59 protein-coding genes and 1 tRNA gene (2 of these 60 running past the window's edge) are annotated in these 56,929 nt (G+C 54.2%); 45 read left to right on the forward strand and 15 right to left on the reverse strand.

From position 1 onward, the window contains the following. Window positions 1-63 carry the 3' portion of a crotonase/enoyl-CoA hydratase family protein gene (locus EL386_RS04945; protein ID WP_172597623.1) on the forward strand. 858 nt of this gene lie to the left of the window's left edge, so the window shows 63 of its 921 coding nt (coding positions 859-921); its start codon lies beyond the left edge, outside the window; its stop codon occupies window positions 61-63. Window positions 64-71: 8 nt separating this feature from the next. Here EL386_RS04945 and EL386_RS04950 read toward each other — a convergent pair whose 3' ends face one another. Beyond that, on the reverse strand, window positions 72-2,630 hold the full coding sequence (locus EL386_RS04950) for an ATP-binding protein (protein WP_126454008.1): 2,559 nt from the start codon (window positions 2,628-2,630) through the stop codon (window positions 72-74). Between the two features lie 183 nt (window positions 2,631-2,813). Here EL386_RS04950 and EL386_RS04955 point away from each other — a divergent pair, with 183 nt between their 5' ends. Next, entirely contained in the window at window positions 2,814-3,020 is a 207-nt protein-coding gene (locus EL386_RS04955; protein WP_197722151.1) for a DUF2970 domain-containing protein, read from the forward strand. An 18-nt stretch (window positions 3,021-3,038) separates the two neighbouring features. Here EL386_RS04955 and EL386_RS04960 read toward each other — a convergent pair whose 3' ends face one another. From EL386_RS04960 to EL386_RS04975, 4 genes are all read right to left on the reverse strand, one after another. After that, entirely contained in the window at window positions 3,039-5,870 is a 2,832-nt protein-coding gene (locus EL386_RS04960; protein ID WP_126454012.1) for a valine--tRNA ligase, read from the reverse strand. 106 nt (window positions 5,871-5,976) lie between these two features. Further along, complete coding sequence (locus tag EL386_RS04965; protein WP_126454014.1) at window positions 5,977-6,465, reverse strand: hypothetical protein; 489 nt, start codon at window positions 6,463-6,465, stop codon at window positions 5,977-5,979. A gap of 5 nt (window positions 6,466-6,470) precedes the next feature. Beyond that, window positions 6,471-6,902 carry a DNA polymerase III subunit chi gene (locus tag EL386_RS04970; RefSeq protein ID WP_126454016.1) on the reverse strand — a complete coding sequence of 144 codons (432 nt, stop codon included), beginning with the start codon at window positions 6,900-6,902 and terminating at the stop codon, window positions 6,471-6,473. Window positions 6,903-6,911: 9 nt separating this feature from the next. Continuing rightward, the gene (locus EL386_RS04975) at window positions 6,912-8,402 is read right to left on the reverse strand and encodes a leucyl aminopeptidase (protein WP_126454017.1); all 1,491 of its coding nucleotides are present in this window, start codon (window positions 8,400-8,402) and stop codon (window positions 6,912-6,914) included. Between the two features lie 191 nt (window positions 8,403-8,593). On the opposite strand from EL386_RS04975, the gene lptF reads away from it, so the two are divergent. Together lptF and lptG are read left to right on the forward strand one after the other, a co-directional pair. Next, window positions 8,594-9,703 (forward strand): LPS export ABC transporter permease LptF, encoded by a 1,110-nt coding sequence (gene lptF / locus EL386_RS04980; RefSeq protein WP_126454019.1) that lies wholly within the window; start codon window positions 8,594-8,596, stop codon window positions 9,701-9,703. After that, window positions 9,700-10,761, forward strand: a complete 1,062-nt coding sequence (lptG, locus tag EL386_RS04985; protein ID WP_172597624.1) for an LPS export ABC transporter permease LptG — start codon at window positions 9,700-9,702, stop codon at window positions 10,759-10,761. Before lptF ends, lptG begins: the two co-directional genes overlap by 4 nt. A 418-nt stretch (window positions 10,762-11,179) precedes the next feature. Here lptG and EL386_RS04990 read toward each other — a convergent pair whose 3' ends face one another. Then, a complete protein-coding gene (locus tag EL386_RS04990; RefSeq protein ID WP_126454024.1) occupies window positions 11,180-11,626 on the reverse strand; it encodes an RDD family protein in 447 nt (148 codons plus the stop codon). Between the two features lie 36 nt (window positions 11,627-11,662). On the opposite strand from EL386_RS04990, the gene pcnB reads away from it, so the two are divergent. The 7 genes from pcnB to EL386_RS05025 all read left to right on the forward strand — a co-directional run bounded on the left by pcnB (window position 11,663) and on the right by EL386_RS05025 (window position 16,842). Further along, the gene (gene pcnB / locus EL386_RS04995; RefSeq protein ID WP_126454026.1) at window positions 11,663-13,087 is read left to right on the forward strand and encodes a polynucleotide adenylyltransferase PcnB; all 1,425 of its coding nucleotides are present in this window, start codon (window positions 11,663-11,665) and stop codon (window positions 13,085-13,087) included. A gap of 11 nt (window positions 13,088-13,098) precedes the next feature. Next, complete coding sequence (folK, locus tag EL386_RS05000) at window positions 13,099-13,581, forward strand: 2-amino-4-hydroxy-6-hydroxymethyldihydropteridine diphosphokinase (protein ID WP_338057553.1); 483 nt, start codon at window positions 13,099-13,101, stop codon at window positions 13,579-13,581. A gap of 47 nt (window positions 13,582-13,628) precedes the next feature. Then, window positions 13,629-14,279, forward strand: coding sequence for a deoxynucleoside kinase (locus tag EL386_RS05005; RefSeq protein ID WP_126454028.1), 651 nt, complete (start codon window positions 13,629-13,631; stop codon window positions 14,277-14,279). Window positions 14,280-14,281: 2 nt separating this feature from the next. Next, entirely contained in the window at window positions 14,282-15,079 is a 798-nt protein-coding gene (gene panB, locus EL386_RS05010; protein WP_126454030.1) for a 3-methyl-2-oxobutanoate hydroxymethyltransferase, read from the forward strand. A 6-nt stretch (window positions 15,080-15,085) separates the two neighbouring features. Next, the gene (gene panC, locus EL386_RS05015) at window positions 15,086-15,937 is read left to right on the forward strand and encodes a pantoate--beta-alanine ligase (protein WP_126454032.1); all 852 of its coding nucleotides are present in this window, start codon (window positions 15,086-15,088) and stop codon (window positions 15,935-15,937) included. Between the two features lie 140 nt (window positions 15,938-16,077). Next, window positions 16,078-16,458 carry an aspartate 1-decarboxylase gene (panD, locus tag EL386_RS05020; RefSeq protein ID WP_126454034.1) on the forward strand — a complete coding sequence of 127 codons (381 nt, stop codon included), beginning with the start codon at window positions 16,078-16,080 and terminating at the stop codon, window positions 16,456-16,458. Between the two features lie 81 nt (window positions 16,459-16,539). After that, complete coding sequence (locus EL386_RS05025; protein WP_126454036.1) at window positions 16,540-16,842, forward strand: PilZ domain-containing protein; 303 nt, start codon at window positions 16,540-16,542, stop codon at window positions 16,840-16,842. Window positions 16,843-16,854: 12 nt separating this feature from the next. Here the strand turns inward: EL386_RS05025 and EL386_RS05030 are convergent, their stop codons facing one another. Further along, window positions 16,855-17,529, reverse strand: coding sequence for an ArsR/SmtB family transcription factor (locus EL386_RS05030; protein ID WP_126454038.1), 675 nt, complete (start codon window positions 17,527-17,529; stop codon window positions 16,855-16,857). A gap of 147 nt (window positions 17,530-17,676) precedes the next feature. Here EL386_RS05030 and EL386_RS05035 point away from each other — a divergent pair, with 147 nt between their 5' ends. From EL386_RS05035 to EL386_RS05045, 3 genes are all read left to right on the forward strand, one after another. Next, a complete protein-coding gene (locus tag EL386_RS05035) occupies window positions 17,677-18,534 on the forward strand; it encodes a sterol desaturase family protein (RefSeq protein WP_197722206.1) in 858 nt (285 codons plus the stop codon). After that, window positions 18,524-19,498 (forward strand): VTT domain-containing protein, encoded by a 975-nt coding sequence (locus tag EL386_RS05040; RefSeq protein ID WP_126454040.1) that lies wholly within the window; start codon window positions 18,524-18,526, stop codon window positions 19,496-19,498. Before EL386_RS05035 ends, EL386_RS05040 begins: the two co-directional genes overlap by 11 nt. Before the next feature lie 64 nt (window positions 19,499-19,562). Beyond that, complete coding sequence (locus EL386_RS05045; protein WP_126454043.1) at window positions 19,563-20,303, forward strand: Mut7-C RNAse domain-containing protein; 741 nt, start codon at window positions 19,563-19,565, stop codon at window positions 20,301-20,303. 79 nt (window positions 20,304-20,382) lie between these two features. Here the strand turns inward: EL386_RS05045 and ppc are convergent, their stop codons facing one another. Next, window positions 20,383-23,175: a phosphoenolpyruvate carboxylase gene (gene ppc / locus EL386_RS05050; protein WP_126454045.1), complete on the reverse strand. Its 2,793-nt coding sequence runs from the start codon at window positions 23,173-23,175 to the stop codon at window positions 20,383-20,385. 309 nt (window positions 23,176-23,484) lie between these two features. On the opposite strand from ppc, the gene EL386_RS05055 reads away from it, so the two are divergent. From EL386_RS05055 to EL386_RS05065, 3 genes are read left to right on the forward strand one after another with little or no spacing between them, the layout of a single operon-like run. Further along, on the forward strand, window positions 23,485-24,399 hold the full coding sequence (locus EL386_RS05055; RefSeq protein WP_126454047.1) for a cyclic nucleotide-binding domain-containing protein: 915 nt from the start codon (window positions 23,485-23,487) through the stop codon (window positions 24,397-24,399). Window positions 24,400-24,455: 56 nt separating this feature from the next. Continuing rightward, a complete protein-coding gene (gene msrB / locus EL386_RS05060) occupies window positions 24,456-24,854 on the forward strand; it encodes a peptide-methionine (R)-S-oxide reductase MsrB (RefSeq protein ID WP_126454049.1) in 399 nt (132 codons plus the stop codon). A gap of 16 nt (window positions 24,855-24,870) precedes the next feature. Then, the gene (locus EL386_RS05065) at window positions 24,871-25,659 is read left to right on the forward strand and encodes a dienelactone hydrolase family protein (RefSeq protein WP_126454051.1); all 789 of its coding nucleotides are present in this window, start codon (window positions 24,871-24,873) and stop codon (window positions 25,657-25,659) included. Window positions 25,660-25,882: 223 nt separating this feature from the next. Here EL386_RS05065 and EL386_RS05070 read toward each other — a convergent pair whose 3' ends face one another. Both EL386_RS05070 and EL386_RS05075 read right to left on the reverse strand, forming a co-directional pair. Further along, window positions 25,883-27,748 carry a DEAD/DEAH box helicase gene (locus EL386_RS05070; RefSeq protein WP_126454053.1) on the reverse strand — a complete coding sequence of 622 codons (1,866 nt, stop codon included), beginning with the start codon at window positions 27,746-27,748 and terminating at the stop codon, window positions 25,883-25,885. 311 nt (window positions 27,749-28,059) lie between these two features. Beyond that, window positions 28,060-28,146 (reverse strand) — tRNA-Leu (locus tag EL386_RS05075). Between the two features lie 81 nt (window positions 28,147-28,227). Between EL386_RS05075 and queA the strand changes: the two genes are divergently transcribed. From queA to secF, 5 genes are all read left to right on the forward strand, one after another. After that, entirely contained in the window at window positions 28,228-29,259 is a 1,032-nt protein-coding gene (queA, locus tag EL386_RS05080; RefSeq protein ID WP_126454055.1) for a tRNA preQ1(34) S-adenosylmethionine ribosyltransferase-isomerase QueA, read from the forward strand. Window positions 29,260-29,525: 266 nt separating this feature from the next. Further along, window positions 29,526-30,641 carry a tRNA guanosine(34) transglycosylase Tgt gene (gene tgt, locus EL386_RS05085; protein ID WP_126454058.1) on the forward strand — a complete coding sequence of 372 codons (1,116 nt, stop codon included), beginning with the start codon at window positions 29,526-29,528 and terminating at the stop codon, window positions 30,639-30,641. Window positions 30,642-30,686: 45 nt separating this feature from the next. Beyond that, a complete protein-coding gene (yajC, locus tag EL386_RS05090) occupies window positions 30,687-31,022 on the forward strand; it encodes a preprotein translocase subunit YajC (protein ID WP_126454066.1) in 336 nt (111 codons plus the stop codon). An 85-nt stretch (window positions 31,023-31,107) separates the two neighbouring features. After that, entirely contained in the window at window positions 31,108-32,982 is a 1,875-nt protein-coding gene (gene secD / locus EL386_RS05095; protein WP_126454068.1) for a protein translocase subunit SecD, read from the forward strand. Window positions 32,983-32,992: 10 nt separating this feature from the next. Then, window positions 32,993-33,931 (forward strand): protein translocase subunit SecF, encoded by a 939-nt coding sequence (gene secF, locus EL386_RS05100; protein WP_126454070.1) that lies wholly within the window; start codon window positions 32,993-32,995, stop codon window positions 33,929-33,931. Between the two features lie 147 nt (window positions 33,932-34,078). On the opposite strand, the gene EL386_RS05105 is transcribed toward secF, so the two are convergent. Then, on the reverse strand, window positions 34,079-34,357 hold the full coding sequence (locus tag EL386_RS05105) for a hypothetical protein (protein ID WP_126454072.1): 279 nt from the start codon (window positions 34,355-34,357) through the stop codon (window positions 34,079-34,081). Window positions 34,358-34,491: 134 nt separating this feature from the next. Then, a complete protein-coding gene (suhB, locus tag EL386_RS05110) occupies window positions 34,492-35,292 on the reverse strand; it encodes an inositol-1-monophosphatase (RefSeq protein ID WP_126454074.1) in 801 nt (266 codons plus the stop codon). A gap of 138 nt (window positions 35,293-35,430) precedes the next feature. Between suhB and trmJ the strand changes: the two genes are divergently transcribed. The 23 genes from trmJ (at window position 35,431) to EL386_RS05225 (ending at window position 54,252) form a co-directional block, all read left to right on the forward strand. Next, window positions 35,431-36,156 (forward strand): tRNA (cytosine(32)/uridine(32)-2'-O)-methyltransferase TrmJ, encoded by a 726-nt coding sequence (gene trmJ, locus EL386_RS05115; protein ID WP_126457235.1) that lies wholly within the window; start codon window positions 35,431-35,433, stop codon window positions 36,154-36,156. A gap of 35 nt (window positions 36,157-36,191) precedes the next feature. Next, window positions 36,192-37,022: a serine O-acetyltransferase gene (gene cysE / locus EL386_RS05120; RefSeq protein WP_126454076.1), complete on the forward strand. Its 831-nt coding sequence runs from the start codon at window positions 36,192-36,194 to the stop codon at window positions 37,020-37,022. A 154-nt stretch (window positions 37,023-37,176) separates the two neighbouring features. Next, window positions 37,177-37,650 (forward strand): Fe-S cluster assembly transcriptional regulator IscR, encoded by a 474-nt coding sequence (gene iscR / locus EL386_RS05125; RefSeq protein ID WP_126454077.1) that lies wholly within the window; start codon window positions 37,177-37,179, stop codon window positions 37,648-37,650. A gap of 52 nt (window positions 37,651-37,702) precedes the next feature. Beyond that, window positions 37,703-38,917, forward strand: a complete 1,215-nt coding sequence (locus EL386_RS05130) for an IscS subfamily cysteine desulfurase (protein ID WP_126454079.1) — start codon at window positions 37,703-37,705, stop codon at window positions 38,915-38,917. Window positions 38,918-38,976: 59 nt separating this feature from the next. After that, on the forward strand, window positions 38,977-39,360 hold the full coding sequence (iscU, locus tag EL386_RS05135; protein ID WP_126454081.1) for a Fe-S cluster assembly scaffold IscU: 384 nt from the start codon (window positions 38,977-38,979) through the stop codon (window positions 39,358-39,360). A gap of 19 nt (window positions 39,361-39,379) precedes the next feature. Further along, entirely contained in the window at window positions 39,380-39,703 is a 324-nt protein-coding gene (iscA, locus tag EL386_RS05140; RefSeq protein ID WP_126454083.1) for an iron-sulfur cluster assembly protein IscA, read from the forward strand. 36 nt (window positions 39,704-39,739) lie between these two features. After that, entirely contained in the window at window positions 39,740-40,279 is a 540-nt protein-coding gene (gene hscB, locus EL386_RS05145; protein ID WP_126454085.1) for a co-chaperone HscB, read from the forward strand. Window positions 40,280-40,293: 14 nt separating this feature from the next. Then, window positions 40,294-42,153, forward strand: a complete 1,860-nt coding sequence (hscA, locus tag EL386_RS05150) for a Fe-S protein assembly chaperone HscA (protein WP_126454087.1) — start codon at window positions 40,294-40,296, stop codon at window positions 42,151-42,153. Window positions 42,154-42,173: 20 nt separating this feature from the next. After that, complete coding sequence (gene fdx / locus EL386_RS05155) at window positions 42,174-42,512, forward strand: ISC system 2Fe-2S type ferredoxin (protein WP_126454089.1); 339 nt, start codon at window positions 42,174-42,176, stop codon at window positions 42,510-42,512. Window positions 42,513-42,552: 40 nt separating this feature from the next. Beyond that, window positions 42,553-42,747 carry a Fe-S cluster assembly protein IscX gene (gene iscX / locus EL386_RS05160; protein ID WP_476756008.1) on the forward strand — a complete coding sequence of 65 codons (195 nt, stop codon included), beginning with the start codon at window positions 42,553-42,555 and terminating at the stop codon, window positions 42,745-42,747. A 155-nt stretch (window positions 42,748-42,902) separates the two neighbouring features. Then, complete coding sequence (ndk, locus tag EL386_RS05165; protein ID WP_126454093.1) at window positions 42,903-43,331, forward strand: nucleoside-diphosphate kinase; 429 nt, start codon at window positions 42,903-42,905, stop codon at window positions 43,329-43,331. Between the two features lie 32 nt (window positions 43,332-43,363). Further along, window positions 43,364-44,476 carry a dual-specificity RNA methyltransferase RlmN gene (gene rlmN / locus EL386_RS05170; RefSeq protein WP_126454095.1) on the forward strand — a complete coding sequence of 371 codons (1,113 nt, stop codon included), beginning with the start codon at window positions 43,364-43,366 and terminating at the stop codon, window positions 44,474-44,476. Next, window positions 44,473-45,264 carry a type IV pilus biogenesis/stability protein PilW gene (pilW, locus tag EL386_RS05175; RefSeq protein ID WP_126454097.1) on the forward strand — a complete coding sequence of 264 codons (792 nt, stop codon included), beginning with the start codon at window positions 44,473-44,475 and terminating at the stop codon, window positions 45,262-45,264. The genes rlmN and pilW overlap by 4 nt, the downstream gene beginning before the upstream one ends. Beyond that, window positions 45,261-46,223 carry a RodZ domain-containing protein gene (locus tag EL386_RS05180; protein ID WP_126454099.1) on the forward strand — a complete coding sequence of 321 codons (963 nt, stop codon included), beginning with the start codon at window positions 45,261-45,263 and terminating at the stop codon, window positions 46,221-46,223. The genes pilW and EL386_RS05180 overlap by 4 nt, the downstream gene beginning before the upstream one ends. Further along, window positions 46,220-47,335 carry a flavodoxin-dependent (E)-4-hydroxy-3-methylbut-2-enyl-diphosphate synthase gene (gene ispG / locus EL386_RS05185; protein ID WP_126454101.1) on the forward strand — a complete coding sequence of 372 codons (1,116 nt, stop codon included), beginning with the start codon at window positions 46,220-46,222 and terminating at the stop codon, window positions 47,333-47,335. The genes EL386_RS05180 and ispG overlap by 4 nt, the downstream gene beginning before the upstream one ends. Window positions 47,336-47,369: 34 nt before the next feature. Continuing rightward, the gene (hisS, locus tag EL386_RS05190; protein ID WP_126454103.1) at window positions 47,370-48,665 is read left to right on the forward strand and encodes a histidine--tRNA ligase; all 1,296 of its coding nucleotides are present in this window, start codon (window positions 47,370-47,372) and stop codon (window positions 48,663-48,665) included. 3 nt (window positions 48,666-48,668) lie between these two features. Further along, window positions 48,669-49,331, forward strand: coding sequence for a YfgM family protein (locus EL386_RS05195; RefSeq protein WP_126454105.1), 663 nt, complete (start codon window positions 48,669-48,671; stop codon window positions 49,329-49,331). After that, complete coding sequence (bamB, locus tag EL386_RS05200; protein ID WP_126454107.1) at window positions 49,328-50,509, forward strand: outer membrane protein assembly factor BamB; 1,182 nt, start codon at window positions 49,328-49,330, stop codon at window positions 50,507-50,509. The genes EL386_RS05195 and bamB overlap by 4 nt, the downstream gene beginning before the upstream one ends. A gap of 41 nt (window positions 50,510-50,550) precedes the next feature. Then, the gene (gene der, locus EL386_RS05205) at window positions 50,551-51,939 is read left to right on the forward strand and encodes a ribosome biogenesis GTPase Der (RefSeq protein ID WP_126454109.1); all 1,389 of its coding nucleotides are present in this window, start codon (window positions 50,551-50,553) and stop codon (window positions 51,937-51,939) included. Window positions 51,940-52,095: 156 nt separating this feature from the next. Continuing rightward, entirely contained in the window at window positions 52,096-52,788 is a 693-nt protein-coding gene (locus EL386_RS05210) for a putative metalloprotease CJM1_0395 family protein (RefSeq protein ID WP_197722152.1), read from the forward strand. Window positions 52,789-52,826: 38 nt separating this feature from the next. After that, a complete protein-coding gene (locus tag EL386_RS05215) occupies window positions 52,827-53,021 on the forward strand; it encodes a hypothetical protein (RefSeq protein WP_126454112.1) in 195 nt (64 codons plus the stop codon). 74 nt (window positions 53,022-53,095) lie between these two features. Beyond that, the gene (locus EL386_RS05220) at window positions 53,096-53,476 is read left to right on the forward strand and encodes a hypothetical protein (RefSeq protein WP_126454114.1); all 381 of its coding nucleotides are present in this window, start codon (window positions 53,096-53,098) and stop codon (window positions 53,474-53,476) included. Beyond that, the gene (locus EL386_RS05225; protein WP_126454116.1) at window positions 53,476-54,252 is read left to right on the forward strand and encodes a DUF4197 domain-containing protein; all 777 of its coding nucleotides are present in this window, start codon (window positions 53,476-53,478) and stop codon (window positions 54,250-54,252) included. Before EL386_RS05220 ends, EL386_RS05225 begins: the two co-directional genes overlap by 1 nt. 3 nt (window positions 54,253-54,255) lie before the next feature. Here EL386_RS05225 and EL386_RS05230 read toward each other — a convergent pair whose 3' ends face one another. The 3 genes from EL386_RS05230 to EL386_RS05240 all read right to left on the reverse strand — a co-directional run. Next, window positions 54,256-55,107, reverse strand: coding sequence for a peptidoglycan DD-metalloendopeptidase family protein (locus EL386_RS05230; protein WP_197722153.1), 852 nt, complete (start codon window positions 55,105-55,107; stop codon window positions 54,256-54,258). Then, window positions 55,077-56,429, reverse strand: coding sequence for an exodeoxyribonuclease VII large subunit (gene xseA / locus EL386_RS05235; RefSeq protein ID WP_126454118.1), 1,353 nt, complete (start codon window positions 56,427-56,429; stop codon window positions 55,077-55,079). The genes EL386_RS05230 and xseA overlap by 31 nt, the downstream gene beginning before the upstream one ends. Window positions 56,430-56,790: 361 nt before the next feature. Further along, on the reverse strand, window positions 56,791-56,929 hold the 3' portion of the coding sequence (locus tag EL386_RS05240) for a SoxXA-binding protein (RefSeq protein WP_126454120.1). 173 nt of this gene lie beyond the right edge of the window; 139 of the gene's 312 nt are visible here — the last part of the coding sequence; the start codon falls outside the window, past its right edge — the gene reads right to left on this strand; the stop codon is at window positions 56,791-56,793.

Consider the following 56,929-nt stretch of genomic DNA (forward strand, 5'->3'; position numbering starts at 1 on the left):
GAAAAGAAAATCGCGTCAGACAGTGAAATGACTGATGGACAAGCGGTGGTCGGCGTTGGCTAGTCTGCCTGTTAAGAAGGTCTGCGGCTACGCCGATCGTGGTAATGGGCCAGGGCAGTAAGGGTTTTTCTATAGCAGTCCCTGAACTCGGGTATTAACCCGGGTTTCAGGGTGTGTAGTTGCTGTTCATCCAGTTGCAGAAATCTATCGCAGGTATCATGAATCATCATGGCACCGAGGTTACCGGAGCAACCCTTGAGCGAGTGCAGGTGACGCCTTAATTCATCATTATTACCGTCATCGACACAGGTCTGCATTTTATCGAGTATATCGCTGGTATCAGTCATGAAGCTGTCGGTCAGTTCGGCCAGCAACTGTGTATCGGCACCGATCTGCTCGAGTTCGATCAGCGCCTGGAATTCTGGTTTTTGTTGTGGTCTGGTGGAGGCGGTTTCTTCATTATGTTGTGGTTGTAGAGTGTCATAACCCTCAGCAGGCGCAAAAATGCCCTCAATCGTATGGAGTAACTTTTCACTGTCGATAGGTTTGGTGAGATAGGCGTCGACCCTGGCCTCGGCACATTCCTGCTTGGCCTCGGTGGTGGCATTCGCAGTGAGAATAATGACGGGGATGCCGGGCTCACCGCGATGCAGATAGCGATAGGTTTTTACGGTATCAATGCCGCCTAATACAGGCATTTGCATATCCAGTATCATCAGGTCATAGGTTTTATCTTCCAGGGCATCAAGTGCCTGTTCTCCATTGGTGACGATCTCGGTACGGTGACCGGCACTTTGCAGGATCTTGTCAAGCACCTTCTGGTTAATACGGTTATCTTCGGCTACAAGTATATTCAGCCGCATACCTTTATTAAGGTGCTTGGCATATTGCTCGGCCAGCCGTGTCGCTGATTGTTCCTGTTGTTCATCTGCCTGGGTGGCATGCAGGGCATTGAACAACAGGGTCTTGTCCAGTGGTAGATCCAGCACGGAACTGTAACTGTTTGTCAGATGCTGTAATACATCTTCCTGCCGCTTGCCTTGTAACAAAATCAACTCGATATGGCCGACGGAGGTTTCGGCCCGGATGGCCTGGGCAAACTGTGTAATGTCCAGGTCGAAGCTGTCGCGGTCGACCATGACGACATTGTAGGGCTTATCGCTGTGCTGGTTACCAATAAGACTGGCAAAAGCCTGCGCGGCGCTGGCTACGCTATGATGCACCACGCCCCACGTATCCAGATATTTACCCGTTATATGTTGCAGGGGCTTATTTGCCGAGACGAGTAGTACCTTGTTCTGGTTGATACCGAGACGTCCGGCATCCATGTTGCCGATGAGTTTTCTCTCAAACGGCAACTCGAACCAGAAGGTGCTGCCTTTGCCTTCCTCGCTGATTAGGCCGATTTGTCCGCCCATGAGCTCAACAATTTGTTTTGATATGCTTGTGCCCAGCCCGGTACCACCAAAGCGGCGGGTGGTGGATTCATCGGCCTGGGTGAAGGAGTCAAAGATGGCTTGCTGGGCCTTTTCGCTAATGCCAATACCGGTATCATAAACCTCAAAACGTAGCAGGCTATGCTGGTCTTCATCATGAACATGACTGATACGGATTCCAACTTCGCCCCTATGTGTGAACTTGATAGCGTTGCCAAGCAGGTTGATGAGTACCTGCCGCAGATGAAGGGGATCACCATAGAGCAAAAAGGGTGTCTCTGGCGTTATCTGGTAATGAATCTCAAGATGTTTGCCATAGGCCTGTGGTGCCAGCATAGTGATAATGTTTTTCGTTACGGAGTACAGGTCAAATTCGATATTTTCCACGGTGAATTTGCCGGCCTCGATCTTGGAGATATCCAGAATACCTTCAATCAGCGAGAGCAGGGTACGTGCCGAGGCATGGATGGTCTGGGTATAGTCTTTTTGTTCTGCGTTCAGGTCTGTAGTGATTAGCAGATCACTCATGCCGACCACGCCATTCAGTGGCGTGCGTAATTCGTGGGACATATTGGCGAGGAAGCGGCTCTTGGCACGGTTGGCCTCGTTGGCCTGTTCAATGGCGCGGGTCAATTTGCTTAGCAGACTGTAGACAAAGGCAGGCAAGATCAGGATACATATCAATAAGCCATAACCAAGAATCGGCTGCTCATACCAGAAGGCCGTAGTTTCAATCACTATTATAAAACTTAGTCCGGTGATAGCGGTGGCGGCGAGCAGGTAACGTTGGCCATAACGAATACCGTAACCAAAGACTGACCAGAGCAGGAGAATATACAAGACCGGGCCACTGTCACCGATTAGCGTCATAAGAAAGGCGATTGAGCCTATGTCAATGAGCATGCACAGGCCGATACGTGTTACCGAATATGCCGGGTGCAGCAGGATCGAGCCAATGATAACGATGGAATAAACATTGAACATCCCCATCTTAATCAGCGTTGTCTGATGGTAGGCGGTCAGGTTATCGGCAAGCAGGCTATTGTAGGCGAGGTAGGCAAAGACTAGCAGGCCGAGCCCTATTCTTATCAAGGCCTGTTCCAACTCTGTGGAGGGGTGTTGTTGTAGCCACCGTCGCAAGGAAAAAGCTCTTCGTCTCTTCGGTGTTGGATTGTCGGTATTGCCCTGGGTCATTCCCTAACCTCTAAGTGTCTGGACGCTATGGTTTATTGATTGTAGACAGACAATCTTGATTTGTCCCGCCAATTCTAAATTGTATGCTATATTTCCCACATTCGGCGTAGTGAAACATTATGGTGTTTCCCTGTAGAATTTGGGTATATTGGGCCGATAGCACGATAAATGGAAGAGGTAGTCATGAACGAAGAAAAAGGCTCATTTTTTTATAGCCTGAAGAGCGTATTCTGGGCCATGCTCGGGGTGCGCGCCAACAAGGGCTATGACGAGGATGTGAAAAAGCTCACACCACGCCAGGCCATCATTGCCGGCTTGATCGGCACCGCCGCCTTTATTACTACGCTGATCCTCGTGGTTCGCTTCGTAATTAGTCAGGCAGCGGGCTAGGCAACCGCGTTTTACTGACTACATCGCGGCAATACGTTTCTTTTCTTCCTGCAGGCGCTGCAGCGCAGACTCCAGTTCCGCCACACGTTCACGTTCCTTGTTGACCACGGCCTCGGGGGCCTTGTCGACATAACCCTGGTTAGAGAGTTTTTTCTGCCGCATCGCCAGTTCTTTTTCAGTTTTAAGCAGTTCCTTGTCGAGACGTTGCAGCTCTGCCTCTTTATCGATAAGCCCGGCCAACGGGATATGCAACATGCCGTTACTACCGACGAGTGCACTGGCAGACTCCGGTAATGTTGCCTCCGCACCGACAAAGTCGAGCGACGCCATGCGACTGATCGCCAAGCTGCAATGCGCGGTTTCTTCGAGTACGGTACGTTCGGCCACACTGAGATTCTGCACTGTGACCGGCAGCGGCTTGCCCGGGGCGATGTTCATTTCGCTGCGGATGCGACGCACACCACGATTTAGCTGCATGACCAGTTCGGTCTCGGCAATCGCCTGCTCATCTATCTTACTGTTGTCACTAACCGGGTAGGGTTGCAGCATGATGGTCTCACCCGTTTGTCCAGCCAACGGGGCAAGGCGCTGCCAGATCTCTTCCGTTATATAAGGTATGAGCGGGTGGGCCAGGCGCAACAGGGTCTCCAGTACACGTACCAGGGTGCGGCGGGTGCCGCGCTGGGCAGCCTCGCTGCTGTCCTCACTTTGTAGTACCGGCTTGGAGAGTTCCAGGTACCAGTCGCAGTACTCGTTCCAGGTAAAGTCGTAAATCGCCTGAGCGGCATGGTCGAGGCGGTAGTGCTCGATGGCATCGATGACCTCGGTCTCGACCTGTTGCAGGCGCGAGATGATCCAGCGGTCAAAACGATTCAGTTCCACCTCATCGTTATCGATACCGGTATCCTGACCCTCGGTATTCATAAGCACGTAGCGGGCGGCATTCCATAGCTTGTTACAGAAGTTACGGTAGCCGGCGACACGGTTCATATCGAACTTGATATCGCGTCCGGTCGAGGCCTGCGCGGCAAAGGTAAAGCGCAGTGCATCGGTACCGAAGGCCTGGATACCCTCAGCGAATTCCTTGCGCGTGGCCTTTTCGATTTTTTTCGCCATCTTCGGTTGCATCAGGCCGGTGGTGCGTTTGGCGACGAGGTCTTCGAGCTCGATGCCATCAATCAGATCGAGCGGGTCGAGTACGTTGCCCTTGGACTTCGACATCTTCTGGCCCTGTGAGTCACGCACCAGACCGTGGATGTAGACTTCCTTGAAGGGCACATCGCCCATGAACTTGAGGCCCATCATGATCATGCGGGCGACCCAGAAAAAGATGATGTCAAAACCGGTGACCAGCACGTTAGTCGGGTAATAGGCCTTTAATGCCTCGGTCTGCTGCGGCCAACCGAGCGTCGCAAACGGCCACAGCGCAGAGGAGAACCAGGTATCGAGGACGTCTTCATCCTGGCGCAGGGCAACCTTGTCACCGAGGCCATGTTTCTCGCGCACTTCCTGTTCGGAGCGGCCGACATAGATATCGCCCTTATCGTCATACCAGGCCGGGATGCGATGGCCCCACCATATCTGGCGACTGATACACCAGTCATCGATGTTGCGCATCCATTCGAAATAGGTGTTCTTCCAGTTATCCGGGACGAACTTGATATCACCATCCTCGACGGCCTTGATGGCCGGTGCGGCGAGCGGTGCGACTTTCACATACCACTGGTCGGTGAGAAATGGCTCGATGACCGCACCGGAGCGGTCACCGCGCGGCACCATGAGTTTGTGGTCGTCGGTCTTCTCCAGCAGGTCCTGGGCGCCGAGTTCTTCGATGATCAGTTTACGTGCTTCGTAGCGGTCGAGGTCGTGAAAATCAGCCGGCACCAGTTCACCGTTATCGTCATCGGCACCGATAATGCGGGCATCGATGGTGAAGATGTTGATGAGTCCGCCGTTCGGCAGGGCGGCAATGGCCGACTCGTCGCGGTGGCCTTGCCATACGCCATAGTCGTTAAAATCGTGGGCCGGGGTGATCTTCACACAACCGGTACCGAACGCCGGGTCCACGTAGTCATCGGCGATGATCGGGATCTTGCGGCCGGTCAGAGGTAGTTCCACCATCTGTCCGACGAGATGCTGATAGCGTTCGTCACCCGGGTGTACTGCGATGGCAGCATCGCCGAGCATGGTCTCGGGTCGTGTGGTGGCGACGATGACGTGACCGTTACCATCGGCCAGCGGATAACGCATGTGCCAGAGGTAACCGTTTTCCTCCTGCGAGATCACCTCGAGATCGGAAACCGCGGTATGCAGAACCGGGTCCCAGTTAACGAGGCGCTTGCCACGGTAGATGAGGCCCTCTTCATGCAGGCGCACAAAGACCTCGGACACAGCGGTGGAAAGTTCCGGATCCATGGTGAAGCGTTCACGCGACCAGTCAATCGAGGCCCCCATGCGACGCAACTGGCGGGTGATGTTGCCACCGGACTCTGCCTTCCATTCCCAGACCTGCTTGATGAATTCCTCGCGGCCAAGGTCGTGGCGGGTTTTACCTTCAGCGGCCAGTTGGCGCTCGACGACCATCTGCGTGGCGATGCCGGCATGGTCGGTACCTGCCTGCCAAAGGCTGTTATCGCCACGCATGCGGTGAAAGCGAACGAGGGTATCCATGACGGTGTTATTAAAGCCATGGCCCATGTGCAGGCTGCCGGTGACATTCGGCGGTGGGATCATAATGCAGTAAGTCTTGGCCCCGGCGGCGGCACCGCTTCCGGCGGCGAAATAGCCTCTGGATTCCCAGGTGTCGTACCAGCGTTGTTCAATGGCGTTGGGTTGGTAGGTCTTGTCCATTTCGTGATCGTTTCGTTGTCTAGGTTTAAGGCGCGGCGCGCCACAAGCGGGGCATTATACCTAAAATTCCGCTCAATACGGCCCCATATGGAACGGCATCACAGGTTTAATCAGGATTTTTCTGGCGCAGTTCACGCAGAAAGCGTTGCAGGCTGTTTTCTTCCGGTAGGGGCTGTCCGGACTCGAGTTGTTGACGGGCCTCGGCCATGATGCCATCGACAATCCCATTCAGTTCGTCGCGAAGCTGTTTGAGCAGGGGCTCGGCTTCACCCCTGAGGCGGGGGTCATCCGCCAGGCCGTTGAAGATAATGTCATCCAGTATGGGGATATCGATGTCATCGCTGTTATCGACCTCTGCCTGGAGCGGGGAGGGGGCCTCGCCATTATCGGGGTATAGGGGGTCGTCGTATTGCTCGGCGGGCAGGTCGGCAAAGGGCTCTACTGCCTGCGTCAGGGAAGTATCGTCATCCGGTTTTTCCGCGGGGGCGGCGAAGTGGTTTTGCTCGAGCAGGTGTTGCAAGGAGTTGAGAACCTGCTCCAATGACTCTTCGGTGGCGGTGTGGCCGACGGGTATGGGTTCATCTTGCCGGGACATGCTGATTAACTTCCCAGTTCGTGGGTTTCGAGGGCATAACCACGGTCACGGTAAAACTTGAAACGCTGACGCGCCGCCTGCCGTTCGCTATCCATACCGCTGACAATCTCGGCGACACGTTCAAAGCGGCTGAAGGTCTCGGGGATGACATTGGCGAGATTGATCATGACATCGTGCGCGGCCTCTTCCCGGTGTTGTGTGCCAATTAACACCGGGTAGGTGTCCGCGTCATCGGCATCACTGCGGGCGTGTGGCAGGAAGCTGCCTGCGCGAAAGGTCCACAACAGGTCATCAAGTTGTTGGGTCTGTTCCGGTTGATCGGAATAGATAAACACATGATGACCGAGTTGACAGGCCTTTTCCGTCAGACGACAGGCCGTTAGCAATCGTTGTTGCTCATTACTGGCCTGAGTCAGATAAAAATCCACACGTGTCATGAGTGCCGCTTACTTCACCTTGTCGAGCAGGTACTGCGTCAGCAGCGGTACCGGGCGACCGGTAGCGCCTTTTTCGTCACCGTGCTTCCATGCGGTGCCGGCGATGTCGAGGTGCGCCCAGTGCATTTTTTTCGCAAAGCGCGAGAGGAAACAAGCAGCGGTAATGGCTCCGGCTTCGCGACCGCCAATATTGGCCATGTCGGCAAAGTTACTTTTCAGTTGTTCCTGGTACTCTTCCCATAACGGTAATTCCCAGGCACGGTCACCACTGCTCTTACCAGCACTGAGCAAGTCATTGTTCAGGCCACGGTGGTTACCGAGTAGGCCGGTGGCTTGACTACCCAGGGCGACGACACAGGCACCGGTCAGCGTGGCGATGTCGACCACGGTTTCCGGGCTGAAGCGTTCGCTATAGGTCAGGGCATCGCAGAGGATGAGACGGCCCTCGGCGTCGGTGTTCAGTACCTCGATGGTTTGTCCGGACATACTGGTGACGATATCACCGGGTTTGTTGGCCAGACCATCCGGCATGTTTTCACATGATGGCACGATGCCGATGACGTTCAGGGGCAGTTGCAGTTCGGTTACTGTATGCATCAGGCCAATAACGCTGGCTGCCCCACACATATCGAATTTCATCTCGTCCATGGCGGCGGAGGGCTTGATGGAGATACCTCCTGAATCAAAGGTGATGCCCTTACCGATGAAGACATAAGGTTTGCTATCGTTATCAGCACCACGGTATTCCATGCAGATCAGTTTCGGCGGCTGGCGGCTGCCCTTGGCGACGGAGAGCAGGGAACCCATGCCGAGCGTTTCCATGTCGCTTTGCTCAAGCACCTTAACCTTAAGTTTGTTTGCGGATTTGCCGAGTTCAGTAGCCTGTTCGGCGAGGTAGGTCGGGGTACAGATGTTAGCCGGCAGATTACCGAGGCGGCGGGCAACGGCAACCCCCGTGGCGATGGCGGCGCCATCCTTCAGTGCCTGTTCGGCTGCGGACAGGTCGCGCCGGCTGGGCACCGAGAAGACCATCTTGCGTAGCGGACGGCGTGCCTTGTCTTTTTCGGTCTTGAGTTCATCAAAGACATAGAGTGCCGCCTCAGTGGTTTCCACGGCCTGGCGTACTTTCCAGTAGACATCGTGACCCTTCACTGGGAGTTCCGGCAGGAAGTTCACGGTATCCATGGCACCGTTTTCATTCACGGTCATGGCGGCTGTGGCCAGGGCCTTACGGTAGGCAACCTCGTTGAAATCGCGTTCCTTGCCACAGCCGATCAGCAGTACACGATCACAGAGGGTATTCGGGACGTTGTGCAGCAGCAGGGTTTGATCGGGCTTGCCCTCAATATCGCCGCGGCGGATGATATTGGACAGGTAGGCTTCACTGACCGCATCGAGTTGCTCGGCAGCGGCGGACAGGCGGCGCGGCTCGAAAACACCGACAATAATACATGCACTGCGTTGTTTTTCAGGATGGCCACTTTTTATACTGAAATCCATGTTTTCTCCTACTGAATCTGGGGCGTAATGTGTGTAAGATGGCACACATCTTACTATAACTACAAGCTGGGCCATTTTGCTAAGGTTTTGTTATTTAGTCAAAAGCGCCCAGAAAGTAACAAAAATCTTGTGATAGTTTACTGGAAAAAATGTAATTTTGCAGCGTCAGGGCGCGACGGCGCTATTCCCGCATGATTATCAGGCGTTACATCCTGCGTGAGATCGGCACGACCTTACTTGCCGTGACCTCGGTATTGTTGCTGATCTTTTTCAGCACCCGTTTTGTGCGACTGTTGGGTGATGTGGCGGAAGGGCGTCTGCCTGCCGAATTGGTTTTTAGTGTGCTGGGGCTGGAACTGCTGAAAAATCTGGCCTCAATCCTGCCGCTGGCCGTGTTCTTTGCCGTGTTACTGGCCTTTGGCCGCCTCTACCGTGACCAGGAAATGGTCGCCCTGAATGCCAGTGGTATCGGGCAGGCGCAGATCATGCGTATGTTGCTGCTGCTGACGCCGTTTATCCTGGTCCTGAACGGTTATCTGGCACTGTATGCGGCGCCATGGGCCGCAGAAAGGGTTGAGCAGATTCGCCATGCTGCCGAGTACCGTTCTGAGCTGAGCCTGCTCAGTGCTGGGCGGTTTACCGAATCAAAGGACGGTCGCCTGATCATGTACGTGGAGTCGCTGACGGATGATAAGCAACAGCTGAAAAATGTTTTTGTCCAGCGCCTTGGCACAGGCAGCAAGAGCGTTCTCGCCTCCGATACGGGTTATCGCTATGTCGATAAAAACAGTGGTGATGAATTTATGGTCATGGTCGATGGCTACCGTTATGAAGGGGAACCGGGGAAGGCCGATTACCGGATCACGAAGTTTGACAAGCATGCCGTGCGCATTAACGAGAAAAAGGCTCCGCTGGCTATTGCGGGTCGTAATGCCACAGCCTCTGCAGACTTATGGCAGTCGGCAAACCTACGTGAGCAGGCCGAGTTACAAAGTCGCATTATCCTGCCCTTGTCAGCCGTGGCCTTTATGATCCTCGCCGTGCCCATGAGTCGGGTAAAGCCGCGCGAAGGGCGTTATGGCAGATTGTTCAGTGCTGTGGTGATCTATGTTATTTACAATAACCTTATTGGCACGTCGTATAAGTGGGTAGGCAAGGGTGAAATATCACCGTGGATCGGAATGTGGTGGTTGCCATTATTATTACTGCTGACGGCAGCGGTGGTGGTGGCGTGGCAGGTGCGTGGTCAAAGCCTCTGGCATGGCCTGTTACGTAAACCATTAACGGGAACAAAAGCGTGAAGTTGCTCGACAGGTACATCGGTATCAACGTGGTCGGTAGTATCGGCCTGGTGCTGTTGGTACTGATTTCCCTGGACAGTTTTTTTCGCCTGGTACGAGAGCTGAACCAGGTCGGTGAGGGTAACTATAGCTATATTGAAATGCTCCTCTACCTCGTCTTGACCACACCCTACCGGATTGTCGAGTTTTTCCCTATTGCCACCTTGCTGGGAGCGATCACCGGTTTGGGTATGCTTGCCAGTCACAGTGAGCTGGTGGTCATGCGTGCCGCTGGCGTTTCAATATTACGCATTACGCTTTCAGTGATGAAGGCTGGCCTGTTGCTGATTATTGCGGTGATGTTGCTGGCTGAATATGTCGTTCCCACGGCCGAGCAGTTTGCCGAATCACGGCGCACACAGATGCTTGCCAAGCAAACAGCACTAAAGACGGATAACGGTTTCTGGTCACGTGATAAGCGCAGTTTCCTTAACATTCGTGACATTAGACCGACAGGTGATATTGGTAATATTACTATTTATGAGTTTGATGAACAGCATCGACTACGCTCCAGCACCCATGCCAACAAGGCGCTTTATGAAAACGGGCAGTGGGTTCTGTACGGTATTACACAAAGTGATATTGATGTAAGCGGTGTCAAGACCCAGACTTTCGAGCGCGCCCAGTGGGACTCTATCCTGAGCCCGGCATTGTTGAATATTGTCGTGATTGACCCGCTACAGATTTCCATTCGTGATCTATACAGTTACTCAAGCTACCTGCGTGAGAACGGCCAGAATGCCGAGCGTTATGAACTGGCGCTATGGGCGCGTTTGTTTATGCCGGTGGCGATCGCTGTCATGTTATTACTCGCGGTACCGTTTGTGTTTGGGCCCTTGCGTTCGGTGAGTATCGGCCAGCGTATCCTGGTCGGCTTTCTGGTGGGCCTGGCCTTTTTCCTGGTTAATCAAGCCTTTAATCACCTTGGGGTGGTGTATCACATCCCACCGTTGTTGAGTGCATCGTTACCGGCAGGGGTGTTTTTGTTGTTGGCGTTGTTGATGTTGAGACGGGTTTGATTTGGTTTTTTTAAGAGCTTTTGATTATTTAAGAACCATTGTTTTTTTCGCCCTTCCGGCGGGCGAGTTACTTTCTTTGCTCGTGCAAAGAAAGTAACCAAAGAAAGCACGCCCCGCGATTTGCTTGTTTATTCAATTACCATTGAATAAACAAGTCCCCTCACTGCTCAGAAATTCCCGGCACGCGCAGAACTCACGTATTTGCTTAACGGCTAATGCTCTCTTCGGTCGCGCCTACAAATATGCTCAGACAGCTGCGCGTGACCTTCCGAAAATTTCCTGTGCGGCTCGGCTGCATCGAAGGGGATGACCGTAGCGAAGCGTAGGAAATACCTAATGAAACCCGAAGGGGTTCTAAGGTAAAAGAACAACTGCCTTTAAAAACTTAAAAGCTCTTTACAAAAATAAAGCGAAGGCTTTATTTCTTAACCTTCGGCAACATCACCACCCTAGAATCCGAAAACCTGTCATGCAAAGTCCGCTTCTCCTTATCGAACACCATCCACAACATCGCCAGACCACCGGTCATCATCGTCGCCATGCCCGCCATGAAACGCAGCAGCGACTGGCCCAGATTGATGGGACCGCCGTCCATGCTCTCGACGCGCAGGCGCCAGGCACGCATGCCGAGGGTTTGTCCGCCACGGGTCCAGAACCAGGCATAGAACAGGAAACTCAGGATGAACAGGTAGGTCTGGTACCAGGGGTTGCCGGGGTCAATGGCCTCGCCAGCGTTAAAAGGCAGGGCGACGAAGGCGGCGATGAAGAGGATGGCGGCAAGCAGCAAGATATCGTAGACAAAGGCAGCGAGGCGGCGGAGCAGCCCGGCCGGCGGTAATGTCTGGTTATGGGTGTCTGTGGTCATGGTTATGTCGCTTGTACTGCAGTCGGTGGCGCAATTATGAAGGTTTTGGACCTGAATGGGCAGGAAAACTGCCAGAATGCTCGAGGCGATGCTATTATACGGGCACTTATTATCCACTCAAGCATTTGCCTGAACAGGTTTTATCTGAATTTGGACAACTCACCGACAAATCGGCCGGCGCCGAGAATCATCCCGCGTGCCGAACACGCCATTTCCCGCTCGAATATCAGTGAAGAGGCCCTCAAGGTCCTTTACGGGTTGAAGAAGGCCGGGCATTCCGCCTATCTGGTCGGTGGTGCGGTCCGTGACCTGTTGTTGGGTCGTGAACCCAAGGACTTTGATGTCGCCACGGATGCCTCGCCGGAGCAGATACGGGCCGCGTTCCGCAACTGTCGCCTGATCGGGCGGCGTTTTCGCCTGGCGCATATCCATTTTGGCCGCGAGATCATCGAGGTCGCCACCTTTCGTGCGCAACTCGATAGTGAGGCCGAGGGGGATGTGCACATGGAGAATGGTCGCATCATCCGCGATAATGTCTATGGCAGTATCGAAGAAGATGTCTGGCGTCGTGACTTCACGGTCAACTCACTGTATTACAATATTCACGATTTCTCGGTGATCGATTATGTCGGTGGTTATGAAGATGTGCAGCAGGGTCTGTTGCGCCTGATTGGCGATCCCGAACAGCGTTACCATGAAGACCCGGTGCGCATGCTGCGTGCCATACGCTTTGCCTGCAAACTGGGTATGCGCATTGAGGCAGAGACCGAGGCACCCATAAGGCAACTCGCCCCCTTACTCGGGGAGATATCCCCTGCGCGTCTGTTTGAAGAAGTGCTCAAACTGTTTCATGCCGGTTATGCCCTGCAGACCTATGAGCGGTTACGTCACTATAATCTGTTCGGGCAGTTATTCCCGATGACTGAGCGTTCCCTCGCCAGGGAGGAAAACGGCTTTCCGAATATTCTCCTGGCCGAGTCATTACGTAGCACGGACAAGCGTATCGCCGAAGGCAAGCCGGTCAACCCGGCCTTCGTCTTCGCCGCGCTGCTGTGGCAGCCCATGCAGGAGTACCTGCCGAAGTTACACGAGAGCGGTATGCCCGAGGTGCAGGCCATCCAGGTGGCGACGGACAAGGCCTTTACCCGTATGCGTGAGTCTACCTCGATCCCGCGGCGCTTTGCCCTGATGGTGAAAGAGATTTACGTCTTACAGGCGCGTCTGATGCACCGTGCCGGGCGGCGGGCCCTGCGTCTGCTGGAACTGCCGCGTTTTCGGGCGGCATATGACTTTCTGGTCTTGCGCGCCATCGCCGACGAAAGCCTGCGCGAAACAGCTGAGTGGTGGACGCGTATTCAGGAAGTCGAAGGCGATGAACGTGAGGCAATGTTGTTGCCTGCTGAACCAAAAAAGAAGCGTCGTCGTCGTAAAAACCCTCGTAAGAAACCGGAAAGCCATTAATGGTGGAGCGCGTGAGTGCCTATATTGGCCTGGGGAGTAACCTGGGTGAACCGTTAAAACAGTTGCAGACGGCTTTCGCTGCGCTGGATAAACTTACCAACACCCGTGTCAGCAAACGTTCCTCTTTCTATGCCAGCAAGCCGATGGGTCCGGCAGACCAGCCTGATTACATCAATGCCGTGGCAGAGATAGAGACCGCATTAGCCCCGCAGGATTTATTGCTCGCCATGCAGGCCATCGAGCAGTTGCAGGGCAGAGACCGTAGCGGGGAACGTTGGGGGCCACGTACACTGGACCTGGATATCCTGCTCTATGCGGAAGAGGTGATCGCTACCGATAGCCTGCAAGTACCACACCCGGGGCTGGCCGGGCGGGACTTCGTCCTGATCCCACTGGCCGAGATCGCCCCCGATGTTGTGATCCCGGGTCAGTCTGCACTCCGGCAACTGCTTGAGGATTGCCCGGACCATGGGCTGGAACGCCTGCCGGGCTGAGCTGAAACAGGCTACAATAGGAACTTACGGGACCGTATTACGCAGCTATGAGTGAAACAAGACCGGATTTTATTGTCGTAGAAGGGCCAATCGGGGTAGGCAAGACCAGTCTCGCCCGCCGCCTGGCCCGTTCCTTCGGCAGCGAGTTGCTGCTAGAGGGTGCCGATGAGAATCCCTTCCTTGAACGTTTTTACAAAAAACCACGTGAGGCGGCGCTGCCGACGCAGTTGTTCTTCCTCTTTCAGCGTGCCCGACAGATGCAGGAACTAAGGCAGGCCGATATGTTCCGGCCGGTTCGTGTATCGGATTTTTTGATCGAGAAGGACCGTCTGTTTGCCGAACTTACCCTGGAGGACGATGAATTCGATCTCTATGAACAGGTCTATGACAACATGACCATGAATGCCCCGCAGCCGGACCTTGTGATTTACCTGCAGGCACCGGTTGAGGTCCTGCTCAACCGCATCAGCAAGCGCGGCCACGATTACGAACGCAATATCTCGGCCGCCTACCTGCAACGCCTGAATGATTCCTATACGCGCTTCTTTCACCAGTATAGTGCTGCACCATTGTTGATTGTGAATGCCTCCGAGCTGGATTTTGTGAATAACAATCAGGACTACGAGACGCTACTGGAACGGGTAAGGACAGTCCGCAGTGGCCGTCATTTTTTCAATCCACAACCATTCAGCCTCTAACGATGTCACGCCTTGATCTGAAAGCCTTCATGCAGATGAAACAACGGGGTGAGAAGATCACCGTGTTGACAGCCTATGATGCGAGCTTTGCACAACTGTTCGAACAGGCCGGCGTGGAAATTCTGCTGGTGGGTGATTCATTGGGCATGGTCATACAGGGCCATGACTCAACCCGCCCGGTGAGCCTGGATGACATGGTTTATCATTGCAGGGCCGTCGCACTCACTAGTCAATGCTGTTATATCATGGCGGATATGCCGTATCACACCTACCTGCAGCCGACACAGACCGTGGAGAATGCACGGCGCCTTGTCGAGCAGGGTGGGGCACAAATGGTCAAACTCGAAGGCGGGCGCGAACAGCTCGAGGTGATCGAGGCGCTGGTCGCAGCGGCGATCCCGGTGTGCGGCCATCTTGGCCTGTTGCCGCAATCGGTAACGACACCTGACGGTTACAAGGTGCAGGGGCGGGATGCCGAGAGCGCCGAGCGCATCCTTGCAGATGCTATATTACTCGAGCAGGCCGGTGTCAGTATGTTGCTGCTGGAGTGTGTTCCGGCGGAACTGGCCAAACGGATTAGCCAACGCGTAGCGGTTCCTGTGATCGGTATCGGTGCCGGCGTCGACTGTGATGCCCAGGTGCTGGTCAGTTACGACATGCTTGGCATCAGTGGCGGGCACAAGGCCAGGTTCGTGCATAACTTCCTGCGAGGCAATGACAGTATCGAAATGGCCGTGCAGGCCTATGTGCAGGCGGTCAAGGATGGCCGTTACCCCGCCGCTGAACATACTTACCAGTAAAGACCGATGAAACAATTCCAGGATATAAATGCCTTGCACGAACAATTGCAGGCCTGGCGCGCCAGGGGTGAACGCATCGCGCTGGTGCCGACGATGGGCAACCTGCATGAGGGCCATTTGTGCCTGGTTGATGAAGCCAGGCGCCATGCGCAGCGTTGTCTGGTGAGTATCTTTGTCAACCCGACCCAGTTTGGCCCGGGTGAGGACCTTGCCGCCTACCCGCGCACACCGGAGGAAGATTGCGCCTTGCTCGAAAGCCGCGGCGCCGATGCAGTATTCCTGCCGACAGTGGAGGTGATGTACCCGCAAGGCGAGGCCATCAGCACCGGTATCGCCGTCCCGGAGGAACTCGCGAATATCCTCTGTGGCGCCTCGCGGCCGGGGCACTTTAATGGTGTCGCCACCGTGGTGGCGAAACTGTTTAATCTCGTGCAGCCTGAGGTGGCCGTGTTTGGCGAAAAGGATTACCAGCAGTTGCTGGTCATTCGTCGTCTGGTGGCAGATCTGAATATGCCGGTGACGATCATCGGTCTGCCTACTGTCCGCGAGGCGGGTGGCCTGGCGATGAGTTCGCGCAACCGTTACCTCGACGCCGGGCAACGACAACAGGCCGGACAATTGTATGCCAGTCTCGAGGCTTGTTGTGCACGTCTGCAGGCGGGTGATCGTGATATAGCCAGGCTCGAAGAGCAGGCCGTGGTCGCACTGCAGGAAGCCGGTTTCGAACCGGATTATGTCAGTGTCCGCCGGGCGGCTGATCTGGGGTTGCCCGGCAGCGCCGATAGGGACCTGGTCATCCTGGCCGCGGCCGGCATGGGCCAGGCCCGTTTGATCGATAATCTGCGCTGTCGTCGTTAAACAACCCATCACTCGAAAAAAATACCAAAATAATCAAATACTTGTAGGCTGTATTTGAATATATGAGGCGAACGCGGGATAATACGCGCCGGCTCGCTAATGGCGGGCCTTGTTTTCCTACCGCAATACAAGGGCAAGGCATGCACTTAACGATGCTTAAATGTAAGCTCCACCGGGCCTGCGTCACACACTCTGAGCTGGAGTACGAAGGCTCGTGTGCGATTGACGGGCATCTGCTGGAGACAGCAGGGATCCGTGAATACGAGCAGATCCAGATCTATAACGTGAACAACGGTGAGCGCTTCACGACCTATGCCATTCGTGCCGAAGAGGGTTCGGGCATTATTTCCGTCAATGGTGCGGCTGCACACAAGGCCGATCCGGGTGATCGAGTGATTATCTGTAGCTATGTCACACTAAACCAGCAGGAATTGGTGAATTTTCAACCAACCCTGGTGTATCTCGACGAAAACAACGCGATCACCCATACCCGAAATACAATTCCTGTTCAGGTTGCCTGAGTTCGGCCGATACAATATCGAGGTTTCCATGGCTCGCTATGCTCATGGTATACGAACGATATAACAAGGGAAGTGTGAAAAATGGTCGACTCTAATGATGGTCGTGATTTTCGACGGATGGACATCGATTGTGAGGTAGTGGTTCGCCGTATTACCGAGGACGTCATTATCCATGCCCGTGCCACCAATCTCAGTGCCACGGGTCTGATGTTTAGCTGTGCGACCGCACTGAATCTCGACGAAGAGCTGGAGATCAGGATTAATCCGGGTCAGGAAGGTCTTACCCCACCGCTGCATGCCATGGCGCGAGTAGTGCGTGTGGAGGGAGACGAGGCAAGCAGTGGGTTTGCTATCGGTTGTGTGATCACCGAGATGGTCGACTAGGCCACAACAGTTTTATTTTGTTGTTTCCGGTTTTTCTACGGGCAGGCCGGCCATTTTCCATTCCGGGTATCCATCCTCCAGGCGTCGTGCCTGCAGGCCCTTCTCGCGCAGCCGGGCCACGGCATCAAAGGCCAGGACACAATGCGGACCACGACAATAGGCAACGATCTCCTGTCCCGCTGCAAATTCTCCGAGGTGTGACTCCAGTTCCGCGAGCGGCACATTCACGGCCCCCGTCACGTGTCCCGAGGCATATTCCTCGGGAGGGCGGACATCAATCACCGTCACCAGACCCTCACGTGCGCGACGCAGGAGTTCCTCCCGCGGGATGGGTTCGAGGCTGTCCTTGACTGTGAGGTAACTCGTCACCATGTGCTCGACCTCAGCCAGGTGGCGCCCGGCCACGGCACGCAGGGCATCGAGCAGGCCGATGACATCATCGCCGCTGAGCCGGTAATAGACCTTCAGGCCCTGTTTGCGGCTATTCACCAGACCAGACTGGCGAAGTTGCTGCAGGTGTTGCGAGGTGTTTGCCACGCTCAGGCCGGCGACCTTGGCCAGGGACTCAACACTGCGTTCGCCCTGTGCCAAAAACTCTAATAATTCCAGTCTGTTACCATTAGATAGGGCCTTGCCGACGCGGGCAAATTGGGCAAAAAGGTCTTGTTTGAAATGGCCTGATACCATGATATTCCATTGTCCGATAATAACTATTCAATTAATCTATTGAATAGTTGTGAATGTAGAATTAGTATAGCATGCAGTGTAAACAGCGCCACGGCATTGGATTGGCTGGCGGCGCCGTGGTGACGAAATCAGGAGCAGGCAGTGGATATTAATGAATTTGTGATGACGAATGAAAAGGTGATTCGTCTTAGCGCCTTTATCGGTGTATTAACGCTAATGGCTATTTGGGAGATCATCGCCCCCCGACGCGCCCTCACCGTATCGAAGCTGGTTCGGTGGGTGAATAACCTGGGACTGGTGTTTTTCAACAGTTTCATCCTCTACCTGGTGTTTCCGGTAGCCGCCGTCGGTCTGGCCGCCTTTGCCCAGGAAAATGGCTGGGGTCTATTAAATTATTACGATGTGCCCTTTGCCATTGCCGCGATCATTGCCGTGGTTGCACTGGATTTCATTATTTATTTGCAGCACGTACTGGTGCACGCGGTACCTGCCCTGTGGCGTCTACATCGGGTACATCATGCTGACCTGGATTACGATGTCACCACCGGCTCACGCTTCCATACACTGGAAATCATCCTGTCGATGTTGATTAAGTTCGCGACAATTATTGTGCTTGGGCCACCACTCATCGCCGTGGTGATCTTTGAGGTGATACTGAATGTCATGGCCATGTTTAATCACGGTAATGTGGGTTTGCCAAAAACCGTCGACAGGGTCTTACGCTGGTTTGTGGTGACCCCGGATATGCACAGGGTGCACCACTCTGTCGAGGATGATGAGGCAAACAGTAATTTCGGTTTTAACCTTTCGCTATGGGATCGCCTGTTCGGTACCTATCGTGAACAACCACGTGCCGGTCATGAAGGTATGACGATTGGCATTCACAAGTTCCGTACCACCAAAGAGGCCTCATGGTTGCCGGGTATGTTGTTACTGCCTTTCAAGGGCAAGATCAGCGACTATGCGATCAACCGTCGTCAGTGGGATGATAGCGATGAAAAATAATATAACCCGCTGGTCGTTATTGCTGGTAGTGATTGCCGGCATCAGTCTGGCGGTGATTTACCGAGATCAACTGGATGCCTCGGTACTCGAACAGTGGGTACAGCGTGCAGGGACAGCCGGCCCGCTTGTCTTTATGCTGATCTATGCCATTGGTACGGTATTCTTTTTGCCCGGTTCTGTCCTGACCCTCGCCGGTGGCGCCTTGTTCGGGCCGGTATGGGGAACGCTGTATAACCTGACCGGTGCAACCCTGGGCGCGACGTTGGCATTTATTGTCGCCCGCTACCTGACCTCGGGCTGGGTTGAGAAAAAGACTGCTGGTCGTCTGAAACAACTTAAAGATGGGGTTGAGGGAGAGGGCTGGCGTTTTGTCGCCTTTGTTCGATTAGTGCCTTTATTTCCATTTAATCTGCTCAACTATGCGTTGGGGCTGACGCGTATCAAACTTTCGCATTATGTTATTGCCTCGTACCTGTGCATGTTGCCGGGGGCGATTGCCTATACCTATCTGGGTTACGCGCTTAAGGAGGCCGTCGGTGGGGAAGCGGATATACAGGAAATGATTCAGATAGGTATTTTTGCCAGTGCCTTGCTTGCGATAGTTGCATACCTGCCGCGTATCATTGCCCATTTACGTCGTGGCCCGACTTTGCAAGTGGTCGACCTTAAGCAGAAAATTGATCAAGGTGAAGATTTACTGATTCTGGATGTGCGAACACCGGCTGAATTTATCGGCGAGCAGGGGCATATCGCCAGCGCGAAAAATATTCCACTGGAGGCATTAGCCGGCCGGATGGATGAGTTGGCAGAATATCTGGAGCATACGGTGGCGATTGTTTGTCGCACTGATCGTCGTTCAGCCAAGGCTGCACAGTTACTTGCCCGTAAGGGGTATGCCGATGTACATGTCGTGCGTAACGGCATGACGGCCTGGAACAAGGCTGATTATAGTGTAGAACGATAATCGATTCTTAAGATAGGTTGTTTCGGCTTTCCCGGGGGCACACGGGAAGCAGGATTTTGTAAATATGAAGCATGCAATATTTCATTTCCACGCAAACCTCAATGACTTTCTGTCTGCGGAGCAGGTCGACAAGGCCATCCCCTATCAATTTTCTGGCCGACCGGCGATCAAGGACGCCATCGAGGCGATTGGCGTGCCGCATACCGAGGTGGCCGTAATACTGGTTAATGGGGATGCGGTCAATTTTTCATATGGACTGTATGATGGCGATGATGTGCACGTCTATCCACATGCTGAACACCCCGAAGTTGCCAGACAATATTTGCATGCTTTGTTGCCGACGGGGCAGCCAGCGTTTGTACTGGATGTTCACCTGGGCAAGCTGGCACGTTACCTGCGAACAGCTGGCTTTGATACGCTCTACAGTAGCGATGATATGGGGGATGCAAGCATTGCGGATATTGCGGAAGGGCAGGGGCGGATCGTCGTCAGCCGTGATATTGGGCTGCTTAAGCGTTCCAGGATTCGTTATGGTTACTGGCCCAGGCAAACTGAAGCGCGCGCGCAATTTCGTGAACTTGTCTCACACTACAAACTGAAACCCTTATTCAGGCCATTCTCACGTTGCCCGCAGTGCAATGGTGAGGTCGGGGCAGTAGATAAGGCAAGGGTCAGCGACAGCCTTCCTGGCAAGGTAGCAAGTGATCCATTATTGGAAGACTTTGTTCAATGCCATGATTGCGGACAGGTCTACTGGCGGGGCTCCCACTATACTCACATGCAACACTTCTTCGATAGTGTTTGATACATGAAGAGTAAAATAATAAAAGGGCTGCCCTTTTTATTATCGAGATTGTAGATATCCTGGCCTGGCCACTGAACCTTTAGCCAGTATTGCGCATACCCTGTGCAATGGCATTGATCGTACGCAGCAGTGGGTTACGCCAGATGTCACGTTCATCATCACTGACATGCTCATCACGCAGACGATGTAGTAGTGTAGTCTGGATGTGATTAAGCGGGTCCAGGTAAGGGTTACGACGTTCAAGCGAGAAGGCCAGTGCCGGGGTTTCTTCCATGAGGTAGTCACAACCGGAAACCTTCAGCACCTGTTCACGTGTACGCATATATTCGTCGCTGATCTTGCTATGCAGGCGTTCGGCAACTGTGCTGTCTTTACAGAGATCTGCATATTCGCGTGCAATGGCCATATCGCCCTTATAAAGAGCCATTTGCGAGTTACTTAGCAGGGCGCGGAAGAAGGGCCATTCCTTGTACATGCTTTGTAACTTCTCAATGCGCTGTGGGTCATTGTTATGCCATTTGCTCAAGGCGGTACCGATTCCATACCAGGCCGGCAGTGTGTGACGGGACTGCGCCCAACCAAACACCCATGGGATCGCACGGATCGAAGACATGGAACGGTCGGCCTTCTTTCTATGCGAAGGGCGTGAACCGATATTAAGCAGGCCGATTTCTGAAACCGGTGTCGCCTCGTAGAAGTAATCGAGAAAACCCTCGGTGCGGTTAATCAGTTCACGGTAATAATCTTCACCGACCTGGGTCAGTTCGTTCATGATCTCGAGGTATTCGGTCTCGTAGTCTTGCGGTGGCACGATCAGGCTACGGCTGGCCTTCATCAGGCCGGTAACACCCATGCCGAGTTCATAACTGGCGGTTTCAACATTACTGTATTTGTAGGACAGCACTTCACCTTGCTCAGTGAACTTGATTTCACCATGCACAGTATCCACCGGCTGCGAGAGGATCGCATGGTGGGTTGGACCGCCACCGCGGCCGATGGTACCACCGCGGCCATGAAACAGGCGCAGGTCGATGTGGTATTCGCGGGCCAATTCGGTAATTTGACGCTGGGCCTGGTACAGGTTCCAACCAGAGGCGAGGATACCCCCATCCTTACAGGAGTCAGAGTAGCCGAGCATGATTTCTTGACGGTTACCGGCTACCTTGAGCAGGGCGGCGTAGCTGGCATTACTGAAGAGGGCGCGCATGACCGGGTCGATGTGCTTCAGGTCTTCAACAGTTTCAAACAACGGGCTTATAGAGATATCACAGAACCATTCATTATTTTTCTTACCTGCCAGGCCGCAGAGTGAGCCAAGGAACATCACTTCCATGATGTGACTGGCGGCATGCGTCATGGAGATCACATAACTGCCAAAGGCATGTTTGCTGACTTCCTGATGCATCTGTGCCATGACTTCAAATACTTCAACCGTCTCAGAAGTTGGTTCAGTGTAACCAGACTTGTTGAGTTCTATTTGATTAGCGTTACCGAGCAATTCGGTAAGTTTTTCCATTCGAGCCGTTTCATCCAGCGCAGCATAGTCAATACCGCTGGCCTGCAGGATTTCGGTAACGGCCTCGGTATGACGGGTGGATTCCTGTCGAATATCAAGGTGGGCAAGGAAAAAGCCGAAAGTTTCCACCAGGCGTATCAGGTCGAGCAGGTCCTTGTTGGCTATATTTGCATCACCATGGCTGCATAATGATTCATGGATAATGCGCAGATCGGTAAGAAACTCATCCTCAGTGAGGTAGCGGCCTTCATAACGTTCACGGTCATTGCCAGCAAGTTGATTCTTGACTGTGCGCAGTGACAACTCAAGGCGGTAGTGCATGAGGTGAAGTTTATGACGATAGGGTTCATGGCTGAAACGATTGGGGTTATCGGCAAAGGCGCTGCGGCAAATATCATCATCGCATTCCAGGCTTTTGCGGATCGCGGTGCTGGGTTCACAGAGTTGGTCTGAATGGGTGAGTTTATGACCCAATCTGGCAATACGGTTCAGGTATTCCAGCAGCATCTCGCGCTTTTGCATGCGCAGGGCTTCCACCGTCGTCTTTGGTTTTACAAAGGGGTTACCGTCACGGTCGCCGCCAATCCATGAACCGAAACGGATAATGGTCGGGATAGTAATGTTCTTGGCTTCATCACCATAGACCTTGTGGATGGCCTTTTCCAGATAACGGTAGCTGAGCGGCACGGCTTCGAACAGGGATTCACGGAAATAGTACTGGCCGTTGCGGATTTCATCACGGACCTTGGGTTTGTGGACACGAACCTCATCGGTTTTCCACAATACCTGGATCTGTGCCGCAATATCGATGGTAATCTCCTCGCGTTCGTTTTTGCCGAGACGCGGGTCATTCAACTGTTCGCTGGTGACGAAGATACGCCGCAAGGTCTCGAGTATGGTGCGACGTTTGGCCTCAGTCGGGTGGGCCGTAAATACCGGCATATAGTTGAGTTTGCCGAGCAGGGCCTGCAGTTGCTCGGCACTGATGCCCTGGTCATGGAATTCCTGCAGAGTGTGGTCATAAGACCCTTCCCAGAGGGTTTCGCCGGTGCGGACCTGCTGGCGGCGCTGGCGGTGCTGGTAGGCCTCTTCGGCAATATTCACCAGGCTGAAATAGGTACTAAAGGCACGCACGACGTGGGTGGCCAGTTCCGGGTCGAGCCCCTCGATGATCCTTTTCAGACGGCGGGCCCTGGCGGCATCATCCTTTTTGCGCAGGCTGACATAGCCCTTGCGCAGGGTTTCAACGGCCCTGAAGACGCCTTCGCCGGCCTGTTCGTGGAGTACATTGCCGAGCAATCGACCGAGTAATTTGACTCGACTACGGAGCTGTTTATCACTAATCTGGGTTGCCATTGGATTAAAATCGCCTGTAAATCAATTGCTTATAATATTTTGACAAGAGTACCCGATACTTTTGCCAGACAAGGTGGCGCATTATACCCGTTTGCCGTCCTTCGCGCAGGTCCCGGCAAGATACCTTATATAAATGCTCCCATGCGAAGGGCTGCTGGCCTTGTGGTTCTGGACAGAGGCCATTTGGCACAGAGCCGGGAACTGCCTATGCTGGTGGGCATGGCCGGGTAAGACGTGAACCGGTTCAAGGACTATCGGCATGGGCCAGTGGAAAATAGACGGACTCTAATCGCACAAAAGGAACCTGTGATGCCAAACGTGAATATCATTCTTGATTCTATGCATCGGGCAATGCGAAAAAACCCGATTTTCGGCGATCTATTGTCCCTGCAAGATCGAGAATACCTGCTAAAACGTGGCACGATACGTGTTGTCGGGGCCGGTGAGGTGCTTTGTCGCCAATATCAGCGTGACAGGAATGTGTTTATGTTGATCAATGGCGTGGTCGAAGTGACCGAGGAGATCCACAACAAGCAGGTTTCTCTGGGCAAGCTCTGTTCAGGAGAGGTATTTGGGGAAATCGCCGCATTGTTTATGATGCCGCGTATCGCCACGGTCACGGTGATCAGGGATTCCGTCGTACTCGAGATACCGGGGGAGGTGCTGGAGGAATTAATCGAACAGGTGCCAGTGCTTCGTGATGCCGTGTTTGAGCGTTATCATAAACGTAGTATCCAGACGGCCCTGAAGTCAGTGAGTATTTTTAATTCACTCACGGATGAAGCCTTTGATGACATGTGCAAGGTGGCTTCACTGGTGACGGCGCCTAAAGGTGAGTGTTTGATTCGGGAAGGCGAGCTCGGCGATGCCCTGTTTATTATCAATTATGGTGTGGCCCGGGTCTTTACTACCGATGATGATACTGAATTAAATCTTGCCTTGTTGCGTCCGGGTGATTATTTTGGTGAATGGTCGCTGTTAACCGGGGCACCTCGGGCCGCATCAATTGCTGCAGTGACGCAAATGGAACTGGTTCGTCTGGGCTGTGAGGAATTTCTGGAATTTATTCGCAAGTTTCCGGATATTCGCGAGAGTATAGACCTGGTGGCGCATGAGAGAAAATCGCGCACCGAACACGCACGCACACGACCGGAATCAGAGAATGATGTGCAGACAATATTGAATGATATTGAAAATATCCTCGTTGCGGAGCATGAGGTTTGATAAGAAAAGCGCTAAATGTATTTATTGGTAACAAAAAGATATCAGGGTCTGAAATCATGAATGATGATACAAGCAAGTTATCGAAACAGGAATGGCGTCAGCGACTGAGCGATGAGCAGTTCTATGTCTGTCGCGAGAAGGGCACCGAACGTGCCTTTACGGGGGAATACCATGACTGCAAGGAAAAAGGCATTTACCGCTGTGTCTGTTGCGGGGAACCGCTTTTTGATTCGGAGGCAAAATTTAACTCCGGCACAGGCTGGCCGAGTTTCTGGCAGCCACTGGATAACCAGGCAGTAGAGTCAGATATAGATGCCAGTCACGGCATGCACCGTGAAGAAGTACATTGCAGAAAATGCGGTTCTCACCTGGGGCATGTTTTCCCGGATGGTCCGCAACCAACCGGATTGCGTTATTGTATTAACTCGGTTTCATTATTATTGGATAAGAAATAATGTGGGAGATATATTTATGAAAAACATAATATGGCTTGCCGCCGTTCTCTGTCTGCTATCTGCATTCGTGCAGGCCGAGGTGAAAACGCAAGAGGTTACATACAAGGATAATGGCACTGAGTTGAAGGGTTATCTGGCCTATGATGATGCCGTGCAGGGCAAACGCCCGGGCATTCTCGTTGTGCATGAATGGTGGGGACATAATGCCTATGCACGCAAGCGCGCCCGTATGCTGGCTAAACTCGGTTATACCGCGCTGGCCGTAGATATGTATGGCGATGGCAAAACCGCTGATCACCCCGAGGATGCCGGTAAATTTGCCAAGGCCGTAGGTGGCAACCTGCCCCTCGCCAAGGCGCGGTTCCTTGCCGCATTAAACCTGCTGACGGCCCATGAGACGGTAGCCAAGGACAAGACCGCGGCCATCGGTTACTGCTTCGGCGGTGGCATGGTATTGCAGATGGCACGACAGGGCATTGACCTGGATGGTGTGGTCAGTTTTCATGGCAGCGTGGCCACATCAATCCCAGCCGAAAAGGGTAAGGTTAAGGCCCGGGTGCTGGTCTATAACGGTGCTGATGACCCATTTGTGACGGCAGAACAGATCACGGCCTTTAAACAGGAAATGGCCAATGCCGGTGTGGATTATGAATTTGTGAGCCTGGCCGGGGCCAAGCACAGTTTTACCAACCCGGATGCAGATAGTTTTGCAAAGAAATTCAATATGCCGCTGGCCTATAATAAAAACGCCGACGAACAGTCCTGGCAGGGCATGCAGGTGTTCTTCAACAAGATATTTAAATAGGATGTAGAGTTTTTTTGGAAAATCAATTAACCGTAGAGTATGCGAAGGACCGCGAAGAAAAACAAAAAATCATTCTTGTAGGTCGGCTTAGCCATCGGCGATGGCGTAAGCCGACGCGCCTATATTGACATGGGCGTCGGATTACGTCGTTTCACTCCTAATCCGACCTACGCACTAACTTCGCGTTCCTTCGTGTGCTTTGCGGTTAATATCGCATTAATTTTTATTTCTTGGTCTTTTTCTTTTCTTTGGACTTTTCCTTGGCCTTTTTAGCGCGTTTTTTGGAAGCCTCTTTCTTACGCGCAGATGACCATTTCTCTTTTACACGTTCAGTTTTCTTTTTGGGTACCGGACTATCTTCTCGTACTGAGATTTTAGGGCGTGCCTTTTTCTGCTCCGGTTCTTCGGTAAAACTGGAACCGTCGGCAAGACTGATGTTCAGGGGTTTGTGGCAGACACGAACCTTTATCAGATGCTGGAAGTTTGCCTTGGACAGGCCTTTTGGAAGATCGACCATGCTATGGTCATCATAGAGTTTAATATGGCCAATGCTCGCGAAATCGAGACCGACTTCATTGGCTATTGCACCAACGATGTTTTTCGGCATCACGCCATCATCTCGACCTACCTCGATGCGATAGGTAACCATATCGGCATCGCTATCAGTGTTATGACGTTTGGCCTTATGTGGTGACTCGGCGTGACCACGTGGTGAGTCTTTGCGTGGTCGCTCATCTCGATGGCGTGGCAATTCCTGTTTTGCCTTCGGTAATTCTTTCATGCGTAGCGGGCGATCAATTTGCGCCTGTTTCGCAAGTGCGGCGGCGATTTGTTCGACGCTGATTTCATTTTCCTGCTGAATCTGCTCAATGATATCATGGAAGAAATCCAGATCGCCTGAATTAATAGCTTCCAGTACCGTTTCTTTGAACTGGCTGATACGTTTGTTGGTAATGATTTCCGAAGAAGGTAGTTGTACGCGCTCGATCTTCTGTTTGGTGGCACGTTCAATAGCCTGCAACATGCGCATCTCACGTGGCGCAACAAACAGGATGGCACAACCCTTACGACCGGCACGACCGGTACGGCCGATGCGGTGTACATAGGACTCAACATCATTGGGGATGTCATAATTAATGACATGCGAAATGCGCTGTACGTCGAGACCACGTGCGGCGACATCGGTGGCAATGATGATGTCGAGTTTTTTATTCTTTAACTGCTGAACAGTACGTTCACGCACATCCTGGCTGATATCACCATTCAGTGCGGCACAACGGTGACCACGTGCCTCGAGTTTCTCGGCCAGCTCTACTGTCGCGGTACGGGTGCGAACAAAGATGATACTGGCATCAAAGTCTTGAACCTCGAGAATCCGGGTCAGGGCATCAAGCTTGTTGGTGCCACTGACCTGCCAGTAGTGTTGTTCGATGGTCTCGACCGTACTGGTTTTGGTTTTGATCTTGATCTCGGTGGGATCGTTTAGATGTTTACGTGCCACCTTGCGGATGACATCTGGCATGGTCGCCGAAAACAACGCGATCTGGCGTTGCTTGGGTGTTTGTTCGAGGATCCACTCGACGTCATCGATAAAACCCATGCGTAGCATCTCATCGGCCTCGTCGAGCACCAGGGCGCGCAGTGCATCGAGCTTGAGGGTTTTACGGCGCAGGTGATCCATGACTCGGCCGGGTGTGCCGACGATGACATGCGGGCCTCGTTTCAGGTGTTGCAACTGTATGCTCATGCTTTGCCCACCATAGATGGGTAAAACATGAAAACCCTTCAGGTGCCGGGCATAAGTCTGGAAGGCTTCAGCAACCTGGATAGCCAGTTCACGTGTCGGTGCCAGCACCAGAACCTGTGTCTGCTTAAGCTTCAGATCGAGGTTATTTAACAATGGCAGGGCAAAGGCCGCGGTCTTGCCGGTGCCGGTCTGGGCCTGGCCAAGCACGTCATGGCCTGCCAGTAAGTGTGGGATACACTCGGCCTGGATCGGGGACGGGGTTTCGTAGCCGACCTCTTGCAGGACCTGAAGAATGGGAGCGGACAGGGCCAACTGCTCGAAGTTGGCAATCTCGGTAGACATGGGGTGCGCCTTGGTTAGGGGTAATCGCCGGGCTGGCGGATTAGCCGTATAGATAATCTGAGGCGCAATCATACCCGATTTCCTTGCCGACACACAGATAAATGACAATTAATGTGGCTATTTTATCGTTAATTAAAGGCGAAACTGCCCCTAAGGCCTGGGGCCACGGCAACGGTGTGATGTATGGCAGAAACCTATACCGGCCACCTGCCCCGGTGATGAGGGGAGAGTCTTCAACGCCAGCCCATCCAGGGCCGTTATTTGGCCGCAAATGGGCACAAGATCGTTGCAAATTTCATGAAACAGAGAAGTGGTACCGAGGGTCGGACTCGAACCGACAAGGTGTTGCCACCGGGGGATTTTGAATCCCCTGCGTCTACCAATTTCGCCACCCCGGCATGGGTCAGGTCGGGTAGTGTATAGCATTTCTCGCCGGGCTCAAGCCCCGTTTCGGCCAAGGGTCTGTTAGAATCCCGCGCATGCAGCGTAGTGATTTTTACTTTGAACTCCCCCCGGAACTGATCGCCCAGCAACCCGCCCCCGAACGTGGCGCGAGTCGCCTGTTGTGCGTGGATGTCGCCAACGCCGCGCTGACAGATCGCCAGTTTAGTGACCTACCCAGTTTGTTACGCGCCGGTGACCTGCTGGTGTTTAATGATACGCGTGTGATCCCGGCGCGCCTGCACGGTCACAAGGCCAGTGGTGGCAAGGTCGAGGTGCTGATTGAGCGGGTCCTCGATACTAAACATGTGCTGGCTCACGTGCGGGCCAGCAAGACGCCAAGGCCGGGTAATCCATTGCGCCTCGAAGGCTGTATCGATGCCGAGGTGCTGGGGCGGGAAGGGGAACTGTTCAAGCTCCGTTTCAATGACCCACGTGACGTGCTTGAGATACTGGATGCCCACGGGCATATGCCCCTGCCACCCTATATCGAACGCGAGGATGCCGAGCAGGACCGCGAGCGTTATCAGACGGTGTATGCACAACACCCGGGTGCCGTGGCCGCACCGACCGCGGGTCTGCATTTTGATGAGGCGATGCTGGAAACGTTGAAGGCAAAAGGTGTGAACACCACCCAGGTGACCCTGCATGTGGGGGCAGGCACCTTCCAGCCGGTGCGCGTCGATGATATTCGTGAACATCACATGCACAGTGAGACCATCGAGGTCAGTGCCGAAACCGTGGCCGCGATTGAAAAGACCCGTGCCGCTGGCGGGCGTGTCATCGCGGTCGGCACCACCAGTGTCCGTGCCCTGGAGAGTGCCGCGCAGGCGAATAATGGGGTATTGGCGCCGTTCAGTGGCGAGACCGAGATATTCATGTACCCCGGCTATGAGTTTCTGACTATCGATGCGATATTGACCAACTTCCACCTGCCCGAGTCGACCTTGATCATGCTGGTCAGTGCCTTTGCCGGGCATAAGCTTATAATGCAGGCTTATGAGCACGCCGTTGCTGAACGCTATCGTTTTTTCAGTTATGGCGATGCGATGTTTATTAGCCGGGTTTGAGTTGGGAGTTGTGAACGCAGAGGTCGCGAAGGCGCAGAGGGCGCAAAGGGTTATTAATACTATTTATATGGTATGAATAATGGCGAAGCGAATGATTGAGCGCGACACGACGTTCGATAAGTATAAAGCGGTGGTGTATTTTTGCTGTTAGTAAGGGGTGGAGACATTACTCAGAGTAATAACAGGTTTTATTTTTATTTACTTTGCGGCCTCTGCGTCTTTGCGCACTTTGCGTTTCTGACTCGGAATAAAACATTGAGATCGATATGAAGTTTGATTTGATAACTACCGAGGGTCAGGCACGACGCGGCCAGTTGCAGTTTCAGCGCGGCACCGTCGAGACCCCGGCCTTCATGCCTGTGGGCACCTATGGCACGGTCAAGGGCATGACCCCGGAAGAGGTGCGCGAGAGCGGTGCTGAAATCTTGCTTGGTAATACCTTTCACCTGATGTTGCGACCGGGCACTGAGATCATCAGCAAGCACGGTGACCTGCATGACTTCATGCACTGGGAAGGGCCGATACTCACCGATTCGGGCGGTTTTCAGGTCTGGAGCCTCGGTGACCTGCGCAAGATCACCGAGGAGGGTGTGCACTTCAGTTCCCCGGTGAACGGCGACAAGGTCTTTATGGGGCCGGAAGAGTCCATGGCCGTGCAGCGTGCACTCGGTGCCGACATTGTTATGATCTTTGATGAGTGCACGCCATTCCCGGCCACCGAGGAGCAGGCACGAGATTCCATGCAGCTCTCGCTGCGCTGGGCGGCGCGCAGTAAGCAGGCCCACGGTGATAACCCCGCGGCGCTGTTCGGTATCGTGCAGGGTGGTATGTATCCGCAGCTACGTGACGAGTCACTCGCGGGGCTGGTCGAGATCGGTTTTGATGGCTATGCCATCGGCGGGCTGTCGGTGGGGGAGCCAAAGGAAGAGATGTTGAAGGTGCTTGATCACCTGACCCCGCAGATGCCAGAGGACCGTCCGCGTTACCTGATGGGCGTGGGTACCCCCGAAGACCTGGTCGATGGCGTCTGCCGTGGCATAGATATGTTTGACTGTGTCATGCCGACCCGCAATGCGCGAAATGGTCATTTATTCACCAGCGAGGGGGTGGTGCGGATCCGCAATGCCCCCAACCGGGATGACACACGCCCGCTGGACCCGGCGTGCGATTGTTACACCTGCAAAAACTACAGCCGTGCCTATCTGCACCATCTCGACAAGGCCAATGAGATCCTTGGCGCACGCCTCAACACCATGCATAATTTACATTATTATCAGGCACTAATGCGTGATTTACGCGAGGCCATCGCGGCAGGGTCCCTGCAGACATTTGTCAGCGATTTCTATGCAAAACGCGCCCAAACTGCATCGGCTGTGTCATAATAGCGCCAGTTTTTACCAAGAATTAACGAGAGAAGGTGTTATTCCATGAGTTTTTTCATTTCTGAAGCCCTCGCCGAGGGTAGTGCTACGACCTCCGGACAAGGCGACCCGATGACCAGCCTGATTTTTATGGTGGTGATCTTTGCGGTGTTCTATTTCCTCTTGATCCGTCCGCAGTCCAAGCGTGCCAAGGAACACAAACAATTGGTCGCGGCCCTGAGCAAGGGCGATGAGGTGGTCACCTCCGGTGGCATTTACGGTAAGTTGAGCGGTGTCTCGGATGACTATGTTGAAGTCGACATTGCTGAGGGCATCACCGTTAAAATGCAACGTCAGGCCGTGGCCTCGGTATTACCGAAGGGCACCATTAAGAGTCTGTAAACGTAAGAGTCTGTAAACAGACATTGGTAAGGACACGCCACGCCCGGCGCAAGGCCGGGCGCGCACAACATACGCGATAGATAATATGAACCAGTACCCGCTCTGGAAATACCTGTTAATCCTCTTTGTCATTGCCATCGGTGCACTCTATGCCGTGCCAAACCTGTATCCCGGCGAGCCGGCCGTACAGGTGTCGCCGTCGTTACGTGGCGCCAAGCTTGATCCGGGCCTCGCTGACAGGGTCAAGAGCATCCTTGATGACAAGGCCATAGTCTATCGTCGGATTGAAAGCGAGGCCGATAAACTGGTGGTGCGCTTTGATGACACCGAGCTGCAACTCAAGGCAAAGGACATCGTCAAAGAGGAACTGGGTCGTGATTTCGCTGTTGCCCTGAATCTGGTCCCCACCACACCGGAATGGTTGCGCTCACTGAATGCCCTGCCGATGTATCTCGGTCTGGACCTGCGCGGTGGGGTGTATTTTCTCATGGAAGTGGATATGGACGCCGCCGAGCGCCTCGGTGAGGAGCGTTATGTCAGTGACATCCGCTCATCCCTGCGTGAAGAGAAGGTCCGTTACCTGAGCATAAATCGTGTTGCCGGCACTGATACGCGTAATGGAGGTGTCGAGGTCAAGTTCCGTGATGCTGAGAGGCGTGAGCAGGCCCGTGTCGTCATCGCCAAGGAATTCCGCACGCTGGACCTGAACGAAGATGAACGTGACGGGGCCTTCTATCTGCGTGCCAGCCTGAACCGCGATGAGGTCATTGAGACCAAGCGTGTGGCCCTGCAGCAGAATCTTTCCACCCTGCGAAACCGTGTCAACGAACTGGGTGTTGCTGAACCGATTATCCAGCAGCAGGGTGAGTCCCGTATCGTTGTACAACTGCCCGGTGTGCAGGACCCGGTTTACGCCCGCGATATTCTCGGCGCTACCGCCACACTGGAATATCACGCGGTCGATACCGAGAACGATGTGCAGGAGGCCCTGCGTGGACGCGTGCCGCCAGGTTCCCGTTTATACAAGGAACGTAACGGCAACCCGGTGCTGTTGAAGAAACGCCTGATCGTTACGGGTGATATGGTCGTGAATGCCGCCTCCGGTCTGGATCAGCGTGGTGGTAGCCCGATGGTGAGCGTGACACTCGACGATGCCGGCGCCAAGCGCATGCTCAAGTTCACCAAGGAAAACGTAGGCAAACCGATGGCCGTGGTGTATATAGAAACCAAGACCATCGTCCGTAATATTGATGGCAAGGAAGTGCGTCAGCGCAAGAAGATTGAAGAGGTTATCAGCGTTGCCAATATCCTTGAACCCTTCAGTAAGCGCTTCCAGACCACCGGTCTGGATAGCGCGGACGAGGCACGCCAGCTGGCGCTGTTACTGCGTGCGGGTTCTCTGGCGACACCGGTCGATATCGTCGAAGAACGTACCATTGGCCCATCACTGGGACAGGACAATATCGACAAGGGTACACGCTCAGTGATCATCGGTTTCATGCTGGTGTTGGTGTTCATGGCGGTGTGGTACCGTGGTTTTGGTCTGGTCGCCAACCTCGCGCTGACCGCGAACCTGGTCCTGATCATCGCCGTATTGTCCATGCTGCAGGCGACCCTGACCCTGCCGGGTATTGCCGGTATCGTCCTGACCGTGGGTATGGCCGTAGATGCCAACGTGCTGATTTTTGAACGTATCCGGGAAGAGTTACGCATTGGAAACTCGCCACAGGCGAGTATCTCGGCCGGTTATGACAAGGCCATCTCGACGATTGCCGATGCCAATGTCACCACCTTGATCGCCGCGGTTGTCCTGTTCGTGTTTGGTACCGGGCCGATTAAAGGTTTTGCGATCACCCTGTCTATCGGCATCGTTACCTCCATGTTTACCGCCATCATGGGTACCCGTGCAGTAGTCAACCTGGCTTGGGGCAAGCGTCGCCTGAGCAAGCTGTCGATATAGGAATAAGACCATGCAAATTTTCAAGCAAGTCAGCAAATTTAATTTCATGGGCAAACGCCGTCTGGCGATGATATTGTCGTTACTCCTGATGGCCGCCTCAGTCGCATCATTGGCCACCAGGGGACTGAACCTTGGTGTCGATTTTACCGGCGGTGCCGTGATCGAGGTGGGTTATAGCCAGCCCACCGAACTGGCAGGTGTGCGTGCAGCCTTGTCAAAAGACTATGGTGATGCCCAGGTGCAACACTTCGGGGCCTCGACCGATGTGCTGATCCGCATGGCACCGCGTGAAGGCATCAGCAGCGTCGACCTGAGCAAGAAAGTCCTCGATACCTTGCGAGCGGCGACAAAAGACACGGTGGAAATACGCCGTGTCGAATATGTCGGTCCGCAGGTGGGTGAGGAACTGACCGAGCAGGGTGCCCTTGCCATTCTCTATGCCCTGTTTGGTATCTTTGTGTATGTATTTCTGCGTTTCCAGTGGCAGTTCTCGGTGGGTGCGGTCGCGGCATTATTCCATGATGTGTTAGTGACGCTAGGCTTTTTCTCGTTGTTGCAACTCGAGTTCGACCTGACCGTGCTGGCGGCGGTGCTGGCGGTGATCGGTTACTCACTCAACGATACCATCGTGGTGTTTGACCGTATTCGTGAAAATTTCCGTCGCATGCGCACCGAAGCGCCGCTTGATGTGTTCAATGTTTCGATTAATGAAACCCTGTCACGTACCCTGATCACCTCACTGACCACCATGCTGGTATTGCTGGCCCTGTTCTTCCTCGGTGGCGAGTTGATCCACAGCTTTGCTGCCGCTCTGCTTGTCGGTATCTTCGTTGGTACCTACTCATCCATTTATGTGGCTAGTACCGCATCGTTGGCTCTGGGCGTGAGCAAGGCGGACCTGGTGCAGGTGAAACCGGAGAATGTGAATCCCGACGGCTCTCAAGTCTGATTGAACCACTGGAACCCGGTTTAAGCGGACAAAACAAAAACGGCGACTGGTTTCAGTCGCCGTTTTTGTTTCTATCCATCCTGATTTATGCACATTGCTTCAGCCCAGCTGCCGTAATACAAACGGGCTATAAAACTATTCCTGTTATCAGGCAGCAGCCCGCTTTTTACCCTTGAGCGGGATGACGACAGCACTGTCTTGTTTGCTCTGAGTGCGACTGGCCACAGGTACTGGCGCGTCGACAAAGTTTTCCGGTGAATCGATACCGAGGATCTCAAAACATTGACTGACCTTGGGCGCGAAGCCACTCATATTGGCCAGTTCCTCCATGCCATCAATGACATCGCGCATGATCAACTCAAGGGCCTTGCTGTTCTGAAGGTGTTTCGAGTTACTGAATTTTTCGAGGTTATACCGTTTCGGCATTCCGATACCCCAGTTTTGTTGTGTGTGTACTCTATGTCGGACGGCAGAGTAAAAACTTGAGGACCTGCGTCACACTATGCAGTGCCAGGCAGGCCCTCAGGCACACTATATAGTGGCTACGGGCAATACCGGTTTTAAGGCGCAATGAATTCCGGTTTCAGATGCGGATGAATCGTCGAGAGGATCGCTTTAAACATCTTCGGGTTACCGGCGACTATATGTCCCTTTTCGAGATACTGGTGTCCCCCGGAAAAATCACCAACGATGCCACCGGCCTCGAGGATGAGCAGTGCACCAGCAGCCATATCCCACTGGCTCAGACCGAGTTCCCAGAAACCATCCAGGCGACCGGCAGCGACATAGGCGAGGTCCAGCGCGGCGGACCCCGGGCGACGGATGCCACTGGTGTTCGGGAACAGGGCCTTGAAGGTCTCCAGATACATATCGAGGTGTTCCTGCTGGCGGAAAGGGAAACCGGTGCCAAGCAGGGCGCCATCCAGGCCGCGGGCATTACTGACGCGGATGCGACGATCATTCAGGTTCGCACCCCCGCCACGTGAGGCGGTAAACAGGTCCTGGCTAACGGGGTCGTAGACGACGCCCTGGGTCAGGCGCCCCTTGTGACGCAGGGCGATCGAGACCGCAAACTGGGGGAAACCATGTAGGAAGTTGGTGGTGCCATCCAAGGGGTCGATGACCCACTCGAATTCATTGTCGCCCTGGGCCCCGCTCTCCTCGGCCAAAATGGCGTGGTCCGGATAGGCCTTGTGGATAGTCTGGATGATCGCCTGCTCGGCCTTGAAGTCGACCTCGCTGACAAAGTCATTTTTGGCCTTGCTACTGACCGTCAGGGTATCAAGTCGTTGGAAATGATACATAATGATCTTGCCAGCCTCGCGCGCGGCGCGCACGGCGATATTCAGCATCGGTTGCATGCGTAGGTTCCTGCTATCCAGTGGTTAAATAAGAGCGTGCAGGCAGGGGCCTGCGAATGGACGCAAGTGTATAGTCGGGAAGGGAAAATCACAAGTCGCGGCTGGACTTGCGCGGTGGTTATCGGTAGCGTGCACGCCATGTACGAGAATATACGCATTGTGCTGGTTAGCACGAGTCATCCCGGCAACATCGGTGCGACAGCCAGGGCCATGAAAAACATGGGCTTGAGTGAGCTTTACCTGGTTAATCCACACGTATTTCCGCATGCCGATGCCAGCGCGCGTGCCTCTGGGGCAGATGACCTGCTGGCCAAAGCTACAGTTTGCGCAAGCCTCGAAGAGGCCGTGGCTGGTTGTAGTCTGGTTTTTGGGGCCAGTGCCCGGCTACGGAGTTTGCCCTGGCCGCTGGCTGAGCCGCGCGAGGCGGCTGTGCAGATTATCAATGCACACCAACAGGCCCCGGTGGCCGTGGTGTTTGGCCGTGAACACTCGGGTCTGACCAATGATGAACTACTGTGCTGCAATGCCCTTGTGCATATTCCCTGCAATGAAACATTCAGTTCGCTGAACGTGGCGGCGGCGGTGCAGGTGCTCAGTTACGAAATACATATGGCCGGTCGGCAAGGGATAACCGAGGTGGCGACTGATAGCCCGCTCGCCACAGCGGACGAGATCGAACGTTTCTTCCAGCATCTGGAGGAAACCCTGGTAGAGATTGAATTTCTCGATCCGGACAAACCACGCCAACTCATGCGCCGCCTGCGCAGACTCTATAATAGGGCCCGGCTTGAAGAGACCGAGGTGAATATCCTGCGCGGTATTCTCACAGCGGCACAAAAACAGGCACGGAATCGTTTACAATAGTTACGTTAACCACTTTTAGAAGAATCAGGACGCTTATGTTTGGCCGTATCCGCGAAGACCTCATTTGTGTATTCGACCGCGATCCCGCGGCGCGGAGCGTGTTCGATATTCTGACGAACTACCCGGGCTTTCATGCCTTACTGGCCCACCGTATCAGTCACCGCCTGTGGTTGTGGAAGCTGCGCTGGCTGGCACGCTGGTTATCAACGATTGCGCGCTGGTTTACCGGGGTGGAGATCCATCCAGGTGCCTGTATCGGTCGGCGTTTTTTCATCGACCACGGTATGGGCGTGGTGATCGGTGAGACCGCTGAAATCGGCGATGACTGCACGCTTTATCATGGTGTCACCCTCGGTGGTACCAGCTGGAAAAAGGGCAAACGCCACCCGACCCTGGGCAATAACGTCGTCGTCGGGGCCGGGGCCAAGGTGTTAGGGCCCATAACCATTGGCACCAATGGTCGTGTGGGCTCTAATGCCGTGGTAGTGAAGGACGTACCGGCGAATGCCACCGTGGTCGGGATCCCCGGACACATCGTCAAAAGGGTACCCCGCAGTAAAGACCATGAAAAACGCAAGGCATTTGCCGAGAAGATCGGTTTCGACGCCTACGGCACCTCGCATGGCGATATGCCTGACCCGGTCGCCAACGCCGTCAATAGCATGCTCGACCATATCCATGCCATGGATAATAAGATGGAGACCATGTGCCAGGCCCTGAAGAGTTTAGGTGGTGAAATCAATGACTTATCTCTGCCTGACCTGGGGCCCTGCAAGATCCAGTCAGCCGATGAGCCGGAGCCTATCAGTGATGGTGGCCTGGACGAGCAAAAAGCGGCCAACGATGATGCCCAGACAAAGCCCTGAACCCCCTGTAATGTCCCTGTAGATTATCGTAGAATGTGCCGCCTCTTCAGTGTGGCGGTGGGCTGTGCCGGATGAGGACAAAGTACTTGACTAAATTAGTCAGGTATGTAAAATAAGCACAGGCTTATATTATGATCCCAGGAAGGTATTTGCAATGAGACTAACGACGAAAGGCCGTTACGCTGTAACCGCAATGCTCGACCTCGCCCTGCACTATGAAGAGGGTCCTATTACCCTGGCCGACATCTCACGCCGTCAGGGCATATCGCTGTCATACCTCGAGCAATTGTTCTCGCGTCTGCGCAAAAAAGAACTTGTGATTAGTGCCCGTGGCCCGGGGGGCGGCTACCGCCTGAGCCGTGATTCCAGCGAAATTGCTGTGGCCGACGTGGTCACTGCGATTGATGAAAAAGTCGATGCCACCCGTTGTGGCGGACTGGCCAATTGCCAGGATGACGAGCCCTGTCTTACCCACGAACTGTGGACAGACCTGAGTGAGCGTATATACGACTTTTTGAGTGGTATTACCCTGGCTGACCTGGTGAACCGCAGGGAAGTGCAGGAAGTGGCCCAGCGCCAGAAGGGTATCACTGTGAATGAAATCGACGGCAAGAGTGTTGCTGTTTAATGTTATTTGATTGCTCGTGACAAACGGGCAATGACCACGGAGCCTGATGTAAATGAAGCTACCGATTTATTTTGATTACTCTGCGACAACCCCGGTAGACCCGCGTGTTGCCGAGAAGATGATGGCGTGTCTGACGCCAGACGGTAATTTTGGTAATCCGGCCTCGCGCTCTCACGCCTTTGGCTGGGAGGCTGAAGCCGCTATTGAAACGGCGCGTAAGCAGGTTGCCGATCTCGTCAACTGTGACCCGAAGGAAATCATCTGGACCTCAGGTGCGACCGAGTCGGATAATCTGGCGATCAAGGGTGTGGCACACTTCTATAAGAAGAAGGGCAAGCACATCATCACCAGCAAGACCGAACATAAGGCCGTGCTGGATAGTTGTCGCCAGCTGGAACGCGAAGGTTTTGAGGTGACGTATCTCGATCCGGAGACAAATGGCCTAATCGACCTTGGCAAGCTTGAGGCGGCCATGCGTGAGGACACCATACTGGTTTCGATTATGCACGTAAATAATGAAATCGGCGTGATTCAGGATATCGAAGCTATCGGTGAACTGACGCGTCCTCGTGGCATTATCTTCCATGTCGATGCCGCACAGAGTCCCGGCAAGGTTGATATCGACTTGCAAAAGGCCAAGGTTGACCTGATGTCATTCTCGGCACACAAGATTTATGGTCCGAAGGGTGTGGGTGCGCTTTTTGTGCGTCGTAAACCACGCGTTCGTCTTGAGGCACAGATGCATGGTGGTGGTCATGAACGTGGTCTGCGTTCCGGTACGCTGCCAACTCACCAGATTGTTGGTATGGGTGAGGCCTTCCGCATTGCCAAGGAAGAAATGGCTGAAGAGAATGCGCGTATTCTGAAGCTGCGCCAGCGCCTGCTTGATGGCATGAAAGGTATTGAAGAAGTATATATCAATGGTGATATGGAACATCGTGTCGCCGGTAATATCAACATCAGTTATAACTATGTTGAAGGCGAGTCATTGATCATGGCGTTGAAAGACCTGGCTGTTTCATCCGGCTCGGCCTGTACATCGTCCAGCCTGGAACCGTCGTACGTATTGCGCGCCATTGGTCGTAATGATGAGCTGGCACATAGCTCGATTCGTTTCACTATTGGCCGTTTCACAACGGAAGAAGAAATTGATTACGCGATTGCACTGATTCACAAGAGTATCGATAAGCTTCGGGCACTGTCTCCACTATGGGATATGTTCAAGGAAGGTATCGACCTGGATTCAGTGAAGTGGGCAGCGCATTAATCTGCGCCTTAGTGAGTAAATAATTTAAAGATAGCGTTTATCTTTGGAGGTATAGCAAGATGGCATACAGTGACAAGGTAATGGACCACTACGAGAACCCGCGTAACGTTGGTACTTTTGGCAACGATGATACCGATGTTGGTACCGGCATGGTCGGTGCGCCGGCCTGTGGTGACGTTATGCGCCTGCAGATCAAGGTAAATGATAGTGGCGTGATTGAAGATGCGCGTTTCAAGACCTATGGTTGCGGTTCAGCGATTGCATCAAGCTCGTTGCTTACCGAGTGGGTAAAAGGCAAGACCCTGGACGAAGCGGGTGAGATCAAAAATTCCCAGATCGCCGAAGAACTGGCACTGCCACCTGTAAAGGTACATTGTTCAGTGCTCGCCGAAGATGCCATCAAGGCCGCGATCACGGATTACAAGAGCAAGCAAGGCAAATAAACGACCGGGGTTTTTTATCATGGCGGTTACGCTAACCGACAAGGCAGCTGAACGCATTCGCCACTTTCTTGACTCTCGTGGTTCAGGGCTGGGGCTGCGTCTTGCTGTAAAGACGACGGGCTGTTCGGGTATGGCCTATGTGGTTGAGTTTGTGGATGAAGCAAACCCTGAAGACACAAGCTTTGAGGCCCATGGCATCAAGATCTTCGTTGATCCAAAAAGTCTTATCTACCTGGATGGCACTGAGCTTGATTATGCCAAGGAAGGTCTGAACGAGGGCTTCCAGTTCAATAATCCTAACGTCAAGGATACCTGCGGCTGCGGCGAGAGCTTTACCGTATAACGGCAGTGTTCAGTTATTGAGCACTGGAGCAGTGATATGCAGGTAGACCTTGGTAAAAATTACTTCGAATTATTCGGCCTCCCGGTTTCTTTCGAGCTTGATACCTCCAGCCTGACTGAGCGTTACCGTGACCTGCAGCGCAGTGTACATCCGGACCGCTTTGCCAATGCATCGGATCGGGAGAGACGACTATCCATGCAGCAGGCCTCATTGGTCAACGAAGCTCATCGTGCACTTAAAGACCCCCTGCAGCGTGCACGTTATATGTTGAGCCTGCAGGGTATCGATATCCATGATGAATCAAATACTGTCATGGACGGTATGTTTCTGATGGAGCAAATGGAGTTGCGCGAAGAACTCGATGCCATTACCGGCAAGGATGATCCACTTGCTGCGCTGGCCGAATTTATTGCCGGTATTGAGTCACGCATTGCTGAGCGGGTACAGAAACTGACCGGCCTGTTTGCTAATGTGAACGACGAAAACCTGCAACAGGCACATGGCCTGAGTTTACAGTTACAATTTTTATACCGCTTACGCGAAGAGGCAGAGTCTCGAGAAGAGAGCCTGCTCTAGGGAAATTATTTAGTATGGCATTGCTGCAAATTTCAGAACCGGGTCAGTCTACCGCGCCACACCAGCACCGCCTGGCCGCAGGTATAGACCTGGGTACCACGAATTCACTGGTTGCCAGTGTCCTCAGTGGTGAAGCCGTTACCCTGGCCGATGCCGGGGGCGATCACCTGCTGCCGTCGGTGGTGCGTTATTTGGCCGATGCCCAACCGGTAATCGGTGAAGCTGCGCGTATGGCAGCCAGTCAGGACCCGCAGAATACCATTGTTTCCGTAAAGCGTTTCATGGGGCGTGGCTTCGCAGACGTGCAGGCCGATAACAGTGGTTATCAGTTTATAGAAACCGACTCTGTGCCACGTCTGAAAACGGTTGCCGGTGATGTCAGTGCCATTGAGGTCTCGGCCGAGATACTCAAGTCACTCAAGCAACGTGCCGAACAAAGCCTCGGCGGTGAACTGAGCGGTGTCGTGATCACGGTGCCGGCATATTTTGATGATGCGCAGCGCCAGGCCACCAAGGATGCGGCGCGTTTTGCCGGTCTGAATGTATTGCGCCTGTTAAATGAACCCACGGCAGCTGCCGTCGCCTATGGCCTGGACCGTGGTTCGGAGGGTGTGCACGCCATCTATGACCTGGGCGGTGGTACCTTTGATATCTCCATCCTGCGGCTGAACAAAGGGGTATTTGAAGTCATGGCCACGGCCGGGGATTCGTCGCTTGGTGGCGATGACATGGACCGTGCGATTGTCGAATGGATCGCCAGAGAGTCGGGTGTTAATAGTCATGACCCGGCAACGTTTCGCCAACTCATGTACGAGGCGCGTGCGGCTAAAGAGGCCCTGACGGATAATGATGTCGTCACTATTAATATTAATGTGGCGGGTAATGCCTGGCAGGCTGAACTGAGTCGCGAACAGTTTAATACCCTGGTTGAAAGTCTGATCCGCAAGACCCTGATCCCGTGCCGCCGCGCCTTACGCGATGCCGGCATAGAACTGGACGAGATTGAAGACGTCGTCATGGTGGGTGGTTCGACCCGTGTGCCGCGTGTGCGAGAACTGGTTGGTGAGTTTTTCAAATGTGAACCACTGGTAAATATTGACCCTGACAAGGTAGTGGCAGTCGGCGCTGCGATCCAGGCAGATATCCTTGCCGGTAACAAGCCTGACGATGAAATGTTGTTACTCGATGTGATCCCACTATCACTCGGTATCGAGACCATGGGTGGCCTGGTGGAAAAGATCATTCCGCGTAATACGACCATACCGGTTGCCCGTGCACAGGAATTTACGACCTTCAAGGATGGTCAGACCGCGATGGCCGTACATGTGCTGCAAGGTGAACGTGAACTGGTCGATGACTGTCGCTCCCTGGCACGTTTTGAATTACGAGGTATTCCACCGATGGTGGCGGGTGCCGGGCGCATACTGGTGACCTTCCAGGTCGATGCCGATGGTCTACTGGAGGTGACGGCCCGCGAGCAGAACAGTGGTGTCGAGAGCAGCGTGCAGGTGAAGCCCTCATATGGTTTGTCGGATAATGAAATTGAACGTATGCTGCGCGAGAACTTTGAGCACGCCAATGACGATGTCGAGGCACGTAAGCTGCGCGAGCAGCAGGTCGAGGCCGATCGTGTATTGGAGGCCATTGGCGCCGCGCTGGCCGAAGACGGCGAGGCCTTGCTGAATGCGGATGAACGCGCCGTGATCGATGCCGCCATGGGTGCCCTGCGCCAGGCCCGTGAAAACGGCGCGGCCGAAGATATCAAACAGGCGATCGATGCCGCTGATAAGGCCACCGCTGATTTTGCCGCCCGCCGCATGGATGCCTCCATCAACAAGGCCCTCAGTGGTCACACCCTTGAAGAATTTGAGTAAGTAACGGAACGGAAGAGACCATGCCACAGATTATTGTCCTGCCCCATGAAGAAATTTGCCCGGAAGGTGCCGTGGTTGAGGCCGAGTCAGGTCTGACTATTATCGATGCCGTGCAGGCCGGTGGGATAGAGATTGAACACGCCTGTGAGAAGTCCTGTGCCTGTACCACCTGCCATGTCATTGTGCGTGAGGGTGGGGAGTCACTGAACGAGGCCGAGGAGACCGAGGAAGATATGCTCGACAAGGCCTGGGGCCTCGAACCGGATTCGCGCCTGAGCTGTCAGGCTATCGTCGGTGATAAAGACCTGGTCATTGAGATCCCCAAGTATACCATCAATATGGTCAGTGAAAATCACTAAGTCATTGTTATAAATGACAAATATGGAGGTGGATATGGGCCTGAAATGGACCGATACTCTGGATATCGCAATCGAACTGGATGATACACACCCCGAGGTAGACCCAAAGGTGATTCGTTTTACGGACTTGCACGCCTGGGTCTGTGAACTGGAGGATTTTGACGACGATCCGGATCGTTCCGGCGAGAAGATCCTTGAGGCCATCCAGATGGCCTGGATAGATGAGCGTGAATAGTGTCGTGCTCAAAAAATAGACAAAAATATCCCTGGCGGGCATTGTTACTGCCGCCTTCTGCGGCTAGAATAACACCCCGTTTTTCCCCGTAAACCCACGTATCTGCGTGGGTTTTTATGTTATTGTTATATCTTAAATTTGGAGTTTCCCGAATAATGGCAATTGAACGCACCCTCTCAATTATCAAGCCCGATGCCGTAGCTAAGAATGTGATCGGTGAGATTTACAGCCGCTTTGAAAAGGCCGGTCTGCGCATCGTCGCGGCGCGCATGATGCAGCTGAACCGTGAACAGGCAGAAGGCTTCTATGCCGTGCACAAGGAGCGCCCGTTCTTCAAGGACCTGGTAGATTTCATGCTCTCTGGCCCGGTCATGGTGCAGTGCCTGGAAGGTGAAGCTGCCATTAACAAGAATCGTGAACTTATGGGTGCCACCAACCCGGCCGAGGCCGCTGCCGGTACCATCCGTGCGGACTTCGCTGAAACCGTGGATGAAAATGCCGTGCACGGTTCCGATAGCCCGGAAACGGCCGCCCAGGAAATCGCCTTCTTCTTTGAAGACGGTGTCTGTGAGCGTACCCGCTAACGGTACGCGATGCGTAACTGGAAGCATGCGGCATGTCTGAACAGGCAAGCAAAATAAACCTGCTCGATTTTAATCGGGCTGACATGGAGGCCTTCTTCGTCGAACATGGCGAGAAGGCCTTTCGTGCTTCCCAGGTTATGCAATGGATTCATCAGCACGGGGTCACCGATTTCGAGCAGATGTCCAACATCAGCAAGGCATTGCGAGCGCGACTTACCGAGATTGCCGAGATCCGCTTGCCCGAGGTCATCGTCGATCAGGCCTCTGCAGATGGCACACACAAGTGGTTGTTGCGCCTGGACTCCGGTAACAGCATTGAAACCGTTTTTATCCCTGAAGGTTCACGCGGTACCCTATGTGTGTCTTCGCAGATTGGTTGTGCGCTGGATTGCAGCTTTTGCTCAACCGGCAAGCAGGGTTTTAACCGTAACCTGAGTACTGGTGAGATCATTAGCCAGGTACTGGTGGCAAACAAGGCCATGGGTGTCGATAAAGACGGTGAACGTGTCGTCACCAATGTTGTCATGATGGGCATGGGCGAGCCGCTGCTGAATTTCAATAATGTTGTACGCGCTATGGACATTATGCAGGATGACTTTGCCTACAGTATATCCAAGCGACGGATCACACTGAGTACCGCTGGTGTGGTGCCGGCACTGGATCGTCTACGCGAAGTCAGTGACGTCAGCCTGGCCCTGTCATTGCACGCACCGAATAATTCCTTGCGCGATGAGTTGGTGCCGCTGAATAAAAAATATCCAATTAAGGACGTCCTTGCAGCCTGTAAGCGTTATATTGAAGGTCACAAGCGTCGTCGTATTACTATCGAATATGTCATGCTTGATGGTATTAACGACAGTAATGCCCATGCGCGCGAACTCGCGCGATTGTTAAAAGGGGTGCCCTCGAAGGTGAATTTGATCCCATTTAACCCGTTTCCACAGTCAGGCTATAAGCGCTCACCGGCAAAACGGGTTGCCCGTTTTGCCGACATACTGATTCAGGCGGGACTGGTGACGATGACGCGCAAGACCCGTGGTGACGATATTGATGCAGCCTGCGGTCAGCTGGCCGGAAAGGTAAAAGATAAAACCAAACGTACCGTACAAGGTGTGCAGTTACGTAAAAGGGCGGGAGCAGCATGAAAATAATAACATCTCTATTCTTTTATATACTGATTGTGTTGAGCGGGGCGGGCCTGGTTGCCTGTAGTACCACCACGGGTGGTGGTGATGCAGAGGGTGAGCTGCGGGTCGCGCCGGAAGGTGACAAGCTGGCGGCGACCAATGTCAAACTCGGTGTCGGTTACATGCAAAAGGGCAGCTACGAGTATGCCCTGGCCAAGTTTCGTCGTGCGATCGAGATTGATAGCAGTTATCCGGATGCTCATTATGCAATAGCCCTGCTTTATGACAGGCTCGGTCGTCCCGAGGCGGCAAAGGAACACTTCGAGAAGGCCATTAGCCTGAACCCGAGTTATTCCGATGCCTATAATGCCTATGCGGCATTCCTGTGTCGCAAAGAGGATTACGAGGCCGCCGATGCAAACTTTCAAAAGGCCCTGACAAACCCCCTCTACCGCACACCACAACTGGTCTTGATCAACGCCGGCATCTGTTCGGTGAATGCTAAAAATTATGATCGCGCAGACGGTTATTTTCGCAAGGTTCTGCAGGCCGACTCACGGCAGCCGGTGGCCCTGTATCAAATGGCCAAACTCAATTATGAGAGCGGCCGTTACCTGCAGGCTCGTGCCTATATCCAGCGCTTTTCATCCGTTAGTCGTCCGACACCGCAAAGCCTGTGGTTGGGCGTGCGCATTGAACGCAGTTTAGGCGATAAAGGGGCGGCGGCCAGTTACGCCCTGACATTGCGTAAGCAGTTTCCGGATTCAGACGAGACACGTTTGCTACGTGAGTCAGGTGGGCGATGAGCGATACCTATAGTCCAGAATTGAAAGCCGGGAGTGAAGCGAGTTTTTCCTTCGGCCAGCGCTTGTCCTCCGCGCGGCGTGCCTTAAACCTGTCACAGGAGCAAGTGGCCGCCAGCCTGCGCCTGAATGTCAGCCTGATCAAGGCCATTGAGGAAGAAAACTACGCCAACCTGCCTGCGCCGATGTATATCGCCGGTTACCTGCGCAATTATGCCCGACTGTTAAAGATCCCGGTAGAGCCCTTACTGGCGGCCCTGGATATGGAACGGCTGGATTCGCCACCATTAATTGCCAAGGCCCATCACCGCCGTCGGGTATCACGGAGTGGTCTATGGGTGAAACTGTTTGCCCTGATCCTGCTGCTGGTCCTTGCGGCGGGTCTCTTTAACTGGTTTCAGTCTCAGGACTTTAACTGGCAGGTACTGTCTCAGCCGGATGACGGCAACGCACGCAGCGAGGCCGAGCTGCCCCCGATTATAGAAGAAACTATCGAACAACCCATCAAACACCCCGTCGAGCCGCTGACAGAGACTGCAGAGGTGGAGAAGGTGCAAGCCCTGTCCAGTGACGCGCTTGAGGCAGCGGTGCCACAGGTCGAGGCGATAACTGATCTCACCCAGAGCCCGAATATCGAGCCACGCCCTCAAAACATTCCTGCACCGGTGGTGTTAGCAGAAGGTGTAGCGGGTACCGGGGTCAGTCTGATACTGAAATTCAATGAAGATTGCTGGATAGAAATCAAGGACGCAAAAGGTAAGACGCTGGCCTATGACCTGTATCGCGAAGGACAGGTCAAGCAGATACGCGGTATCGCGCCTTTCAATGTCTTCCTGGGTAATGCCCGCGCGGTCGAGATTGAATATAACGGTGAGGCCTATGATGCCAGTGCATTTATACAGGGTAATCTGGCGCGCTTCCAACTGGGCAGCGTTGACGATAATGAAGGCACTATAGAATGAGTTTCAGGCAGGAGATCAAACGCCGGGCATCCCGGCAAATCCATGTTGGCCGTGTTGCCGTAGGGGGAAATGCCCCGATATCGGTACAAAGCATGACCAATACGGAAACCTGTGATGTGGATGCCACGGTTGCACAGCTTGAGGCCCTGCAACGTGCCGGCGCCGATATCGTGCGCATCTCTGTGCCGAGCATGGAGGCCGCCGAGGCCTTTGCCAGAATTCGTAAACGTACCGACCTGCCCTTGATCACCGATATTCACTTTGATTACAAGATCGCCCTGCGTGTTGCCGAACTCGGGGCCGATTGTCTGCGTATCAACCCGGGTAATATCGGTCGTGAAGACCGTGTGCGTGCCGTCGTCGATAGCGCCCGTGATAACGGTATCCCGATTCGTATCGGAGTAAATGCGGGCTCACTGGAAAAAGACCTGCAAAAGAAATATGGCGAACCCACCCCTGCGGCCTTGGTAGAGTCTGCCTTGCGCCATATCGACATCCTCGATCGACTCGACTTTCAGGATTTCAAGGTCAGCCTCAAGGCCTCGGATGTGCATACTACGGTGGCCGCCTATCGCCAACTGGCCGACCAGATTGAACAGCCCCTGCATCTCGGGATCACTGAGGCGGGCGGGGCACGTGCCGGTGCGGTAAAATCGGCGATCGGCCTGGGCATGTTATTGAATGACGGGATCGGCGACACGATACGTGTGTCTCTGGCCGCCGACCCGGTTCAGGAGATCAAGGTCGGTTTTGATATCCTCAAGAGTCTGCACATTCGCAGCAAGGGCGTGAATCTGATCGCCTGTCCGTCCTGTTCGCGTCAGCAGTTTGATGTCATCAAGACCGTGAATGCACTCGAAGAACGACTTGAGGACATCCTTGAGCCGATTGATGTTGCCGTGATCGGTTGCGTGGTGAATGGCCCGGGTGAGGCACGCGAGGCCGACATCGGCCTGGCCGGTGGTTCACCGAACCTGCTCTATATTAATGGCAAGCCGGACCACAAGGTTGATGACGAGCAATTAGTAGACGAATTGGAACGCGTAGTACGTGAATTTATCGCCAACCGCGCGGCTGACAAGCATACATTAAAAGTTTCCATACCGGTCTGAAGCGGACGGTTGTAGTTTTTTAGGGGTACGTCACTTGGCTAAGAACATTCAGGCGATTCGCGGTATGCATGACATATTGCCGGAGCAATCGCCGCGTTGGCAGCAGCTGGAACAGACCGTGAAATCGCTCCTTGCCGGTTACGGTTACAGCGAAATTCGCATGCCGATACTGGAGAAGACCGACCTGTTTTGTCGTTCTATCGGCGAAGTGACTGACATCGTAGAAAAAGAGATGTACAGCTTTGCAGATCGTAATGGTGACAGCCTGACCCTGCGTCCGGAAGGGACGGCCAGTTGTGTGCGTGCCTGTCTGGAGAACGGCTTATTACACAATCAGACACAGAAGCTCTGGTATGCCGGGCCGATGTTCCGTCACGAACGCCCGCAAAAGGGCCGTTACCGTCAATTTCACCAGATTGGTGTTGAGACCTTCGGCCTCGCCGGGCCGGATATTGATGCTGAGTTGATCTTTATAACCGCACGTCTGTGGAAGGCTCTGGGTCTGGAGGGCATTCGTCTCGAGATTAATTCCCTGGGAAGTAGTGAGGCGCGTGCGGCCTATCGTGAGCAACTGGTTGAGTATCTGTCCGCACATGAAGAACTGCTTGATGAAGACAGTAAACGTCGTCTGCACAGCAACCCCCTGCGTATCCTGGATAGCAAGAACCCTGACATGCAGGCCATGATCGAAAAGGCACCGCGCCTGCTTGAGCACCTCGACGAGGATTCACGCCAGCACTTTGAACGCCTCAAGGCCCTGCTCGATGCCGCCGGCATTGAATACCGCATTAATACCCGTCTCGTGCGAGGCCTGGACTATTACTGCAAGACCGTGTTTGAGTGGATCACCGATCGCCTCGGTGCCCAGGGTACGGTTTGTGCCGGTGGTCGTTTCGATGGCCTGGTCGAACAACTTGGTGGACGTGCCACGCCGGCCTCAGGTTTTGCCATGGGCATCGAGCGCCTGATCGCCCTGCTTGAGGAAGCCGGGGCCGAAACCCCGATCCCCCGGCCGCATGCCTACCTGGTCATGTTTGGTGATCAGGCTGAATTACGGGGTATGCAGCTGGCCGAACAGTGCCGAAACGCGGTGCCAGGCCTGCAACTTGTGGTAAATTGTGGCGCGGGCAGCTTCAAGAGCCAGTTCAAGCGCGCCGACAAGAGCGGTGCGGCATGGGCCCTGATCCTCGGCGAGGATGAAATGATGACGAATACGATCGCGGTCAAAGACCTGCGAGGCGACAGTGAGCAGCAGAATATTGACCAGGCTGAACTGGAAAATTGGTTACACACGGTTGTCGACAAACAACTTGAGAATTTTGGGGAGTAAGACGTGGCGGAACATATAACAGAAGAACAGCAAGTCGAGGCAATCAAGACTTGGTGGAAGGAAAACGGCGTGGCCGTGATTGCCGGCCTGCTGATCGGTTTTGGCGCCCTGTTTGGCTGGCGCTATTACAACGATTACAAGGACCAGCAGGCCGCCGAGGCCTCCAGTCTGTATGAGACGATGCAGCAACAACTGGCCCTGAACAAGGCCGATGCGGCAAAGGCTGGGGCCGACAAGTTGATGACGGAATACAAAGGCACTGCCTATGCCGCGATGGCCGCATTGGCTACAGCAAAACAGGCAGCCAAGTCGAATAATATGGATGAGGCCCGCGTGTCCTTACAGTGGGTACTGGATAACGGTAGTCAGACACAATTTCAACACATGGCGCGTCTGCAATTAGCAGCGATCATGCTCAATGTAAAAGAATATGATGCCGTCCTGAGTCTATTGGCTGCCGCCAAGGCGGGTGGTTTTGTTGCTGCCTATGAAGAAACCAAGGGTGATGCATTACTGGCCAAGGGCGATAGTGAGGCTGCGCACCAGGCCTATGACAAAGCACTGCAAGCAGAGGGGCTGGCTGCGCAACAACGTAAAATCGTACAGGCGAAGTTCGATAATACAACGCCTGTTATGTCAGGTTCAGATTCTGGGGTGACCAAATGATTTATCGTTTGATTATGGTTTCTTTATTTATCGCCCTGAGCGGCTGTAGTTCTGTTCGCGAGTCCATGACCGATTCTGTCACGGGGTGGTTCTCTGATAAGGACAACGCCGAGCCGCCTGCCAAGCTGGTGGATTTCAAGGCAAGCATTTCTGTTTCCCAGCGCTGGTCAGCGAGTGTTGGCAGTAACAGCAGGAAACTCTATGTGCGCCTGCAACCCAAGGTCGACGGTGATCGCATTTATGCCGCCGGTGCCAAGGGTCGTGTCAGTGCCTTTGAAGTGACTAGCGGCCAGTTATTATGGCGAGTGGATACCGAGCTGCCAATACGCGGGGGCCCCGGTAGTGGTGATGGACTGGTGCTGCTCGGTACTGCCGATGCTGAGGTCATCGCCCTGGATCGTAACAGTGGTGCAGAGCGCTGGCGTGCCAAGGTCTCCAGTGAGGTACTGGCCTCACCCGCTGCCGCAGAGGGCGTGACGGTTGTGCGCAGTATCGATGGTCGCATCTATGGGCTGTCGTCAGAGGATGGTAAACGTATCTGGACCTATGATAGCAGTGTGCCGGTATTGACCCTGCGCGGTACCAGTGCCCCGGTGATCATTAATGGCGGGGTCATCGCCGGTTTATCTAACGGTAAGTTGGTGGCCTTGTTATTAAAGAATGGTGCCCCGCTATGGGAGAGTCGTATCGCCATCCCGAGCGGTCGTTCTGAACTTGAACGTATTGTCGATATCGATGCCGATCCTATCGTTGCCAATGGGGTGGTGCATGTTGCCACCTATCAGGGGAATATAGCCACGGTTGCGCTGGAAAATGGGCGGGGTCTGTGGAATCGCAAGATGTCATCGCATGCCGGTATCGGTGCAGACAGCAACATTCTTTACGTAACGGATGCAAACAGCGAGGTTTGGGCACTCGACCGCCGTAGTGGCTCATCCTACTGGAAGCTCGATCAGCTGCGAGCTCGCAAGCTGTCGGCACCGGTTGCCTATGGGGATTATGTGGTCGTCGCAGACTTTGAAGGTTATGTACACTTCATTAACCGCAATAACGGTGCCTTTGCCGCACGTGTGCGTGTTGGCAGTAGCCCGATCGTTGCCGCGCCGATCGTTGCCGGTGACACCGTCTTCATCAGTAGTAGTGCAGGCGAACTGACCGCACTGCGCATTGGTGGTTAAACCACACCGCAGCAGTTAAAAACTGGCATTGAGTTAAGATTATGAAACCCGTTATCGCCCTGGTCGGCCGCCCCAATGTCGGCAAGTCGACATTGTTTAATCGCCTGACCCGCACGCGGGATGCCATTGTGGTGGACCAGCCCGGCATGACGCGTGACCGCCAGTATGGCACGGCAAAATTTGGCGAAAGGGATACGATTGTCATTGATACGGGTGGTCTCAGTGGCGAAGACGGTATTGATGAACTCATGGAAGGCCAGACCCTGCTGGCTATTAAAGAGGCCGACCTGGTGCTGTTTCTCGTTGATGCCCGTGACGGCCTTAACGGTGGTGACGAGATCATCGCCGCCCGCCTGCGCCAGCTTGGCAAAAAGATCCTCTTGATTATGAACAAGAGCGACGGTGTCAATACTGACTTTCTCGCTGCCGATTTTTATGTGCTTGGCCTGGGTGAGCCGATCCCGATCTCTGCCGTGCATGGCCGTGGCCCTGGTGGCCTCGAAGAGGTAGTGCTCGATGCCTTGCCAATAGCGGAAGGTGAAGACGAAGACGTCGACGAAGGCATACGTATTGCCGTGATCGGTCGTCCGAATGCCGGCAAATCAACACTGGTGAATCGTATCCTCGGTGAAGAACGTGTGCTGGTTTACGACATGCCGGGTACCACGCGTGACAGTATTAGTATCCCCTTTGAACGACGTGGCACGCACTACACCCTGATCGATACTGCCGGTGTCCGGCGTCGTGGCAAGGTGCATGAGACCGTCGAGAAGTTCAGTGTTATTAAGACCCTGCAGGCGATTGGTGAGGCAAATGTTGTCATCGTCGTATTTGACGCCCACCGTGGCGTCACTGATCAGGATGTAACCTTGCTTGGTTTTGCCCTTGAGCAGGGACGTGCGTTGGTTATCGCCATTAATAAATGGGATGGTCTGACAAAGGATGAGCGTGCGCGCATCAAAGATGAACTCGACCGTCGGCTGAACTTTATCGATTATGCCGATGAGTTTTTCATTTCGGCCCTGCACGGTACCGGTGTCGGCGACTTGTTTGCCGCCGTCGACAAGGCCTATGCCTCGGCCATGATCAAGGTTAGTACCTCGAGATTGACCGAAATACTGGAAGATGCCGTGGCAGCCCATGCGCCACCACTGGTTCGCGGTCGTCGCATCAAGCTGCGTTATGCCCACCAGGGTGGACAGAATCCGCCGATTATCGTTATTCATGGTAATCAGACACAGAACGTGCCTGAAAGTTATCAGCGTTACCTGACCAATACCTATCGCAAGGTGCTGGACCTGCATGGTACCCCGGTGCGTATCGAGTTCAAGACCGGCACTAACCCCTTTGAGGGCCGGCGTAACAAACTGACACCCAGGCAGCAATACAAGAAAAAGCGCCTGATGAAGCACGTGCGCAAGAGCAAGTAAATTTTCCACGAGAGACGTTGCAGCAATGTTGCTAGCGTCAGCGGGCCTTGTTCAGACCCCTGGGTTCTCGATATTCCTTTATTGTTGTCGGGTATATTTTCAGCAGATTCGATACCATAATAAAGACAGTTCTAGTCCCCGGGTTACTTTGCCAGCGTGATATTAACAACCAGTCCTGCTATTGCCCGTTATACCCCGGCTGCGCGTGGATACTCGCCTGCCGAGGCCAATATTGGGCAAGCTGCCACCCCGCAGCCCCCTGCACAACTCGAACGTACCATGCCGCCCCAGGGAGTGGTGGAGAGCCCGCGCACAACCCGTGTCCTTCAGCCGCAAAATCAGGGTCTCAACGAGGATGCCCGACGTGTCCTGGAGCAACTCAAGGCACGCGATCGCGAGGTACGTAGCCACGAGGCGGCGCATCTGGCCGCGGCCGGCAGTTACGCCACCAGCGGTGCCAGTTTCACCTACCAGCGAGGCCCGGACGGTCAATTTTATGCTATCGGTGGCGAGGTCGGGGTGGATATAGCCAAGGTGGCGGGTGACCCACAGGCCAGCCTTGAAAAGGCGGAGCAGGTACGTGCCGCGGCACTGGCCCCCGCCAGCCCGTCCTCGCAAGACCGGGCGATTGCCGCCCGTGCCAGCCAGTTGGCGGCCGAGGCACGCCGCGAGATCGCCTCGGCGGGCGAGGCCGGTGCACCGGGGGCAGACAGGTTAGCGGCTGTCGAGGTCGCCGAGGAATCTGCTACGGCAACGGCTTCGTCAAGCGGTTCGGCCGTGCAGGCCTATGAGGCGGTGTCGACCACTTTGGCCGTGCAATCACCGCGGTTACTGGATATACAGATATAAAAGTGTGAAAGTATACAAGTGTAATGGGGGAGCAGGGAATGAAGACCTTGGTAATCATAGTTGTGTCAGTGTTGATTGTTGGCTGTTCTGAAGAGGAGCCAGCGAAAGTCGGCGACGATGCGAGCTTCTCCGCTATGGTCGATAGTCAGGCGCAAGCCATGCAAAAGGCCAAGGCCCTTGAAGGGGTAATGCGGGATGCAGAGAAAAAGCGTCGTGAGCAGATGGGGCAATAGCCGGGCAAGCTGGCTTGTTGCAGTCTGCCAGGAACATAGTAAGCTGTAATGGTATTAATGAACGATATACCCCGATGCCGACACCGCTATTATTTTCCATTATTGAATCGCCTACTCACCCGCCCCTGTCGGAGTATTATCGGGAGCGGGGTATTAAGGAATTACGCCTGACGTCTACGCGTAAGGCGATTAGTGCCCTGAAGGCGAACAAGCCGGATTTTGTAGTGGCAGAGTTTATTTATGGCTACGGTAATAATTACGCAGGGGTGAATATTTGTAACCTGGATGTGTTTTTATACAGTCTGCAAAAGTATGCGCCGCAGGCAAAGGTGATCATCTTTGTCGATAAGGAAGAAAAGAAGTTTACTGCCAGGCTGGCCGAGCTATTTCCCCTGCATGGTATCCTACAGTACCCGATTCGCGAGCCTGAATTCAGGGCTTTATTGGAGAGTTAATGGTACGTACGAAGTTTGGACAAGTGGTCATTATGGCCTTATCACTGACGGTAGCGACAGGCACGGCGCAGGCTGGCTGGTCTGACTTTTTGGGTGATGTACTCGGTGATCTGGTGAAACCGGCCACCAGCGAAGATGCGGTGAAGGCCGGTAGTAGTGCGTTGGGGAAACAGGAAATGATCCAGGCCGTACTTGAGGCCCTCGAAGTAGGGGCAAAACGTGCCATTGCGTTATTGGCAAAGGATGGTGGTTATCTGAACGACAAGGCCGTGAAGATACTGATGCCCGAGAGCCTGCAAAAGCTTGATGATGTATTGCGCAAGGTCGGGCAGGAAAAATATGCCGACCGGTTTATCGCCAGTATGAACAGCGCAGCCGAACGGGCAGTGCCAAAGACCACCACAATTGTCATTGATGCGATTAAGAAAATGAGCCTGAGTGATGCCCAGGCCATCTTGCGGGGAAATGATGATGCGGCTACGCAATATCTTCGTGAGCACACCTCGACGGCCCTGCAAGAGGCGATTCAACCTATCGTCACCGCGACGATGGACGAAGTCGGTGTAACGGCAGCGTATAAAAAGATGGTGCGCAAGGCCGACTTCCTGTCTTCATTCGTGGATAAAGACTCACTGGATATTGATCGCTACGTCACGGCGAAGACCCTCGATGGCCTGTTCCTCAAACTGGCCGATGAAGAGGCGCGTATCCGCAAGGACCCGCTGGCACGTTCCAGTGATTTGCTGAAGAAGGTCTTTGCCGAGTTTACCAAGTAACGACTAGGGCCGACTGGCCTGTTCGGGCTCGAGAAACAACATCGGGTCGACGCGAGTATTGTTGAGACTCACGCCCCAGTGCAGGTGAGCACCGGTCACACGGCCGGTCTTGCCGACTGCACCAATGGTCTCACCACGCGCGACCGTTTGCCCGGGCATTACATCAATGCGACTCATGTGACAATACATGGTCACCAGGCCTTGACCGTGATCAATGAGAACCGTGTTGCCATTAAAAAAATAATCGCCGGTATCAATGACGACGCCCGATGATGGATTGTAGATTGCCACGCCCTCGGCCGCGGCGATATCCAGGCCGCTGTGCGGGTTGCGTGCCTGTTTGTTGAAAAAACGCCGCAGACCGAACGGACTGCTGAACGGACCCTCGACCGGCTTGAGGAAATTCGTCTCAACGTGCTCCTGCCGACTCCATTTTTTCAGGGCGGCGAGGATGATCTTCTTCTCCGCACGGATACGTTTCAGGTCAGCCGCATTCGGGTTGACCTTGCGCTTGTTCTTTATTGTCAGATGCTGGCTGGCATAGGTTTTGTTTTTTACCGCAAAGCCGACCTTGTACGCGGCTGTGGTAGGTTCCTCGATACGTATATGGTGTTTGCCTGGCTTGGCCGTCAGCGGGATACCGATCACGGCATACCAGCGACCACCTTCCCTGATGACCATGACGCGATTATTGCCATAGTGCACCGTTGGCGCCTGCTCGACGCGGGTCTCGAGTTGGAGCACAGCCACCCCACCGGGCACGGCATTGTGTTGTGGCAGGGCCTGCGCCAGGAGTGGCAGCATGCACAGCGCCAGCAACAGGCTTATTTGTTGTGTGAAGATTCGACGCGACATAAAAGGCTTCCCCTGGCCAGACGGGTTTCGATTTGTTCACCGATGGCTACTTTACTCGCATCACGCAGTAATTCGCCATCGCTGACACGCTGGGCCAGGGCATAACCACGCCCGAGGGTGGCGAGTGGACTGACCGCATCAAGGGCCCGGCCCAGCGAGGTGAGTTTTTGCGCAGTGTGTCGCAGGCGTTCCTGCATCGCCTTGTGCAAACGTGCCTGCAGGTTAGTCTGCCGCCCCTGCAAGATCGCCACGCGCTGCGCCGGGCTGTGTTGCAGCAGGCGGGCATGCAGGGCGGCGAGCTTGTCCTGACGCCGATGCTGGTAGTGTTGCAGGGCCATGCCCTGGCGTTGCTGCAACTCGCGGATACGGGTCTGAGCCCTGGCCAGGCGTTGTGCGGGTGATTGCAGGCGGCGGCTCAGCCAATCGAGGCGCTGGCTGGTCTGGCGCAGGCGGTTTTGCATACTGGCAGACAGGCGGCGTTGCAGGCTGACGAGCCGGGCCGACCACTCCTGACGGTCCGGGCTGAGCAATTCGGCGGCCGCCGAGGGGGTGGGGGCACGCACATCGGCGACAAAATCGGCAATCGTGAAGTCCACCTCGTGGCCGACCGCGCTGACCAACGGGATCCGGCTCTGGAAGATGGTGCGGGCCAGCACCTCCTCGTTGAAGGCCCACAGGTCCTCCAGTGAGCCACCACCACGACTCAGCAGCAGGACGTCACATTCACGACGAATATTCGCTAATTCAATGGCTTGGGCGATTTTTTCAGCCGCCCCCTGGCCCTGAACCGGGATCGGGTAGATGAGGACCGGGATGGCCGGGAAACGTCGCTTCAGCACAGTAAGAATGTCGCGGATCGCCGCGCCACTGGGCGAGGTGAGCACGCCAATCTGACGGGGGATGGAAGGTAGGGGTTGTTTGTGGGCGGCCTCAAACAGGCCCTCGTTGCGCAGGCGGCGCTTCATGGCCTCGTATTCACGCCGCAGGGCGCCATCGCCTGCCTCTTCCATGTGTTCAATGATGAGCTGAAAGTCACCACGGGCCTCGTAGAGGCTGACCTTGGCCCGCACCCGCACCTGCTGGCCGTTTTCCGGCGTGAAGTCGAGCAGGCGACAGCGCATGCGGAACATGGCGCAGCGGAGCTGGGACGAGGCGTCTTTCAGGGAGAAATAGATATGCCCGGAGGCAGGTTGGGCGAGGTTGGAGATCTCACCCTCGACCCAGATCAGGGAAAAATTGTCCTCCAGCAACTCGCGGGCGGCGTGGCTAAGTTCAGAGACACTGAATATCTCGCGTTGGGCTGTATCGGCAAAATCCTCCATAGGGGAATGATAACGGGGTGGCTGGCCGATGCCTAATAAATTGCCAAAACCACAAGCCGTTCCCGGCCTGTCTCATAGATACCCTGACGACACTGGAAGCGGTGTAGGGTACTCATGATGATGCCTGAAAGGCATCTATGAGCCACTAACCACCTCCCGAGTCCGGGCGCAAAGAACCTCTTCGAGGTTCAGGGCAATCTCCGATATCGGTGGTTCTTATGGTTCTTCCGCTTAAACCAGCTTTCTAGGTTGCCAAATTCACCACTCACAGAATCCCTTCGGGCTTCATTGTGCTCCGGAGTCAGGGCAAAAAAAGGCCGGCGAGGACGCCGGCCTTTCGGGATACCCCTGGGGCAGGGTTTTAGCGGATATCCTTACCCATGGTGGCGTGGGCCTCGGCCATGGCCTGCGACATACCCAGCTGGCCCTGGCGATCAGCTTGGCCGGCCAGTTTCATGGCCGTGGCGAAATCACCCTTTTTATAGGCTTGTTTGGCCTTG

The sequence above is a fragment of the Sulfuriflexus mobilis genome (assembly GCF_003967195.1).
Lineage (GTDB): Bacteria > Pseudomonadota > Gammaproteobacteria > AKS1 > AKS1 > Sulfuriflexus > Sulfuriflexus mobilis.

Bases quoted from the DNA above. Each gene is read 5' to 3' on its own strand.
- ndk (WP_126454093.1), top strand. From the start codon at position 42,903: ATGGCAATTGAACGCACCCTCTCAATTATCAAGCCCGATGCCGTAGCT.
- queA (WP_126454055.1), top strand. From the start codon at position 28,228: ATGCAGCGTAGTGATTTTTACTTTGAACTCCCCCCGGAACTGATCGCC.
- fdx (WP_126454089.1), top strand. From the start codon at position 42,174: ATGCCACAGATTATTGTCCTGCCCCATGAAGAAATTTGCCCGGAAGGT.
- iscA (WP_126454083.1), top strand. From the start codon at position 39,380: ATGGCGGTTACGCTAACCGACAAGGCAGCTGAACGCATTCGCCACTTT.
- EL386_RS05055 (WP_126454047.1), top strand. From the start codon at position 23,485: ATGCCAAACGTGAATATCATTCTTGATTCTATGCATCGGGCAATGCGA.
- der (WP_126454109.1), top strand. From the start codon at position 50,551: ATGAAACCCGTTATCGCCCTGGTCGGCCGCCCCAATGTCGGCAAGTCG.
- xseA (WP_126454118.1), bottom strand. From the start codon at position 56,429: ATGGAGGATTTTGCCGATACAGCCCAACGCGAGATATTCAGTGTCTCT.
- EL386_RS04955 (WP_197722151.1), top strand. From the start codon at position 2,814: ATGAACGAAGAAAAAGGCTCATTTTTTTATAGCCTGAAGAGCGTATTC.
- EL386_RS04965 (WP_126454014.1), bottom strand. From the start codon at position 6,465: ATGTCCCGGCAAGATGAACCCATACCCGTCGGCCACACCGCCACCGAA.
- ispG (WP_126454101.1), top strand. From the start codon at position 46,220: ATGAGTTTCAGGCAGGAGATCAAACGCCGGGCATCCCGGCAAATCCAT.
- pcnB (WP_126454026.1), top strand. From the start codon at position 11,663: ATGAAGGTTTTGGACCTGAATGGGCAGGAAAACTGCCAGAATGCTCGA.
- ppc (WP_126454045.1), bottom strand. From the start codon at position 23,175: ATGGCAACCCAGATTAGTGATAAACAGCTCCGTAGTCGAGTCAAATTA.
- rlmN (WP_126454095.1), top strand. From the start codon at position 43,364: ATGTCTGAACAGGCAAGCAAAATAAACCTGCTCGATTTTAATCGGGCT.
- pilW (WP_126454097.1), top strand. From the start codon at position 44,473: ATGAAAATAATAACATCTCTATTCTTTTATATACTGATTGTGTTGAGC.
- EL386_RS05220 (WP_126454114.1), top strand. From the start codon at position 53,096: ATGCCGACACCGCTATTATTTTCCATTATTGAATCGCCTACTCACCCG.
- EL386_RS05040 (WP_126454040.1), top strand. From the start codon at position 18,524: ATGAAAAATAATATAACCCGCTGGTCGTTATTGCTGGTAGTGATTGCC.
- EL386_RS05130 (WP_126454079.1), top strand. From the start codon at position 37,703: ATGAAGCTACCGATTTATTTTGATTACTCTGCGACAACCCCGGTAGAC.
- EL386_RS05005 (WP_126454028.1), top strand. From the start codon at position 13,629: ATGAGTGAAACAAGACCGGATTTTATTGTCGTAGAAGGGCCAATCGGG.
- secD (WP_126454068.1), top strand. From the start codon at position 31,108: ATGAACCAGTACCCGCTCTGGAAATACCTGTTAATCCTCTTTGTCATT.
- EL386_RS04960 (WP_126454012.1), bottom strand. From the start codon at position 5,870: ATGGACAAGACCTACCAACCCAACGCCATTGAACAACGCTGGTACGAC.
- lptF (WP_126454019.1), top strand. From the start codon at position 8,594: ATGATTATCAGGCGTTACATCCTGCGTGAGATCGGCACGACCTTACTT.
- EL386_RS05180 (WP_126454099.1), top strand. From the start codon at position 45,261: ATGAGCGATACCTATAGTCCAGAATTGAAAGCCGGGAGTGAAGCGAGT.
- EL386_RS05230 (WP_197722153.1), bottom strand. From the start codon at position 55,107: ATGTCGCGTCGAATCTTCACACAACAAATAAGCCTGTTGCTGGCGCTG.
- msrB (WP_126454049.1), top strand. From the start codon at position 24,456: ATGAATGATGATACAAGCAAGTTATCGAAACAGGAATGGCGTCAGCGA.
- suhB (WP_126454074.1), bottom strand. From the start codon at position 35,292: ATGCAACCGATGCTGAATATCGCCGTGCGCGCCGCGCGCGAGGCTGGC.
- yajC (WP_126454066.1), top strand. From the start codon at position 30,687: ATGAGTTTTTTCATTTCTGAAGCCCTCGCCGAGGGTAGTGCTACGACC.
- panB (WP_126454030.1), top strand. From the start codon at position 14,282: ATGTCACGCCTTGATCTGAAAGCCTTCATGCAGATGAAACAACGGGGT.
- EL386_RS04970 (WP_126454016.1), bottom strand. From the start codon at position 6,902: ATGACACGTGTGGATTTTTATCTGACTCAGGCCAGTAATGAGCAACAA.
- iscU (WP_126454081.1), top strand. From the start codon at position 38,977: ATGGCATACAGTGACAAGGTAATGGACCACTACGAGAACCCGCGTAAC.
- EL386_RS05030 (WP_126454038.1), bottom strand. From the start codon at position 17,529: ATGGTATCAGGCCATTTCAAACAAGACCTTTTTGCCCAATTTGCCCGC.
- EL386_RS04975 (WP_126454017.1), bottom strand. From the start codon at position 8,402: ATGGATTTCAGTATAAAAAGTGGCCATCCTGAAAAACAACGCAGTGCA.
- EL386_RS05045 (WP_126454043.1), top strand. From the start codon at position 19,563: ATGAAGCATGCAATATTTCATTTCCACGCAAACCTCAATGACTTTCTG.
- trmJ (WP_126457235.1), top strand. From the start codon at position 35,431: ATGTACGAGAATATACGCATTGTGCTGGTTAGCACGAGTCATCCCGGC.
- tgt (WP_126454058.1), top strand. From the start codon at position 29,526: ATGAAGTTTGATTTGATAACTACCGAGGGTCAGGCACGACGCGGCCAG.
- iscR (WP_126454077.1), top strand. From the start codon at position 37,177: ATGAGACTAACGACGAAAGGCCGTTACGCTGTAACCGCAATGCTCGAC.
- EL386_RS04950 (WP_126454008.1), bottom strand. From the start codon at position 2,630: ATGACCCAGGGCAATACCGACAATCCAACACCGAAGAGACGAAGAGCT.
- bamB (WP_126454107.1), top strand. From the start codon at position 49,328: ATGATTTATCGTTTGATTATGGTTTCTTTATTTATCGCCCTGAGCGGC.
- hscB (WP_126454085.1), top strand. From the start codon at position 39,740: ATGCAGGTAGACCTTGGTAAAAATTACTTCGAATTATTCGGCCTCCCG.
- EL386_RS05215 (WP_126454112.1), top strand. From the start codon at position 52,827: ATGAAGACCTTGGTAATCATAGTTGTGTCAGTGTTGATTGTTGGCTGT.
- cysE (WP_126454076.1), top strand. From the start codon at position 36,192: ATGTTTGGCCGTATCCGCGAAGACCTCATTTGTGTATTCGACCGCGAT.
- hscA (WP_126454087.1), top strand. From the start codon at position 40,294: ATGGCATTGCTGCAAATTTCAGAACCGGGTCAGTCTACCGCGCCACAC.
- EL386_RS05105 (WP_126454072.1), bottom strand. From the start codon at position 34,357: ATGCCGAAACGGTATAACCTCGAAAAATTCAGTAACTCGAAACACCTT.
- secF (WP_126454070.1), top strand. From the start codon at position 32,993: ATGCAAATTTTCAAGCAAGTCAGCAAATTTAATTTCATGGGCAAACGC.
- EL386_RS05065 (WP_126454051.1), top strand. From the start codon at position 24,871: ATGAAAAACATAATATGGCTTGCCGCCGTTCTCTGTCTGCTATCTGCA.
- panC (WP_126454032.1), top strand. From the start codon at position 15,086: ATGAAACAATTCCAGGATATAAATGCCTTGCACGAACAATTGCAGGCC.
- panD (WP_126454034.1), top strand. From the start codon at position 16,078: ATGCACTTAACGATGCTTAAATGTAAGCTCCACCGGGCCTGCGTCACA.
- EL386_RS05070 (WP_126454053.1), bottom strand. From the start codon at position 27,748: ATGTCTACCGAGATTGCCAACTTCGAGCAGTTGGCCCTGTCCGCTCCC.
- EL386_RS04990 (WP_126454024.1), bottom strand. From the start codon at position 11,626: ATGACCACAGACACCCATAACCAGACATTACCGCCGGCCGGGCTGCTC.
- EL386_RS05025 (WP_126454036.1), top strand. From the start codon at position 16,540: ATGGTCGACTCTAATGATGGTCGTGATTTTCGACGGATGGACATCGAT.
- EL386_RS05225 (WP_126454116.1), top strand. From the start codon at position 53,476: ATGGTACGTACGAAGTTTGGACAAGTGGTCATTATGGCCTTATCACTG.